The sequence below is a fragment of the Tsukamurella pulmonis genome (assembly GCF_900103175.1).
Lineage (GTDB): Bacteria > Actinomycetota > Actinomycetes > Mycobacteriales > Mycobacteriaceae > Tsukamurella > Tsukamurella pulmonis.
This window is the reverse complement of the sequence record NZ_FNLF01000002.1, coordinates 4,004,906-4,057,966: the sequence shown is the minus strand read 5'-3', so window position 1 is coordinate 4,057,966 and position 53,061 is coordinate 4,004,906. Positions and strand designations below refer to the sequence as shown.

Below are 53,061 nucleotides of genomic sequence, written 5' to 3'. Positions count from 1 at the left end.
GAAGGTCATGGTCTCGAGCGAGACCGACTCGGGCCACTCGTCGAAGGTGAAGGTCTGCACGATCCGGTTCTCCCCGACGTCGTGGAAGCTGCCGTGGAAGGAGTAGCGCTCGTCGCCGCGCGTGTTGAGGTACGCCCAGCTGCCGCCGGTGCGCGCGTCCCAGTGCACGATCTCGGTGTCGATGTCCGACGGTCCCACCCAGCGCGCGTAGAGCTCGGGGTCGGTGTGGGCGCGGAACAGCTGCGCCGGCGTCGCGTGGAAGTCGCGGGTGATGGTGATGGTGGGAAGGGTGGCGGAGGCCTCGATGCCGGCCTCGGCGTTGACGTTGGTCATGATGCTGCTCCTCGTTCTGTGGGGTTCTCTTCGTCGTTCATGTCCGCCAGCACCGCGTCGAGGCGCTGGTAGCGCTGCTCGGCGCGGCGGCGGTACCGCTCGATCCACCCGTTCATGAGGTCGAAGACCTCGGCCTCGAGGTGGGCCGGGCGCGCCTGGGCGCGGCGGGTCCTGCTGATCAGGCCGGCGTTCTCCAGCACGGTCAGGTGCTTGGAGACGGCCTGGATGCTCACGTCGTAGCGCTCCGCGATCTCGGTGAGCGTGGCGTCGCCGTCCGCGAGGCGGGCGACGATGTCGCGGCGCGTGGGGTCCGCCAGTGCGGCGAACGCCTTGGACAGGTCGTCGATGTCGTCGTTCGTGGTGCACCTCCTCTGTGTTCAACCTCTTTGTTGAATACGACGGTACGCCCCTTGCGCGACTTGTTCAACCCCCAGGTTGAAAAAGATTCGATGGGGCCGTCGCCCCACGCCGTGACCCGCGCGATGCTAAGAACGACGCATGGATGAGGCCGCCCCTCCTGACGACGCCCGTGCCGGTCTCGCCGCCGAGGCGGCCCGGTGACCGCGGCGCGCCGCCTGCTCCTGGCGCTGCTCGCGCTGCTGGTGGCGCTCGCCCCGCTGCCCGCGGCGCAGGCCGATCCGGCGCCCCCGCCGGGCGGCGTGCTGCGGGTGGGCACCGAGGGCGTCTACCAGGTGTACAGCTACCACGACGACGCCGGGAGACTCACCGGCTACGACGTGGAGATGATCGAGGCGATCGGCGAGAAGATCGGCCGGCGCGTGGAATTCGTCGAGACGCCCTTCGACTCGATGTTCGCGGCGCTGGAGTCGAACCGCTTCGATCTCGTGGCCAACCAGGTGGCCTCGACCCCCGAGCGCGCGGCGAAGTACGACCTCTCCGACGTCTACCAGCAGGCCGGCGGCGCGATCCTGGTGCGCAAGGACGACGATTCGGTGCGCTCCCTCGCCGACATCCGCGGCAAGGTCGCGGCGCAGAGTGCGACCAGCAGCTGGTCGCGGGTCGCGGAACAGGCGGGCGCACGGATCGAGGCGGTCGCCGGGTTCACCGAGGCCGTCACCCTGCTCGCGCAGGGCCGGGTGGACGTGGTGGTCAACGACTCCGGCGTCATCCGCAACTACCTCGCCGTCAACCACGCCGCGACGGTGAAGATCGCGGGCGAGACCCCGGACAAGGCGGACTCGGTGTTCGCCGCCCGCAAGGGATCCGGGCTGATGCCGGAGATCAACCGGGGACTGGCTGCGATCCGCGCCGACGGCACGGCCGACCGCATCTCGACGAAGTACTTCGGCACCGACCAGGAGGCCTCGCAGCGAAGCAGTACGTGGGATCTGGTGCGACGCAACCTGGTGCCGCTGCTCAAGGCCGCGGTCACCAAGACGCTGCCGCTCACCGCGATCAGCTTCGTGATCGGTCTCGCGATCGCGCTGGCCGTCGCGCTGGCCCGGATGTCGCAGCGGCGACCGCTGCGGGCGCTGGCCGCCGCCTACGTCTCGATCATCCGCGGCACCCCGCTCCTGGTGCAGCTCGTGATCATCTTCTACGGACTGCCGGCCGCGGGGCTGGTCTTCGACCCGTTCTTCGCGGCCGTGATCGCCTTCTCGCTCAACGTGGGCGGCTACGCGGCGGAGATCATCCGCGCCGCCATCGGCGCGGTCCCGCGCGGGCAGTGGGAGGCGGCCACCACGATCGGCATGGACTACGGCACCGCGCTGCGCCGGATCATCCTGCCGCAGGCCGCGCGCACCGCGACCCCGCCGCTCGCCAACACCCTGCTCTCCCTGGTCAAGGACACCTCGCTGGCCTCGACCATCCTCGTCACCGAGGTCTTCCGGCAGGCGCAGATCGCCGCGGCCCCGACCTTCGACTTCTTCGTCATGTACGTCGTGGCCGCCTGCTACTACTGGGTGATCTGCCAGGTGCTCAGCATCGCCCAGACCAGGCTCGAGACCCGATTCGAAAGGTACGTGACGCGATGAGCGACCTGATCTCGGTGCGCGGCCTCACCAAGTCCTTCGGCGACGCGCAGGTGTTGCGCGGCATCGATTTCACCGTCCCGGAGGGCACCGTCACCGTCATCATCGGCCCGTCCGGATCGGGCAAGACGACGGTGCTGCGCTCGCTCAACGCACTCGAGCTGCCCGACGGGGGCACCGTCACCGTCGGCGAGGCGACGGTGGACTTCGCGGCCGGGCCGCCCGGGAAGGCGGAACTGCGGCGCTACCGCGCGCAGAGCGCGATGGTCTTCCAGGCGCACAACCTCTTTCCCCACTTCACCGCGCTGCGGAACGTGACGGAGGGGCCCGCCGTCGTGCAACGACGGCCGGCCGCCGAGGTGGAGGAGGAGGCGCGGGAGCTGCTGGCGCGGGTGGGGTTGGCCGCGCACGCCGACAAGTACCCGCACCAGCTCTCGGGCGGGCAGCAGCAGCGGGTGGGGATCGCGCGGGCGCTGGCCCTGCGGCCGCGGGTGGTGCTCTTCGACGAGCCCACCTCCGCTCTCGATCCCGAGCTCGTCGGCGACGTGCTCACCGTGATGCGCGATCTCGCGAACGAGGGCCGCACGATGGTGGTGGTGACCCACGAGATGGCCTTCGCCCGCGAGGTCGCTGATCAGGTGCTCTTCGTCGACCGCGGCGCCGTGCTGGAGGCGGGCCGCCCCGCCGACGTGATCGGCGCCCCGCAGCACGCGCGCACACGCGAGTTCCTCGACCGCATCCTGCGCCCACTCTGACCCGGCGACGGCGGTCGCCCCGTGCGTCTGCGGCGCTATAGAGTCGGCGGCATGGGGCACGTGCGCACGCCGGTGACGACGATCGAGGAGCTGCGGGCGGTGGTGCCCGAGCCCATTGCGCGGATCCGCGACAAGGCGCGGCCCGAGCTGCACGAGGTGCACCGGCTCTTCCTCGCCGCCGCCCGGCTCTACTTCGTCGCGACCTCCGGTGCCGGTGGCGATCTCGACGTCTCCCCGAAGGGGGATCCCGCCGGTGCGGTGCTGGTGCTCGACGACCGCACCCTCGCGCTGCCCGACCGCCCCGGCAACCGGCGCGTCGACGGCCTGCGCAACCTGCTGCAGGACCCGCACATCGCGATCGAGTTCGTCATCCCCGGACGCGGGGACACGCTGCGCGTCAACGGCACCGCGGCGGTGCTCGCCGACGCCCCCTACGCGCCGCGGATGGCCGTGGGGGAGAAGCTGCCGCAGCTCATCGTCGAGGTCGCGATCGACGAGGTCTTCTTCCACTGCAGCAAGGCGTTCCTGCGCTCCGAGGCGTGGGAACCGTCGACCTGGCCGACCGCGGCCGACGATCACGGCGTGCCCCGGCGCGCCGTGATCGCGAAATCCCTGGAGCGGCCGAACGACTCGCTCGAGGAGCTGGACCGCTACTACGGCCCCGGCTACGGGCGTGAGCTTTACTAGAGTCGTGCACCGCTTCCGTCAGGTCGACGTCTTCTCCTCCGAACCGCTGCTCGGCAACCCGGTGGCAGTGGTCCACGACGCCGACGACCTCACCGACGAGCAGATGGCGGCGTTCGCACGCTGGACGAACCTCAGCGAGACCACCTTCCTGCTGCGCCCGACCGATCCCGGGGCGGACTACCGGCTGCGCATCTTCACGCCCGGCGGTGAGCTGCCCTTCGCCGGGCACGCTCGTGCAGGAGTGCGGGGTCGGACTGGTGCGCCTGCGCCGCGGAGCGGAGTTGGCCTTCGCCGCGCCGCCGTTGCGCCGCAGCGGCCCGGCGGACGCGGGCACGATCGGCCGGATCGCCGCCGGCCTGCGACTGCCGGCCTCGGACGTCCTCGCCGCCGAGTGGGTGGACAACGGACCGGGCTGGGTGGGAGTGCGACTGCGCGACGCCGAGGCGGTGCTCGCGTTGGACCCGGACTTCGCCGCGATGGGCGATCTGCAGATCGGTGTCGTCGGGGCGTATCCGACGGGTGGTGACGCGGACGTCGAGGTGCGGGCCTTCTGCCCCGACCTCGCAGTGCCGGAGGACCCGGTCACCGGCTCGCTCAACGCGGGAATCGCCCAGTGGCTCATCGGAACCGGACAGCTCCCGCCGGCGTACGTCGCATCCCAGGGGACGGCGCTCGGCCGCCGCGGTCGCGTCCGCGTCGAGTCCGCCGGCGACGAGATCTGGATCGGGGGCGCCACCCGCACGACGATCCGCGGCGAGCTCGCGCTCGGCTGAGCGGATCTCAGCCGGCGGCGCCGCCGCGCAGCACGCGCAGTAGCTCCAGTTCGGCGGAGAGCTCCAACACGTCGGCCCGCAGCCCGGCGGCGAGCTCGCCGCGGTCCTTGAGGCCGAGCAGCCGCGCGGGGGTGGTGGCGCCGGCGCGGACGGCGTCGGCGAGCGGGACGCCCGAGTGCCGGACGGCGCGCACCGCCACATCGAGCACCGACGAGGTGCCACCGGCGATGGAGCCCTGAGTTCCGTCGCTCGTGGTCAGGCGGGCCACGCCGCCGCCGACGGTGACCTCGAGCGGCCCCAGCGAGTACTGGCCGTCGGGCATCCCGGCGGCCTGCATCGCGTCGGAGACCAGCGCGATGTGATCGGGACCGACCGTCGCGAAGACCATCGCGACGGTCCCGGAGGCGAGGTGCACCCCGTCGCCGATGATCTCGGCGACGGCGCGTCCCTCGCCGGCGACCCGCAGCGCGGCGCCTACGGCGCCGGGGTGCCGGTGGTGCATCGGGTGCATGCCGTTGAACAGGTGGGTGATGCTCACCGGGCCGCTCGGCGTGCCGAGCGCCGCGGCGACGGTGTCGTAATCGCCCGCGGTGTGCCCCACGGACACCACCGCGCCCGCGTCCGAGAGCTGCCGCGCCAGCACGGCGAAGTGCGCGGTCTCGGCGGCGACGGTCATCGAGCGGATCCGTCCGCCGGCCGCGTCGAGGAGGGTCGCCAGCAGCGCCGGGTCACCGTCGATGATGTAGCGCGGGTCCTGCGCCCCGCACACCTCCTGGGCGAGGAACGGCCCTTCCAGGTGCAGCCCGGCGACGGTGCCGTCGTCGACGAGCGGCGCGAGGGTCGCGATCCGCTCCAGCAGCTTCTCCGGTGCCGCCGAGACCAGTGAGGCCAGCAGGGTCGTCGTGCCGCGGCCCCGGTGGTGCGCGGCGGCCGCGCGGGCCCCGGCCTCGTCGGAGTCGGGGAAGCCGAAGCCGCCCCCGCCGTGGCAGTGCACGTCGATCATGCCGGGCAGGTACACCCGCTCCGACGGTGCCGGCACCGTCGACGCGGGGAACGCCGCCGCCGGCCCGACCTCGGCGATCAGGCCGTCGGCGAGCGCGACGACCCCGTCGTCGATCACCCCGGAGGGCGTCACGACGGTGCCGCGCAGGACCTCGGTCACGCAGTCACCTCTGCTTCCTCGTCGTCGTCTTCGCGGCCGGGGGTCTTGAGGTTCCGGCGCTTGATGATGAACGTGAACGAGAAGTAGTAGATCACGGCGTAGACGAGGCCCATCGGGATGAGCAGCAGCGGTTTGGTCGCGAGCCCGAAGTTGAGGACGTAGTCGATCGCACCCGCGGAGAAGGTGAAGCCGTGGTGGATGTCGAGCCAGTTGGCGAGGAGCAGTGAGCTGCCCGTGAGCAGCGCGTGCACGATGAGCAGCGGCCAGGCCACGAAGATGAAGGAGAACTCGAGCGGCTCGGTGATGCCGGTGAGGAAGCTGGTCAGCGCGACCGAGAGCATGATGCCGCCGACCACCTTGCGGTTCTCGGGCCTCGCGCAGCGGTAGATCGCGAAGGCGGCGGCGGGAAGGCCGAACATCATGATCGGGAAGAAGCCCGTCATGAAGGTGCCCGCGGTGGGGTCGCCCTGCAGGAAGCGCGAGATGTCGCCGTGCACCACCTCGCCGGAGGAACTGGTGTAGTCGCCGAGCACGAACCAGACGACCGAGTTGATGATGTGGTGCAGGCCCAGTGGCAGCAGCAGCCGGTTGACCGCGCCGAAGACGCCGCCGCCGACCACCGAGTGCTCCGCCACCCAGGTGCCGAGGCCCGTGAGGGCCCAGTTGAAGATCGGGTAGAGGAAGGACATGACGACGCCGACGACGATGGCACCGGACGCGGTGAGGATGGGGACGAGGCGGCGACCGGAGAAGAAGCCGATGTAGTCGGGCAGCTTGGTCTTGTAGTACCGCTGCCACAGCATCGCCGACATGATGCCGATGACGATGCCGCCGAGCACGCCGTAGTCGACCAGCGCCTGGTCGCCCTTGTCGTCGACCTTGCCCGCGAGCACGACCGGCGACATGGCCTTCTCGACCGCCTGGAAGGAGAGGTAGCCGACCAGCGCGGCGAGCGCGGTGGAGCCGTCGGCCTTCTTCGCCCAGCCGATGGCGATGCCGACCGCGAAGAGGATCGCCAGGTTGCTGATCAGCGCGTTGCCGGCGCCGCCGATGACCGCCGCCACCGTCTTCATCGACGACCAGCGGCCGAGGAGGTCGTCTTGGCCGAGCCTGGTGAGCAGGCCCGCGGCGGGGAGCACCGCGATGGGCAGCATCAGGCTGCGGCCGAGTTTCTGGAGACCGCTCAGATCGAGCCGTCGTGCTGATATACCGGATCCGGATGAGGAACTCATATTTCGCTCCTGTCGAGGGACGAGTCCACTAGGGTGACGACAGGTTATAACCAGTTCGGCCCGGCGCGAGCCGGTTTCCCCGAACCTCCGCAGAAAGGGCGGCAGGCATGTCGAAGGCGCAGGACATCGTGAACGGACTCGGCGGGGCCGACAACATCGAGGAGGTGGAGGGCTGCATCACCCGGCTCCGGTGCGAGGTCAAGGACACCGGCCTCGTGGACCAGGCGGCGCTGAAGAAGCTCTCGCACGGCGTGATGGTCGCGGGATCGGCCGTGCAGGTCGTCGTCGGGCCGACCGCCGACGCGCTCGCCGAGGAAGTGCAGGACCTCCTGTGACCGAGGTGCTCGCGCCCGTCGCCGGGCGGCTCCTGCCGCTCTCGGCGGTGCCGGACGAGGTCTTCGCCGGCGAGATGGTGGGCTCGGGCGTCGCCATCGAGCCGTCGGTCCCCGCCGACGGTGCCGAGGCCGTCGTCGTCGCCCCGGTGACCGGGACCGTGCTGAAGTTGCACCCCCACGCCGCGATCATCCTGGCTAGCGACGGAGTCGGCGTGCTGGTGCACATCGGCATCGACACTGTGAACCTGAATGGCGAAGGCTTCACGCTGCTCGCGGCCGAGAAGGCGACAGTGAGCGCGGGCGATCCGCTGATCTCGTTCTCGCCGTCCGTCATCCGTGATCGAGGGCTCAGTGCCATCTGTCCCGTCGTGGTCATGGATTCCCAACCCGGGTCGATTACGAATCTCGAAGAACGTGATGTGGCAACAGGAGATGTGATCTTTACTGTCTGAACGCCGGCCCGCCCGCCGGTGTTCATCTGGTCACAGTGATCGATTGGAGGGGTAATCCTCTCACTATCTTGAGTACCGTGACTGCGGATGTTGTGGAACGGGGGAAAGGTGGACGACCTGTGGTGAGCTCGACGGGACGCCTCGGCAAGGGGGCGGTGCCTTGGACGCGAACCTGATCCAGCACCTCATCACCGTTCCGCTGTTCACCGGGATCATCGGGTACATCACCAACTGGACCGGCGTGCTGATGCTCTTCGAGCCGAAGCGCTTCTACGGGATCAAGGTGCCCGGCGTGGCCACGCTGTACCCGCTGCTGCCGCGCCGCGTGCAGGTGATCCCCGCGATCCAGCCGGACGGCCGGGTGGGGTGGCAGGGCATCGTGCCCTCCCGGGCCGAGAAGATGGCGAGCATCGCCGTCGACAAATCACTCAACAAGGTCGGCAGCATCGCCGAGTTCTACGAGGTGATGGATCCCGAGCACGTCTCCGAGGTCCTCACCCGCGCGTCGCTGCCGATGATCCCCTCCATCGTGGAATCGGTGATGCAGCGCGAGAATCCGCGGCTGTGGTACTCGCTGCCCGAGGACGTCAAGCTCCTCGTCTACCGCCGGGTCTCGGCGTCACTGCCCAAGGACGTCCGCAAGATCACCTCGACCATCGGCGAGAACATCGACGACTACATCGACGCCAAGCTGATGGTCATCCGGTACCTGACGAACAACCCGTCGGTGCTCAAGGACATCTTCTACAACATGGGTCGCAAGGAGCTGAAGTTCATGCAGAACTTCGGCTTCTACTTCGGCTTCCCGATGGGCTTCCTGCTCGTCGCGCTGCTGCACTTCTTCCCGTACTGGTGGCTGCTGCCGCTCGGCGGGATCGTCATCGGCTACGTCGTCAACTACATCGGCATCCTGATGATCTTCGAGCCGATCCACCCCACGTGGTGGGTGCCGTGGAAGCAGGGCCTGTTCCTCAAGCGGAAGAAGGAGATCGCCGAGCAGTACGCCATCGTCATGGCCGACAAGGTGATCACCATCGAGAACATCTGCGACGAGCTGCTGCACGGGCCGCGCTCCGACCGCACGCGCGCCACCGTCGAGACGGTGCTGCGCGACTCGATCGACAACGCCGCCGGCTGGGCCCGCGGCTTCGTCAAGCTCTCGGTCGGCTCCGAGGCCTACGACCGGGTGCCGCAGCTCGTGGGGGCCGAGGCCCTCAAGGTCGCGCAGGCCACGGTCAGCGAGCCGAAGTTCGTGGCCGAGCAGCAGACCAAGGTCCGCGAGTTCGTGACGGAGCGGATGAATCTGCTCGGGCCGGAGGACCTCAGTGAGCTGCTCCGGTCGGCGATCAAGCAGGACGAGTGGCTGCTGTTCCTGCACGGCGCGGTGCTCGGCTCGTTCGCCGGGTTCCTCCATCTAGCGATATTCGGGGTGTGACAGACGTGAGTGAGAAGTCCCGTTCCTCTGCGGCGGCCGGCGGCGAGGACGCCGAGGAGACCCGCGAGCTCGCGGTGCGCGACGGGGGCGAGGTCGCCGAGGCGGAGAAGCAGGAGTCCGGTGGCCTCCTGGGACGGCTCGGCCGCGTCTCCAACTCCGCCTTCAGCGTGACCCGGGAGCTCGGCGGATCGGCGCAGCGCCTGACCCAGCAGTTCGTCAGCGAGGCCGGCCACCTCGTGGACGTCGCGCTCACCACCGAGGTCGCGCCGCGCGTCGTCGTGCACGGCGAGGTCGTCGACGAGGACGACGATCACGAACCCGAGCCCGTCGCCACGCCCGACGAGCTGCGCCGCACGGGCGATCGCCTGCTCGCCCAGTCCGCCGAGCCCGCGGCCGCGCAGATGCCGCACCCGGCCTACGAGCACATCCTCACGCAGCTCTCGCCCGACGAGGCCCGCATTCTGCGGCTGCTGTTCAACGACGGTGCGCAGCCTGCGATCGACGTGCGCACCAACCGCCCGTTCGGCGTGGGCGCCGAGACGGTGGCGGCGGGCGTGTCGATGATCCCCGAGGTCGCCGGGTGCCGGCAGCCGGACCGGATCGCCGCGTACCTGGGCAACCTTCACCGCCTCGGCCTGATCTGGTTCTCCAAGGAGCAGGTCGATGTGCGGCGCTACGAACTGCTGCAGGTGCAGCCGCAGGTCATCGACGCGATCAGCCGCGCCGGCCGGTACGCCAAGTCCGTGCGACGGCGGATCGAGATCACGCCCTTCGGCCGCGACTTCTACAGCACCTGCTTCTCCCCGTCGTCCGGCTTCACGAACTAGCGGCGCCGCCCGCGCGGCCTCCGCCGTGCGGGCGACCTCACCCCTCGTGTGATAGACAGTTCTTAACGAAGTGTCTATCTCACGAGGTGATCATGGTTGACATCGCTCACACCGGCGTCGACGACGCGCCCATCAGCGGCGCCCGCGCCGATTTCCACCGGACCCTGTCGGACCTCTCGACCGCATCGGTCGAGCGCAACTTCGACCCGTACCGCGACATCGCCTGGGACTCGCCCGAGCTGGCGATCGACGAGCGCGATCCGCGGTGGGTGCTGCACCCCGAGCTCGACTACATCGGGCGCAGCCCCTGGTACCAGGCGCAGCCGCTGGAGCGGCGCATCGCCATGGGCATCTGGCGGCAGGCGAACCTGGTCAAGGCCGGCCTGCAGTTCGAGCAGGTGCTCATCGCCGCGCTGATGCAGTACTCGTTCGTGCAGCGCAACGGCTCCCCGGAGTTCCGCTACGCCACCCACGAGGCGCGCGAGGAGTGCAACCACACCCTCATGTTCCAGGAGTTCGTCAACCGCACGGGGCAGAAGGTCCCCGGCGCACCGCGCTGGTTCCGGGCCGTGATGCCGCGCCTGACCCGCGCCGCGGTATGGGCGCCCCCGGGCTTCTTCGTGGGTGTGCTCGGCGGCGAGGAGCCGATCGACCACATGCAGAAGCACCAACTGCGGGCCGCCGAGACGCAGCATCCCGCGATGACGGCGATCATCGCGATCCACGTGGCGGAGGAGGCCCGGCACATCTCGTTCGCGCACCAGTTGCTCGGGTACCAGGTGCCGAGGATGAGTCGCGTGCAGCGCGGCATCCTCTCGGTGGTGACGCCGCTGGTCATGTGGTCGCTCAACAACGTGATCATGGTGCCGCCCAAGCAGTTCTGGGAGACCTTCGACGTGCCCGCCGAGGTGCGCAAGGAGATCTTCTGGCGCGACCCGGCCACCCGCCGCATGCGCGCCGAGGTCTTCGGCGACGTCCGCGCACTGGCGGAGCGCATCGGCCTGATGAATCCCGTCTCCCGCCGCGTGTGGTCGGCGCTGGGAATCAGTGGCCGCCCGTCGCGGTTCCGCGGCGAGCCGCAGTACGAGGCGATCTGACAGTGCCCGGCAGGGTGCCGTGCGTTCGCCGCGGTCCCGCCCGTGTGACCTACGGCGTGCTCTCGCTCGCCGGCGCCCCGGTCACCGGTCGCGGGTAGGCCAGGCGTCGCAGTAGCTGCTCCGCGGGGCCGCGCCGGCCCAGGCGTTCCCAGTGCACGGCGAGCGCCACCGTCGCCGCCCACACGGCGATCGCGAACACGGCGCCGGACCAGTCGGACAGATACCCGCCCCAGCCCAGTCCCCAGGCCGCGAGCACAGGGGAGAACACGACGGACTGCGCGAGATAGCCGCTCAGGGAGCGCTTCCCGAGCGCCTGCACCGCGTCGGCGAAGCCCTGCAGGCGACCCCGTGTCGCGCCCGGCGTCGCTCGCGCCCGCTCGATCCGCACGGCGATCAGGCCGAACAACGCGACGTAACCGAGCCCGCCGAACAGCCCGCCGAGGGTGTACAGCGGCAGGAAGAACCAGTCCGCCGTGCGACTGACGGGCAGGGTGCCGAGATTCTGCAGTGCCAGTACCAGTCCTGTGGCCCATCCGAGGGCGATCCCGCCGACGGCGCACCGCCGGAGCAGCGGGAGGTGGGACGCGGGGGCGTCCAGGACACGGTGCCGGGCCGCGAGCATGCCGAGCAGGACGGCGATCGGCACGATCAGCCCGAGCACCGTCCCCGGCACCACGAGCGCCGCCCACGTGGTGATGCGCTCGGTCAGAGCCGCCCAGAATCCCGGGATCGCGTTCGCATCGAGTCCGCCGGCGGCAATGCTGCCGTCACCGGGTTGCGGCGTGGCCGGACCGAGCAACGGGAGCACGGCGAGCGACGCGGACAGCGCGAGCAGGACGCCGGCCCAGATCGCGATCACGCGGTCCGAGCGGGTGAGGAACAGCCCCACCAGGACGAGCCCGACGATCGCGTATCCGCCGAGGATGTCGCCGTACCAGAGCAGCGCGGCGTGCACGAAGCCGAACGCCAGCATCCACCAGTGGCGCCGCCGTAGCAGGCGTCGCGCGTCGCGCGGCTCGGTGCCCGCGGCCCGTTGGCGGGAGAACAACTGGACGATGCCGTACCCGAACAGGAACGCGAACATCGGGTAGATGCGGCTGTCGACGGCCGTGATCCCGACGGTCTGCACGATCCGATCGGCCAGTGAGCCGCCGGTTCCGTGCGCGCCGGTGCCGGTGGGGCGGTCCCACAGGAACGCCGGGACGTTCGCCACCGCGATGAGGACGAGCATGAAACCGCGCGCGAAGTCCGGCGCGATGCTGCGGCTCCCCAGCATGGAGGTCGGTGCGGCGACGGAGGGATGTACTTCGTCACCCGGGGGCGAGGTCATGCCACCGAAACTAGAGCCTGCCCCGGAGGCGCGGTCCACCGGAGGCGTGATCCGAGCGCTGGCGGACGCCCGGCGGTCCGCACGGTCAGTGCGATTCGGCGGTCTCGGTGACGGTCATCTGCACCTGGTAGCGGTCGGAGCGGTACCAGGAGTAGCTGTGCTCCACGCGGGTGGTTCCCGCGAAGGCGACGCGGTCGAAGGCCAGCAACGGCGTCCCCGAGGGCACGCCCAGGACGCGCCCCAGCTCACCGTCGGAGGCGATGGCGCCGATGGACTGCTCGGCCCGGTCGATCCCGTACCCGTACTCGGTGCGCAGCAGCTGGTAGATCGATTGCGTCAGGTCGTGCCCGTCCATCCCCGGCGCGATGGCCTGCGGGTACCAGGCGTCGTCGACGGAGATCGGCACGCCGTCGGCGAGCCGCAGGCGCTTGACGTGGTACGCCTTGTCGGCCGCGCGGATCTGCAGGGCGGAGGTGGTCGACGGTGGCGGCACCCGCAGCTCGGTCTGCAGCACGACGGTGGACGGATTGCGGCCCAGGCGGCGCATGTCCTCGTGGAAGGAGGCGAGGTGCAGCCGCGACCGCGCGGGCCGGTCCGCCACGAAGGTGCCCTTGCCGCGGATCCGCACCAGCGTGCCCTCCGCGACGAGCTGGCGCAGCGCCTCGCGCACCGTGATCCGCGAGACGCCGTACTCCTCGCACAGCTGCCGCTCGCTGGGCAGTGCGGCGCCCGGCTCGAGATCGTCCGTGCAGCGCTGCTCGAGGAGCGCGCGGAGCTGCTCGTGCTTCGGAATCGGGCCGTCCGCGATCATGGGGTCATCTTGTCACACCAGGTCATGACCAATCCGGTTTTATGAAGGCTGCACAACGATCTGCGGCTCAGCGGACGCCGGCCACCCGGAACTGGATGCTGATCCGCGGCCCGGCGTGCGGCACCTTCGGCACGGCGTGCTCCCAGGTGCGTTGCGCGGAGCCGCCCATGGCCAGCAGATCGCCGTGGCCGATCGAGAGCTTCGTGCTGGCGCCGCCGCCCCGCGGGCGCAGCAGGAACGGCCGGGTCGCGCCCAGCGAGACGATCGCGACGATCGTGTCGTGCGTGGCACCGCGGCCGATCGTGTCGCCGTGCCAGGCCACCGAATCGCCCCCGTCGCGGTACAGGCACAGCCCGACCGAGGTGAACGGCTCGCGCAGCTCGTCCCAGTACAGCTCCGTGAGCCGGTCCCGCGTGCGGGCCAGCTCCGGGTGCGGGAGCGGCGCGCCCGTGTCGTAGTGCCGCAGCAGTCGCGGCACCGGCAGGGTGCGCTCGTACATCCGGCGGCGCTCCTCGACCCAGGGCACGTCACGACTGAGCGCGGCGAACAGCGCGTCCGCGTCGGGCTGCCAGCCGGCGCGCACGTCGAGCCACGCCCCGTCGGTCAGCTCCCGGCGGTGCGGGGCGAGGGGGACGGCGTCGTCGAACAGCGAATCCTGCATCGGGGCTCACGATAGGAGGACCGACTGACAAGTCCGGAGCGACCTCCGTAGGGTTGAGACGTGCGATTCGGACTCTTCCTCCCGCAAGGCTGGCGCTTCGACCTCGTCGGCATCGATCCCGCGGACCACTGGTCCGTCATGAACGGCCTCGCCCAGCGGGCCGACGCCGGCCCCTGGGACTCGGTGTGGGTCTACGACCACTTCCACACCACTCCGGTCGCCAGCCGCGAGGCCACGCACGAGGCGTGGACCCTGATGTCGGCGCTGGCCGCGACCACGAACCGGGTCAAGCTCGGCCAGATGTGCACGGCCATGAGCTACCGCAACCCGGCCTACCTGGCGAAGGTGGCCGCCACCGTCGACCTGATCTCCGGCGGCCGCACCCAGATGGGCATCGGCGGCGGCTGGTACGAGCACGAGTGGCGCGCCTACGGCTACGGCTTCCCGTCGGCGGGGGAGCGGCTCGGCCGCCTCGACGAGGGCGTGCAGATCCTCAAGCAGGCCTGGGCCGAGGGCTCGGCCACGCTGGACGGGAAGTACTACCAGGTCGACGGTGCCATCGTCGAGCCCCGGCCGCTGCAGGACGGCGGCATCCCGCTGTGGGTCGCGGGCGGCGGCGAGAAGAAGACGCTGCGGATCGCGGCGCAGTACGCCGACTACACCAACTTCGACGGCACCTTCGAGGGCTTCGCCCACAAGTCGGAGGTGCTCCGCAAGCACTGTGCCGACCTGGGCCGCGACTTCGACGCCATCACCCGGTCCGCGAACTACAACATCACGATCGGCGAGGCCGCGCGCGATGTGCAGACCCGGCTCGACGAGACCCGCAATCGGCTGCTCGAGCACGTGCCGGAGGCCGCGGTCGACGGCGAGATGGGCGCCTACCTCGGCATGCCGGGCGTGGGGACCCCGGGGGACATCGTGGCCAACCTCAAGCGGCTCGAGGCCGAGGGCATGACCTACGCGATCTGCTACTTCCCCGAGATCGCCTACGACACCTCGGGGCTGGAGCTGTTCGAGAAGGAAGTCATCCCCGAGTTCCGCTGATCGGCACCCGCGGTGGGCGGCCGTATCCAGTACCTTGGATCGACGTGACGGATCACCGGCGTAGACCCCCGCGGCATCGCGCGCAGCCGATGGCGTTCCGGGCGGGCGGGGAGACGGGCGCCGCGTCCATGCCCACGGGAGTGCCGCTCGCCGAGCGCGACTTCTTCGTCGAGGAGTTCCGCGGGATCACCATCGTGGTGGCGCTGCCGGTCCTGACGGACGAGGGGCTGGCCGCGGTGCAGCGCACCATCGACGGGTTCGGACCGGGGGACACCCGCTTCGTCTTCGTGGTCCCCGAGCCCCGGAGGGCCGCCACGGTGGACGCCGTCGACGGCCTGTCCGTGACCGGCGCGGCGGAATGGAACGACGAGGCCGTCGCCGAACTGTGGCTCGCCGTCGCGGACTCCGCGCGGGTCGTCCTCGGCGTGCAGGAGGGCGCCGTCGCGCGCACCGCGGGCACGGTCTCCGCGAGCGTGCGCGCGGCGAAGACGGTGCTCACCGATCCCGGGGGCGGGTGGGGCGCGCCGCCGCGCAGCTACGCCGACATCGACGTGCACCGCGATTCCCTCGCGGCGCACCTGGCCGAGCGCGCCCTGGACGACTACGTTCCGGCTGCGCAGGAGGCCCTGGCCGGCGGCGCGTACAGCGTGAACCTCTGCCGTGCCGAGGATCTCGACGTCGAGCTGCTCACCTTCAACGGCCGCGGAACCGTGCTGACCCAGGGGCGTTACCTGCACATCGAACCGCTGCGCGTCGACGACCTCCCGGCGGTGGAGGCGCTGGTCGAGCAGGGCGTGCAGGACGGAACCCTCAAGCCGCGCAGCCGGTTCCAGATCGCCGCGATGGCGGCCGGGGGCATCGGCGCGCGCGTGCTCCGGACGGGGCACCTCGCGGGCATCGTCGGGCTGGACGTGGACCGCTACGCCGGAACGGGATTCGGTGAGGTCTCCGGGCTGATGACGGTCGCCGAGTTCTCCGGTCTCGGCGCCGGTGGTCTGCTCATGGACGGGCTGTTGGCGATGTGCCGGGAGCGCGGCGTCTCACAGCTCTTCGCGGTCACCGTCAGTGCGCAGGCGGCCGAGTTCTTCGCCCGCCGAGGGTTCCACGAGGTGACGCAGCGGGACGTCCCGGCCGCGAAATGGGACGGCTACGAGCCCGATCGGCTCGACGTGGCACGGTGTTTCGTGCGCGCGGTGCCGCTCTGACTCAGCCGCGCAGCGCGCCGAGCCGCCGCGCCCCCTCGACGAGGACCTCCTCGCGCTTGGCGAAGGCGAAGCGCAGCAGGTGGCCCCAGCGGGCCCGGTCGTCGGCCAACGCGCTCACCGGCACCGCGGCCACGCCGATCCGCGCCGGCATCTCCCGGCAGAGCGTGCCGGCATCGTCGAAGCCGAGGGCGCGGGCATCCGCCACGACGAAGTACGTGCCCTCCGAGGGATGCACGCCGAAGCCCGCCTCGCGCAGCGACGCGGTGAGCAGGTCGCGGCCCTCCTGCAGTGCGGGCGAGAGCTTCTCGAGCCAGGACCGCTCGTGCTCCAGCGCGTGCGCGACGGCGTGCTGCAGCGGCGCCGCCCCGGTGAAGGTCAGCCACTGCTTGGCGGCGCGGCAGGCGTCGGCGAGCTCGCGCGGGGCGGTGATCCAGCCGACCTTCCAGCCCGTGACGTTGAAGGCCTTGGCGGCGCCCGAGATCCGGACCGTGCGCGAGCGCATGCCGTCGAAGGCGGCGAGCGGGCGGTGCACGCGGCCGTCGAAGAGCAGGTACTCGTAGACCTCGTCGGTGAAGCACAACAGGTCGCGCTCCACGCACAGCTCGGCGATGGCCCGCAGGTCCTCGTCGTCGAGCACGGTGCCTGTGGGGTTGTGCGGGGAGTTGACGATGATCGCCGCGGTCCGCTCGGTGACCGCGGCGCGCAGCAGCGCCGGGTCGAGCCGGTAGCGCCCGCCGTCCTCGACCAGCGGCACGACGACGCGCTGCGCCCCGGCCAGCGCGACGGTCGCGGCGTACGAGTCGTAGAACGGCTCGATGAGGATGACCTCCTGGCCGGGCTCGACCAGGCCCAGCACCGCGGCCGCGATCCCCTCGGAGGCGCCGACGGTGACCAGCACCTCCCCGTCGGGGTCGTAGCGCAGGCCGTACTCGCGCTCGACCTGTGCCGCGACGGCGCGCCGCAGCTCGGGTAGGCCGTCGCCGGGCGGGTACTGGTTCATACCGCCGTCGATCGCGGCCTTCGCGGCGGCCAGCATCCCGGCGGGCCCGTCCGTGTCCGGGAAGCCCTGGCCCAGGTTGACGGCGTCGTGCTCGGCGGCGAGCGCCGAGATCTCCGCGAAGATCGTCGACGTGAAGGGCTGGAGGCGTCGGACGGTGCGCATGCCCGCAGCCTAGTGGCCCGCAGCGCTACCGTGGGGGCATGACCTCCGCCGTCGTCGTCGGATCGGGGCCCAACGGGCTCACCGCAGCCGCGTGCCTGGCGCGCGCCGGCCTGGAGGTGACGGTGCTGGAGGCCGAGCCCACGATCGGCGGTGCCTGCCGCTCGGACTCGTTGCGGGGGACGGTGGTGGACCGGTTCTCGACGGGCCACCCGCTCGCCCACGCCTCGCCCGCGTTGCGCGAGGTGGGCCTCGACATCGAGTGGGGCACCGCCCCGATCGACGTGGCCCACCCGCTCTCGCCCGACCCGGCCGACGCCGTCGGCACCCTCGCCGACGTCCCGGACTGCGGGCCCGAGGTCATGCCGGTCTTCTTCGGGCCGCTGACCGCCGTGCCGCGACATCCGGTGGTCGCGACCCGGTGGGGTCCGCGCTTCCTGCTCCCCGCCACGGCCACCGCGGCCGCCCTGGGCCGCGTGGGTGGTGCCGTCTTCGCCGGGGTCGCAGCGCATTCCATCGCACCGCAGCACCTGCCGATGACCAGCTCGATCGGCTACCTGCTCTCCGGGGTGCGTCCCTGGCCCGTGCCCCTCGGCGGCTCGCAGCGGATCTCCGACGCGCTCGCGCGGGTCGTCGAGGCGCACGGCGGCCGGCTGCGCACCGGCGAGCGGGTGACGGCACTGCCCGACGCCGACGTCGTCGTCCTGGACACCGGCCTGCCCGCCGCGCGGGAACTGCTCGGCGACCGCGCGCCGCGGTGGCTGCGGCGCCGCGCCGCGCAATGGCGTTTCGGGCCCGCGGCGTTCAAGGTGGATCTGGTGGTCGACGGCGGGATCCCCTGGACCCATGCGGAACTCCGACGGTCCGCGTTCGTCCATCTGGGCGGCACCGCGCGCGAGATCGCGGCCAAGGAGCTGATGGTCAATCGCGGGCGGATGCCCGCGCGGCCGGTGATCATCCTGTCTCAGCAGTACCTCGCCGATCCTTCGCGCTGCCACGGCGATCTCACGCCCGTGTCGATGTACGCCCACTGCCCCAACGGTTTTCCGGGTGATCTCACCGAGTCGATCATCGCCGAGGTGGAGCGGCACGCGCCGGGGGTGCGGGAGCGGATCGTCGAGACGCGCGCCGTCGGGCCCGCGGGCCTGCAGGCGGTGAACGCGAACCTCGTCGGCGGCGACATCGCGGCCGGCGCCGCCGTGCCCGCGCAACTGGTGCGCCGCCCGACGCTGGTGGACCCCTACCGCCTCACCGATCGGGTGTTCCTGTGCTCCTCCGCCGCCGGCGCCCCCGGCGTGCACGGGATGGTCGGGTGGCACGCGGCCGCCTCGGTGCTGCGCACTCTGTGACGGCGACCGAGGCGACCGCAAGGAGGGGTCAGCTGATCTGGCAGACCCACCCGCCCTGGTCATCCGGGACGTAGACGCCGGAGACGCCCATGCCGGTCGTGCAGGGCGAGCCGCCCGGGTCGTCGTCGCGGACCTGCGGATCGGTGGTCGGGGCGGTCCCGTTCTCGTCGGGATCATCGCCCGCGCCGTGATTGGGATTGCAGATGCTGCCCCGGTCGGGGCCGGTGCAATCCGTCTCCAGCTGGCCGCTGTCGGGGGCCTGCGTCGTGGGCGCGCCGGGCTTGGCCGTCACGGTGCGGGTCGGACCCGGCTTCTGGGTGACGGTCTTCGTGGGCCCCTGGTGTCCGCCGCCACCGGTGCCCGCGGCGGGCTTGTCCGGCTTTCCCGCGGCGGCCGTCGGATGGTGGGGTGCGGCGGAGGAACTGGACGGTGCCGTCGACGAGGTCGTCGAAGCGGGCGTGGAGTCGTCCGAGCAGCCTGCGCTCAGCAGGACGAGTGCGGCGATGCTCGCGATCGTCGCGATGGAGTGCTTGCGCATCATGTCTTCCTTTCGTGCTGGGGGGTGTCGTCGGTGCGGAGGGGAGGTGGTGGCCGGGAATCACCCCTTCCCGATCGCGGTGGCTCTCCGCTCGACGGCGAAGCCGCCGAGAACCGCCGGGATGAGGGACAGCGTGACCCGCACCGCGTCCACCTTCGCGAGCGATGCAGCGGTGGGGAGGGGCGCGCGGCGGATCCGTCGACTCACGCCCCGGCTCCTGCCGGCACCGCCCGCGGGCCGTGCTCGGCGACGGTGGCGATCGCGCTCGCGATCATGGGCCACCACGTGGTGCGGACGTCGATGACCTCGCCGTGGCCCGTCTGCGGGATCTCGATGAGCGCGGAGCTTCCGCCCTTGCGGCGCAGTGCCTCCACGTACTCGGCGGCCTCCCGCGGCGGTACGACGGAGTCGTCGGTGCCGGTGATCGCGACGACCGGGACGCGGGGATCCATCCGCTCGAGGGGATCCACCAGGCGGTAGCGGTCGGGGTACTGCTCCGGCGTGCCGCCCATCACGCGCAGGACGTGATCGTTCTTGGTGAGGGACAGCCGCATGTCGAGGACGCCCGCGAGCGAGACCACGGCGTGCGGGCGCACGACCGGGCGGGCCCCCGGCGCCCCGTCCGGGAGCGTCCCGCGTCCGGCGGTCCACGCAGCGAGCTGGCCGCCCGCGGAATGGCCGACGACGGTGACCCGGCTCAGATCGATCTCGGGGACGTGGGACTGAATCCGGGCGAGGTGATCGACTCCGGCGGCGAGGTCGGTGAAGGTGGTGGGCCAGCCGCCGCCGTCCCCGACGCGGCGGTAGTTCAGGCTCCACACCACGAAGCCGCGATCCGCGAGCGCCTGCGCGGCGGGCCGGACGTACTCGGCGGTCGCCCCGTTGAGCCATCCGCCGCCGTGGATCAGCACGATCGTGGGTGTCGCCGCCGCCGAGCCGTGCACCGCGGGGCGGAACAGATAGCCGCTCAGCGTGTCGCCGTCGACGCCGGGGACCGAGAGGTACTGGTGCGTGGTCACCGTGACCGTGCCGGGGGCCGCGGCTCGATCGCGGGCCTTGCGGTGGTCGAGCAGCGCCACCGCCGCGGCGGCCGACAGGAGGAGCGCCACGATGATCACGGCCGCCCAGCGCTGGGGACCGACGGACCGGTCCCTCCGGCGGGAGCTCCTCGCCTCGTTCGTCATCCGCGTGCGGCGATCCGGTAGCCACCCGCGCGCACGGTGACGGTGCCCCGTGCGCTCGTTCGTGACCGGACCGCCGGATCGCCCTGGGCGGTCACGACCTGCCGGCGGTCGAGTTCCCCGGACGTCGTCAGCGCGAAGCGCGCCGATTCGACCGCATCGGCGGCGGTGAGCGCGGCGGCTGCTGATCGGGGAGGGGGAGTCATGGCGGTCCTTGTCCGTGGTCGCTCCGATGGAAATCGCCTCATGCTAACCACATCTCACGCAGCGATCGAATGTATGAGATGTATTGTGCGGCTGCAAATCTGGCGGGTATCGCAGGGCGACACCGAGCCGTCCCGCCGGTGGTGGAACCGGACACCGGAGCAGTGTCGCCCGGGCGCTATCGTCGCGCTGTGCCGGCGGCCGGCGCGTGCATAGGATCGGTGGATGGGTGGCATGGATATCCGATTCGTCCGGCAGGACTTCGCGGAGAGCGTCGACTGGACGATCGCGGGGCAGCGCCACGAGGTGCTGATCTGGCGCGGCGGCACCGCGAACTCGAAGGAGTTCGCGTTCGCGAGCGGCTCGTCCGGGCGGATCGTTCCCGCACCGAGCAGTGTCTGGGTCGTGCCCGCCGGTGACAGCTCCACCGCGGTGGCGCGGCGCGCCGCGTACGACTTCGCCCGCGTCACCCTTCCCGCCGCGCTCTCCGCCTCGACAGCGCTCCTGCCCGTGGTGAGTCGACGGGATCCGTTGCTGCACCAGCTCGTCGACCGGATCGCGGGCATCGCCGATCGACGGGACGCCGTCGCACGGCTCCTGCGCGAATCGCTGCTCGACACGATGCGACTGCACATCCTGGATCAGTACGGTGAGCGGCCCGTCCCGCCAACCGCGCCGCGCGCGTTGGACCCCCGCGCCCTGGATCGCGTGGTGGAGATCCTCGACGATGCGGCCGACGCCGACATCGATCTCCGAGCGCTCGCCGCGGCGGAGGGGGTGTCCACCGACGCCTTCCGTCGCGCCTTCGTCCGCACCTTCCGGACGACTCCGCACAGGTACCTGCTGGATCGCCGGATCGCCAGGGCGCAAACGCTGCTCGTGACCACCAGCCTCTCGATGACGGAGATCAGTACCACCCTGGGGTTCGCGAGCCCCAGCCATTTCGCCGCGACCTTCAAGCGGAGGGTGGGGCGCACCCCCAGCGCGTATCGCGCGGCCCCGTGACACGCGTTTCACGACAGCCCGCTGTTTCGTGAAAGCGGCACCGCCGCCGCGGGCTTATGTTCGATGCGGCGCTCGTGACCCGTCGAGCGGGGGAGGAGGGAGCCGGCAAGTGTCCGCCGAGAGTCTCGCGCCGCTGCGGCGGGCGCCCGACCTGTACGACGACCAGTTCGCGCGCGTGCTGTCCGGTGCCGGTGCTGCGGAGCTCGTGGACGCCGTGGTGGACGGATATGACTGCGTCACAGCGGCGTTGGTGGTCGACGGTGCCGATTGCGAAGTGGCTCGCGCCCCCTTCGTGGCGGCGCTGGATCCCCGGCGCGACCGCTGGGTCCTCGACGCGGTGACGCAGGGGCGGCGCACCGGCCGGCCGGTGGTCCTGCCGCACGGACAGGGGCACGCGGTCTTCCACCCGGCGACGGTGTCGTGCCGCTGCGTGGGCGGGCTGCTCGTCCTCGTGCGGGGCGGCGTCGACGACGGGACCGTCGCCGCCGTCGGCCGGTTCGCGGGGCTGTTCGCTCTGATCGCGGCGCGCGACCTCGCCCTTCTGCAGCCGGGCGGCACCGTCGACCTTCCCGTGGTCGGTGACCTTCTGACGCACCACGGCGCGGTCGACGCGCCCCTGCGGGCACGGGCGGAGCGGGCGGGTATCGATCTGTCCGCGGCGTGGATCGTCGGGGTCGTGGGGCCGACCTCGCGGGCCGACCTGCGGAGGATTCGCGCGGTGCTCGGGGCGGGGCGCGGCGTCGACTTCGTGTCGGTGCTGGACGGGGTGGCGGTCGTCCTGTCGCGCGGAGGGGACGCCGCGGCGGCGGCCGCCGATGTCAGGGCCGAGATCCGGCGGGTGGTGGGGGCGGACGTGCTGGTGTGCGCCGCCGCGGTGGACGACGTGGAGGCCGGGGGCCTGGTCCGTGGGTACGAGGCGGCGGCCGGGGCGGAGAGGGTACTGCGATCGAGCGGCCGCCGGCGGGGTGCCGTCGACGTGGCCTCCCTGCCGGCCTACCTCCCGCTACTGAGGGCGCTCTCGTCGTCGGAGCTCGCGGAGTTCGTGCACTCGCTGCTCGGTCCGCTCCGGGAGTTCGACCGCGCGACCTCGTCCGACCTCGTCCGCACCCTCGCGGTGTTCTTCGAGGAGAACATGAACACGGCGGCCACCGCTCGACGGCTCGGTCTGCACCCCAACACGGTCGTCAAGCGGCAGCACCGCATCGCCGAGTTTCTCGGCGATGAGTGGGCGGACGGGGCGGCGGGCGTCAGTCTGAGGCTGGCGCTGAGCATCGACGCCCTCGCCGTCGATCAGCCCGGTCGGGACGTGGTGGGGGCGGCGGTGCCGTACGGGTCGTCGCCTGCACCGTGATTCGGGTTGGTGCAGATGGTGCCCTCGTCGGGCCCGCCGGTGCACGGCACGTCGTACTCGCTTCCCGGCCCCGTGGGGCGCGGGGCCGACGAGGGCGCCTGCGTGGGCGCGACCGTGACCGTCCGCGTCGGCGGCGCGGCCGGCGGGGGCGGGGCCTGATGGTGTGGTGACGTTCCGGTGGCGGTCGTCGCGGAGGGGGAGGTACTGGGCGCGGTCTCGGCCCCGTCGTCGGAGCAACCCGTCAGCACGAGCAGCGCGGCGACGCCCGTCGCGGCGGCGGTCCTGGTGCACTTCATGGTGTGTCTTCTCCGTTCTGGGGGTGAGCCCGTTCGGGGTGGACGCCGCCCCAGGGTAACCGTTCAGTCGCGCCACCGGATGGCGGTAGAAATACTCGCTGGACCTCTCACCGTCGTGTCCCCCATGATCGAGACGGCGACGTTGCCATCGGGATGGAAAAGGCGGGTGATCATGCGATTTAACGAATTTCTCGCGAACCTGGCTGCACGGTTCGGGGAGTACCGGCGTACCCACGTCGAGATGTACGAACGCCACCTGATCCTGCTCGAGCCCTGGACGCACGACATCCTGCACTGGGGCGCCGACGGGACCCTGCACGGCACCATCGCGGCCGGGCGTGCCCGGCCGCCCGTGAGCCGCGGCGGATGGTGCCCGTGCCGCCCGCTCGACACGGTCGGTTGTGGTTTGTAGTTAGTAACTACTAATCTATTCGGGTGACCACCCGAATGAGCGGACCCGAGCGCAGGGCGCAGGTGTTGCAGGTCGCTGCGCGCGAATTCGGCGCGCACGGGTTGCACGGCGCGTCGATCGACACCGTCGCGCACGAAGCGGGCATCACCCAGGCCTACGTGTTCCGGATGTTCGGCACGAAGAAGGCGCTGTTCCTCGAACTCGTCAGCGGCGCCTTCGCCGGGCTCGTCGATGCCATGGCGCGGGCCGCCGACGGGGCCACGGGGATCGATGCCCTGTCCCGGATGGGCGCCGAGTACTACGAGAACCTCGCCGACGACACCGCGTTGCGGCTCCAGCTCCAGGGCTTCGCGGCGTGCGGTGATCCCGAGGTCCGCGACGTCGTGCGCGGCTGCTTCGCGCGCCTGTGGGACACCGCTGCCGCCGGCACCGGGCTCGATCCCGTCACCGTCAAGACCTTCCTGGCGTTCGGCATGCTGCTCAACACCGGGGCGGCGCTCGACGTCGGGGACGTCGCAGCGCCGTGGGCCGCGGGCGTCCGGACCCGCATCCAGCCCGGACTGTTCGAGCACATCAGCACGGCGACCAACCGGCCGGCATCGCCATGACGACCCGGCTCCCCGGTGCGCTGGTCACCGTCGCCCTGTGTGCGGCGGTGGTCGGCAGCGTCGGGGCGCCCCTGATCACCGCGGTGGCGCGTTCGGAGGGCGTGTCGTTGGGGGCCGCGCAGTGGACTCTGACGATCACGCTGTTCACCGGTGCGATCGCCGGGCCGGTACTCGGCCGGCTCGGCGGGGGACCGCTGCGCCGCCGCGCGATCCTCGGCACGCTGGGGCTGGTCGCCGTGGGTGGGGTCCTCACGGTGCTGCCGACGGCGTTCGGCGCGCTCCTCGTCGGGCGCGCGCTCCAGGGGGTGGGCATCGCCCTCGTGCCGCTGCTGGTCAGCGTGGCGCGCAGCGCCCTTCCCGTGGAGCGTTCCGCCGGAACGATCGCGTCCCTCTCCGTCGCCTCGACCGTCGGTATCGGTGTGGGGTATCCGCTGATCAGCTTCGTCGATCAGCAGTGGGGGCTCCGCGCCGCGTACGGCGCCGGGCTGGCGATCACCGTCGCCGCCCTCGTCGTCGCCTGGCGGTTCGTTCCCGTCGACGCACCCGGGCCGCGGCCGCGGATCGACGTGCGCGGAGCGCTCTTGCTCGCGGCCGGTACCTTCGGCGCGCTGCTGCTGGTCGCCGAACCCGCGGTGTGGGGTCGGCCGGCGGTCGCGATCGGCGTGCTCGGCGGCACCGTCGCGACGCTCGCAGCGTGGGTACGTGTGGAACTGCGCACGGACGAGCCCCTCGTCGACCTCCGGCTCGTCGCGCGCCCTCCCGTGGCCGCGGCGAACCTCGCGATGCTGGTGTCCGGGGTAGGGATGTATCTCCTGTTCAGCGACCTCACGCGCTACGTCCAGGTGCCCGCCGGCGCGCCGTACGGGTTCGCTCTCCCGGGGGTGGCTGCGGGGGCCGCGCTGATCCCCTTCTCGGTGCTGGGCTTCGTCGCCGGCAGGGTGGTGCCCCGCATCGCGAGCCGGATCGGTCCGCGTGCGACGTTCGCGATGTCGTCGGCACTCGTGGTCGCGGCGGCGGGGATCTTCGTCGCCGGACGGGATCGTCTCCCCGCGGTGCTCGCGTCCCTCGCGGTTCTGGGGTTCGCCGTCGGGGTCGCGTCCGCGGTGATGCCGCGCCTGGTGCTCGACGGGACGCCGCAGTCCGAGACAGCCAGCGTCATGGCCGTCAACCAGATCGCCCGCGCCGTGGGATTCGCGGTGGGCAGCGCGCTCGCCGGGCTTCTGCTGGCTCGCGCCACGCCCGCCGGGGCGCTCCTCCCTGCGCAGGGTGGATACATCGCGGCCGCTCTGTGGGTGATCCTCCCCGCTGCCGCGAGCGTCGCGGTTCTCGCTGCAGGGAGCGCGCGTTCGCGAGGGCGGGTGTCGACGCGGTAGTTCGATTAGACGCGGCTAACTCGAAAACGTGTCGGTGGGTCGGCGTAGCGTCAAGTCATGGAGAAAGTTCATGAAGCGGAGGTTGATCGGCCTCCCGATGGCGGTGTGATCGATCGGTTGCGTTCGAGTGAGGTCCGACGGTGCCGTCTAATGTTCGAACAGTACGCCCTCGCGGCGTCGCTGCTGCGGGAGCGGGTGTGCGAGCGGATCGCCGCCGGTGTGGGCCAGGACCGCTGGCAGCAGGGCGCCGCCGCGGAACTCGCCCTGGCACTGCACCTCTCGCCGCACACCGCCGCGAAGTTCCTCGCCCGCGCAGTGGAGCTCGAGCGGCACCTGCCGCACACCCGCGCCCGCCTGCACGACGGAGACCTCGCCCCGGAGGCGATCCCCGTGATCATCGGCGGCCTGGCGCACCTGGATATCGCGGACCGGCAGACCGCGGATCAGCAACTGTGCGCCGACCCGGCGACCCTGGCGGGAATGGGACTCAAGCAACTCGCCGCCCACGTCGAGCAGATCGCGTACGCGCTCGATGCGCGGGCCACCGTGGACCGGAACGCCTCCGCGGAGAAGGACCGCACCGTCACCATCCGCCCGCTCCCCGAAGGCATGGCCAGGGTCTCGCTACTGCTGCCACTGGCGCAGGCGGTCGGCGCGTACGCGCACCTGCGCAAACACGCCGACACCCTCCTCGGCCACGGCACCGAACTCCGCGCGCGCGGGCAGATCATGGCCGACACCGCGTTCGCCCGCCTCACCGGCCGCGCATCGATCGACGGCCAACCCGTGCTGGTGAACCTGACCATCCCCGCGACCGTCCTGCTGGGCGATCGGCCCGGCACCGCGCACCTCGACGGCGGCGGCACACTGCCGGCGGAAATCGCCCGCAACCTCGTCGGCCACGCCACCGCCGCGGGTCTCGCGTGGGTCAAACGCCTCTACATCGCCCCCGAATCGGGTGCGGTCGTGGCGATGGACTCCCGGCAACGCCTCTTCCCCGACGGGCTGGCGGACATGATCCGCGCACGGGACCGCTACTGCCGCACCCCGTACTGCGACGCACCCATCGCCCACACCGACCACGTCACCCCACACGCCACAGGCGGCAAGACCAGCTACACCAACGGGCAAGGACTGTGCGCGGCCTGCAACTACGCCAAAGAAGCACCCGGCTGGCACGCCCACACCCTCGAAGACCCCACCGGACGGCACACCGTCGAAACCCACACCCCCACAGGACATGTGCACCGATCCACCGCACCGCCGCAGGCGGCGTGAGGTGTTACCCGGCCTCTCCGATGGCGGGGCCGAGGATGTCGTCGGCGTCGACGATCCGGTAGGCGTAGCCCTGCTCGGCGAGGAAGCGCTGGCGGTGCGCGGCGTAGTCCGCGTCGAGGGTGTCGCGTGAGACGACGGAGTAGAAGTGCGCCGTGCCACCGTCGTGCTTGGGGCGCAGCAGCCGGCCGAGGCGCTGCGCCTCCTCCTGCCGCGAGCCGAAGGTCCCCGAGACCTGCACGGCCACCGAGGCTTCGGGCAGGTCGATGGAGAAGTTCGCGACCTTGCTCACCACCAGCGTGGAGATCTCGCCGGAGCGGAACCGGTCGAACAGGGCCTCGCGCTCCTTGTTCTTCACCGATCCGGTGATGACGGGGGCGTCCAGCTCGCGGCCCAGCTCCTCCAGCTGATCCAGGTAGGCACCGATCACCAGCGTGGGAGCTCCCTTGTGCCGCTCCAGGATCGACTTCACCACCGCGACCTTGGTGGGTGCGGTGGAAGCCAGCTGGTAGCGCTCGTCGGGCTCGGCGGTGGCGTACTGCATGCGCTGGTTCTCGGTGAGCGTGACGCGCACCTCCACGCAATCGGCGGGCGCGATCCAGCCCTGCGCCTCGATGTCCTTCCACGGCGCGTCGTAGCGCTTCGGCCCGATCAGGGAGAAGACGTCACCCTCGCGGCCGTCCTCGCGCACCAGGGTGGCCGTCAGGCCGAGGCGCCGCCGGGACTGCAGATCCGCCGTCATGCGGAACACCGGCGCGGGAAGCAGGTGCACCTCGTCGTAGATCATCAGGCCCCAGTCGCGGGAGTCGAACAGGTCGAGGTTCTTGTACTCGCCCTTCGATTTCCGCGTGAGCACCTGGTACGTCGCGATCGTGACCGGGCGGATCTCCTTCTTCTCGCCCGAGTACTCGCCGATCTCCTCCTCGGTGAGCGACGTGCGCGCCAGCAGCTCTCGCTTCCACTGCCGGCCGGCCACGGTGTTCGTCACGAGGATCAGGGTGGTGGCCTGCGCCCGCGCCATCGCCGCCGCGCCCACCATCGTCTTGCCGGCGCCGCAGGGGAGGACCACGACGCCCGAACCGCCGAGCCAGAACGAGTCGGCCGCGATCTTCTGGTAGTCGCGCAGCTCCCACGGGTGCGAGTCCGTGTCGAGTGCGATCGGATGGGATTCGCCGTCCACGTAGCCGGCCAGGTCCTCCGCGGGCCAGCCGACCTTGAGCAGCAACTGCTTGAGGTGCCCGCGCTCGGAAGGGTGCACCACGACGGTGTCGTCGTCGATGCGGGCGCCCACCATCGGGGCGATCTTCTTGTGCCGCAGCACCTCCTCGAGCACCGCCCGGTCGAGCGAGACCAGGGTGAGGCCGTGCGCCGGATGCTTGACCAGCTGCAGCCGTCCGTACCGGCTCATGGTGTCGACCACGTCGACCAGCAGCGGCTGCGGCACCGGGTACCGCGAGTAGTTCACCAGCGCGTCCACCACCTGCTCGGCGTCGTGGCCCGCGGCGCGCGCGTTCCACAGCGCCAGCGGGGTCACGCGATAGGTGTGCACGTGCTCGGGGGCCCGCTCCAGTTCGGCGAAGGGCGCGATCGCGGCGCGCGCGGCATCCGCCAGTTCGTGGTCGACCTCGAGGAGGAGCGTCTTGTCGGACTGGACGATGAGGGGTCCGTCGGTCATGAGCAGGCATCCGTCCGTGGTCGTGCTGTCGGCGACCGTCGAGGTCGCGAGATCTCGGGAGTGCGCAGCCTCGCAGGGGCGCGCAGGTGCCGGTTCCATCGGCGCTCGTCACCGCCGCAGACGCACCTGTATCCCACTTCGGACACTATAGACCTCAGTGGTGTCGCAGCAGGTCGCGGAGGTTTTGCCGCGGTCATTCGGCTCGCTGGTCCAGCTCGTTCGGCGACCCGTGCGCACCAGCGGTGCGGGCACCCATGATCCGTTCGGTTGCGCTCAGCGCGCTGTGATCGACCGATCTACGATCGCGGTATGCACCCGCTCGTCGCCAGGCTCGATGCTGCTCTTGCCGCGAACTACCCGAACCTGTGCAAGTCGCTCGGACCTGGATCGTCGCAACAGGACCTCGATGAGTTGGAGGATTTCTTCGGCGCGGCACTTCCGGCGGCATATCGGGATTTCCTCGCGTGGAGAGGGCCCCAGCCGGACGCCGTGGACTCAACCGGTGACATCTACATCAGGACTTACGGGCTTACGACCGCGCAGCGGGCACTCGAGAAAGTGCGGATGATGCGCCAGCTGCGGGCGGCGGAGCCCGGCTGGCGCGAATCGGTGTGGTGGGGGGAGTACTACCTCCCGCTCATGGAACACGGTGGTCCGGAGCTGGTCATCGACGTAGCGGGCGAGACGCGCCTGAAGAACGACGACGGCTCGTCCGAACTGTTCCGCAGCGTTCCCGGGCAGGTGGTGGAATTTCATCACGCCGATGAGTTCCGCGAGGTTCACGCGCCGAGTCTGTACCTGTGGCTGGAAGCCCTTGCGATCACCTTGGAGCGCAAGCTGGTAGAGGAGTACGTCTGGGATGACGACAGCGGGCGCGGAGCCGGGGTCGAACTCGACGAGCCCTTCGACGACGTTCTCAGGGAACTCGCGCCCGCGTATCCGCGCTACCTTCCCGTGCTTCACCAACCGCACGAGTTCTCGTGAGGTGAGCTACATGTCACGGCGCTTCCGGCGAATCTGTCGCCGTGCTCGGAGCCCGCGAACTTGCAACACGCCGATCAGTGTCGAACCGGCGGTAAAAACTGCACCGACCAGGAGATACAGGGGCGCGGCGACACGGTTGTACGCCCTCTGCTCGGCGGCGTCGCGGTACCGTCCGCGGGGTGGGTTCGACGCGCCGTCGACGATGAGTGTTTCGTCGAGGAGCTTCGGTCCGAGTTCGCATACGTCCGATGAAGTCATCGTTCCGAGGTCACAGGTCGCGGGCTCGTGGACGGTCACGATCCCCATCCACACGGCGAACATCCTGAGAATGAGGCATAGGGGTGTCGCGATGAGGAGCTTCACCGACAGGTCGGGCGACTCGCCCGACGAGTGCCTACCCATCACCGAATGGTAGATCGAAGTAGGCGAATTCCAACGGATGCGGGTGATGATCGAGGTAGAAGGGATGCCGTGATGGATCACTACTGGAGCGGGAATTCGACTCCGCGCTCACTCGTCGGTCGAGGACCGAATATGCGACGCTCGGATGCGGTGATCGCCACGTCGTTGATGCTCGCTTCGCGCCGTGACATCAACCCTTCGGGCGTGAATTCCCACAGTTCGTTGCCGTAGCTGCGCCACCACTGGCCATCGGCGTCGTGCCACTCGTACTGAAAGCGCACCGCGATAAGGTTCTCAGTGAATGCCCACAGGTTCTTGCGCAGAGCGTAGTCCAGCTCGCGCTCCCATTTCGCGGTGAGGAAATCGACGATCTGCTCGGTGCCGCCGATGAACAGATCGCGGTTCCGCCAGCGTGAGTCGTCGGTGTACGCACTCGCGACCCGGCGGGGGTCGCGGGTGTTCCAGGCGTCCTCCGCTACTTGAACTTTCTGGGCTGCAGTTTCAGCGGTGAACGGCGGAAGGGGCGGGCGTGGCTCGGGCATGATGTGGTCTCTAATCGGGGCAGGTGTGCGGAGCGGACGGGCATCGGCTACGTAGCAGGGCGCGGAATCCGGAACATCCGACTGGTGCGAACCGTGCCGTCGCTCCTGATCTTCTCGGATTCGAGCAGTGGGGGCAGCTCGACTGCACCCGGGAGTTTGAGGATTGCCGCAGCGGATCGCCCGTTACGCTCGTCCGTGCGGAACTGCACCCATTGTGCTCCTGCGGCGAAGGCCGCGCTGATCATCGAACCCTTGACTGCGGTGTTGACCCCCGAGCCCCACAGCGCGGGTGCATAGAGCGTGGCACCGATCTCGACGCCCTCCGGGGCGCCGTGGTCGAAAAAGTAGGACGACGTTCCGGCGACTCGGCCGCGCGCATGTATCACCAGTGCCTGCCTCCTGGTCTCGTCTCCGGTGAGCAAGGTGGCGAGATCGGTCGGCGATGCAGGCCGCGGACCCGGGATGTGAGCCCACACATCTGCGTGATCGAGGGCGACGAACAGTGCTCCGGCCGCCTCGACCGAGAACGCGGCGAGTCGCACATCTGCCTCGGGGGCGGTGAGATTCACAGCGACGGGCAGCCTCATGGCGGCCACGGTACGTCGCCGCACTGCCGGCGAGAACTGTTTCGCTCAGCGACCTGGTCGTCGGGTCGGCGACGCCGTGCGTGCCGGGCGGAACTCCTGCTCGTCGCCGCGGTCGCGGACCACGACCCCGGCCTCGCCGAGCCGTAGCCGCAGGTCGCGCGCCGTGGGCTCACGCTTCTCGGCCCGGGCCACCGCCCGCGCACGCAGCAGCTCCCGCGCCTCGGGTGGCGCCTCGTCCCGGCCGTCGACGAACCGGATGAACTCGCGCTCGTACGGATCGCTCGCGCCCGACCAGTGGTAGCCGGCTGCGCGGAAGGCCTCCGCGATCCGGCGGCCCGAGACGCCGTCCGTGCCGGCGGCCGCGAGCAGGCGGCCCTGCGGATCGAGGATCGTCAGCTCCCCGCCCCGGCCGAGGAACGCCTCGCCGACCTCGTCGCGCGCGATCCACCGGCGGTGCCCGCCGGCGGCGAGCTCGACGTGATCCTCGGCGACGTTCAGTGCCGCGACCTCGTGCTGCCACGCCGCGACCAGGACGATTCCGCCGATCAGCCCGACCACGGTGAGCACGCCCGCAGCGACCCCGACGGGCAACTGGGCGGCCAGGCGCAGGGGCCCGGGCGAGCCGTCGACGGTGCGCTCGAGCCAGGAGACGAGCCCGCGCACCACCACGCCGAGGAGCGCCCCGAGGGCGGTGGTGGCGGTGATCGTCGCGAGCTGGGCGGCGCGGGAGACGCCGATCGTCGCGGGCGGGGGAGTGGCGGTGGTGGTCATGTTTCCTCCGGGCGCAGGTAGGCGAGGGCGGCACGGCGCACGTCGGGGCGGACGTCGCCGTCCGCGAGGTGCGCGCCGTCGGTCAAGGAGACGAGGAAGGCCGCGGCGTGGGCGGGGTCGAGGCCGGGGTCGAAGGCACCGTCGGCCTGGCCCCGCGTGATGATCGCGGCGAGGGCGGAGCGGACCAGGCCGTCCGCCGTGGCGACGATCTCGGCGAGAGCCGGATCGGCGGGGACGCGGCGGATGAGCTCGGCGACGATGCCGGGCGCGATGGGGTCGACGGCGGACTCGGCCAGGGCGTCGATGACGATCGCGATCGCCGCCCGCGGGTCGGGTTCTGCGAGGGCCCGGTCGCACAGCGCGGTGTTGCGCTCGACGTCGGCGCCGAAAAGGGCGCGGAACAGGCCGGCCTTGTCGGTGAAGTAGTAGAAGACGGTGCCCGAACTGACCCCGGCACGCGCGGCGATGTCCGCGGCGCGGGCGCGCTCGAAGCCGGCGGAGGAGAACTCGGCGGCCGCTGCTTCGAGGATCGCGGCACGGCGGCGCGCCACGAGGGCGGGGTCGACGGTGCGGGGCATGTCCCCACCGTAACTTTGACTGATCAGTCAGTCAATGAATTACTCGGCGTCGACGAAGTCCGCAGTGGTCACGCGGTGCAGGGCGAACCGGCGGGTCGCGTCACCGTCGAGCGCGGCGAGCTGCCCGTGCCGCACCGACTCGGGCACCACGACGTGCCGCGTGAACACCCCGTTCGCATCGACGTAGCCCAGCCGCACCGCCCGGCCCTCGCCGGCGGCGGTCTGCAGCAGCGCCATCAGTTCGGGGCCGGAGGTGCGGGCGCCGTCGGCGGGGGAGTCCTGCCGTCGGATCTGCACGGTGGCGTCGGCGAGTTGCTCGAGCGTCGGCTGCGCGGCCGGGGGCCGCGGGCGCGGGGCGGGCAGCCGGATCGCCGACGGGCGCAGGTCCACCACCACGCCCCGCGAGTCCTCGGCGGCCGCGGTGAAGCCCGCGGCGTTCAGGCCCGCAACCAGGTCCGAGAGCGGGACCTGCGCGATGAGCACCGTCGGCGCGACGGCCCGCAGCGCCAGCGCCTCGGTGACCGGGGAGGCGAGGACGGCGGCGATGAGCGCGGGATCGTCGGAGCGGAGGAAGGAGCCGGCGACGCCCGCGCGCAGTGCCCCGTGCCGTCGCGCGACGTCGTCGACCAGGTAGGTCAGTCCCTGCGGCACGGGCGTCACCGAGTGCGCGGTGAAGAAGGCGTGCACCTCCGCGGACGTGCGGCCCGCGTCGAGTGCGCGGCGCACCGAGGCGTCGGTCACGCGGTACACGGCGGCGCCGCCCGCGGACTCGAGGTCCGCGACCAGCGCGACCGCCGCGGCGAAGTCGTGCGTCGTGGGGCCGGGGATGGTCAGGGTCAGGTCGGCCTGGAGCAGGAACTCCTCGACGGGCTTCGGCAGCGCGGCCGCCATCGCCTGCGCGGGATCGGTGGTGCGGGCCGCGCGCCCGGCCGCGGTGAGAGCGCCCCCCGCGACCAGGCCCACGATCTGCGCCTGCTCGACGATGCCGGCGACCGCGTCCAGCGTGAGCCTGCGGTACCAGGACGGATGCTCGTACCGGATCGCGGCGTGCAGCTCGGGCAGCGCCGGGGCGGTGCCCGCCGGCGCGAGGGCGAGGGCGTCCAGGACGGCCGCGCGGTCCTGCGGGGCGACGGTGCTGCGCGCCGCCCGGTGCAACGGCCCGACGATGCCCTCCTCGCCCCGGGTGCCGATCAGCGCGGGCTGGCGCCGCAGCTCCAGCCACGTGCGGGCGAGCAGGGCCCACCGATCGGCCGGCGCGGCGCGCTGCCACTCGTCGACGCCGACGGTCGGCGCGAAGACGGAGTCCTCCTCGCCGTCGAGCTCGCCCTCGGCGAGGAGGCCGGCCGCCGCGAGCAGCTCGAGCATCAGCGCGGTGCGTTCCTCGTCCAGACCGGCGGCCTTCGCCACCCGGCGCTGCTCGCGCACGCCGATGCCGCCCGCCTTGACCCGCTGCGCGGGGACGGCGCCGAGGACGTCGAGCACGTCGTCGGCGTGGCGCAGCAACTCCAGCGCCGCGACCGCCCCCGCCCCGTCGGTGCCGGGGACGGGCGGACCGTCGAGCACGGGCGGCTTGAGGGAGGAGCCGAGGGGGAGCTCGCCGCGCAGCCGCGCACGTACCTCCCACGGCAGCTCGACGGTCTGATGGTCGACGCGCGCGAGCAGCCCCGAGGCGAGCATGCGCTGCACTGGATGCTCGGGGGAGGTGCCGGGGCCCGCGGCGGCGGTGCGGCCCAGCGGCGAGCCCTCGGCCAGGCGATCCAGCAGGGCGCGCTCGTCGGGGCCGGCGGCGGCCAGCGCGGCGTCGATCGCATCGAGGTCCGGCGGGGTGATCAGCTGGGGCGTGCGCCACGGCAGCGCGTCGCGGGCGGCGGGGGCGGAGCGCAGGGCCTCGTCGCCCCAGGCGAGGGCGAGCGCGCGCAGCTTCGCGGCGGAGGCCAGGACCTGCTTCTTGAGCGCGCGGCCGCGGAGCCGGCGGGCGAGGGCGTCGGGGTCGAGCTCCTCGCCGAGCAGGAGTTCCAGCACGGCGAGATCGAGCAGGGTGAGCCGTTCGGCGACGCGGCCCAGCGACGACGGGCTCAGCAGGCGGCTCGCGAGCACCGGGAAACCGGCGGGAACGGGCGTCGCGACGTCGCGACGTACGTCCAGCAGCGCCGTGATCTCCGCGTCGTCACGGCCGCGCAACCACTCCGCGAGGAGCGCCGTGGGGGCGGCGGAGGCCGCAATACTGCTCACCGATACAGCGTAGAGGTCGCGGCATGTCAGAATAGCGGCGTGTCTGAGACCTCGAATGCGAAGAAGGCCGAGTACGTCGACAACGGCTGGCCCGGTGCCGATGAGGGCACGGCCGATCACGCCGTGACCGAGCTGGTGGCCCCGGTGGTCGGCGCGCTGTCGCCGTTCGGTGAGCTGGAGTTCCCCCAGCAGCACATCCCGTACGTGCACCCGTCGACCCGGATCAACCGCTGACTCCGAGTCCCGCTTCCCGCGACCACGCCGCGGCGAACGCCGAGCAGCGCGACGTGCAGGCCTCAGGCCTCTCGCACGTCGATGCGACCGGCGCCGCGCGCATGGTCGACGTGACCGCCAAGGACGTCACCGCCCGCACGGCGGTCGCGGCCGGGACCTTCCGCACCACCGAGGCCGTCGTCGCGGCGATCGCCGACGGTGCGGTCCCCAAGGGCGACGTGCTCGCCACCGCCCGCATCGCGGGCATCATGGCGGTCAAGCGCACGGCCGATCTGATTCCGCTGTGCCATCCGCTGCCGATCTCCGGCGTCACCGTCGACCTGCGGCCGTCGGGCGCGGAGATCGCCGTCACCGCCACGGTGCGCTGCACCGGCCGGACGGGCGTCGAGATGGAGGCGCTCACCGCCGTCACCGTGGCCGGCCTGACCCTGCACGACATGGTCAAGGCACTCGACCCCGCCGCCGTCATGACGGACGTCCGCGTGCTCACCAAGGACGGCGGCAAGACCGGCCATTGGGAGAGAGATGACTGAACCCCTGCGCCCTTCCCGCGATCACCACGCCACCGTCGTGGTCGCCTCCACCCGCGCGTCGCTCGGCGAGCGCGAGGACACCACCGGCCCCGTCATCGCCGCCTGGCTCGGCGAGCGGGGCTTCGAGGTCTACGGCCCCGTCGTCGTGCCCGACGGCGAGGAGGTGGGCGCCGCCATCCGCTCCGCGGTGCGCCGCGGCGACGCCGTGGTGCTGACCACCGGCGGCACCGGTCTCACCCCGTCGGATCGCACCCCCGAGGAGACCCGCGGGGCCCTGACCTTCGAGATCCCCGGGCTGGCCAATGCGATCCGCGCGGCCGGCCTGCCCGATGTGCCGACCACGGTGCTCAGCCGCGGTCTCGCGGGCGTTGCGGGTACGTCGCTCGTGGTGAACCTGCCGGGCTCGTCGGGCGGGGTCCGTGACGGCCTCGCCGTGCTCGACGGGGTGCTCTCGCACGCCCTGGACCAGATCCGCGGCGGCGACCATGGCTGAAGTGGTCCTGGCCCGCGTCACCGAGGAGCCGATCGACCTGGCCGCGCACGAGGCGGCAGTGACCCGGCCCGAGGCCGGGGCCGTGGTCGGCTTCATCGGCGCGGTCCGTGATCACGACGGTGGTCGTGACGTGACCGGCCTGGAGTACTCGGCGCACCCGACCGCCCAGCGCGTCATCGCCGAGGTCGTGCAGGCCGAGGCGGACGCCGCCGAGGGGGTGCGCGCCGTCGCCGTCTCGCACCGCGTCGGTCCGCTGGCCATCGGCGACGCCGCGCTGGTCGTTGCCGTCTCCGCCGATCATCGCGCCGCGGCGTTCGCGACCTGCGCGCGCATCGTCGACGCGGTCAAAGAGGCGCTCCCCGTCTGGAAGCACCAGCTGTTCCGGGACGGAACAGACGAGTGGGTCGGCAGCGCGTAGCCGCCGACCCACTGTCTACCGGTCCGTTACTTCGTCACCGGGCCGCGCACGTGGTGACCTTCGTGGGGTCACACGCCCGCGGCGCGAACAGGGGGACACCGAGGTGTCCGGGCACGACGGGCGCGCCCAGCACGCCGTCGGGGATGGTGATGCCGGGGTTGGCGGGGCGCTGCGGCACGTTCGCGGTGGCCGGGTAGACGGGGCGGACCGGCTTGACGCCGGTGCTGGTGCCGGGGACGCCGATCCCGTCGACGCCGACACCGGCCCGCGCGCCGGGCGCCACCGCACCCGCGCCGACGGGGCCCGCAGCGCCGGCGGCGCCGACACCCGCACGGGTGCCGGGGGTGACCGCACCGACACCGGCGGCTCCGCCCGCCGCACCGGCGCCCGCACGAGCAGCGGGCCCGGCCGCGCCGACGCCCGCGGGGATGCCGATACCGGCGGGGATTCCGACGCCGGCGGGGATGCCGACGCCCACCGGGATGCCGACGGGGACGGGGAGGACGCCCGCGGGCGCTGCGACGCCGGCGGGTGCTGCGATGCCCGCGGGGGCTGCGACACCGGCAGGGGCCGCGCCGCGCGCGCCGTTGCCCGCGCCGGTCCGTCCGGCGCCGCCGGGGGCGGTGCCGACGCCCGGGGCGACACCGCCGGGGACGACCACGGGGATCACGCCGGGCACGACGGCGCCCTGGCCGGGCTGCCCGGCGCCCGGACGGGCCGGGGCGGGCTTGGCCGGCTTCGCCGGGGTGACGGACGCACCCGGTGCCGGGGCCGCAGCGCTCGGGGCCGGAGCCGGGGCGGGTGCGACGGGGTTGCAGGGGCAGCCGGGCGTGGCGGCGGCGGGTGCGGCGACGACGAGCCCCGCGGCGGCGAACAGCGCACCGGCGGCGGCGAGCTTGCCTGCGGTCCGTGAGGTGCGGTGGCGAGTGAACATCGGGCCTTCTTTCCTGCCGAGCTTTGCAGTCGCGAACACGACCGGTGATGAACCTAGCAGATAGTGTGCGACTGCAAAACGTTACCCGACCGTGATTCGATCACCGATCGACCGGGATGCCTCCGCGAACGACGAAGGGGGCCGACGGCGTGGTGCCGTCGGCCCCCTTCGGGACGTGATGGAGCGCGTGGGCTCAGTAGCCCTTCGCGGCCGCCTGCTGCAGCATGGAGAGCACGGCGGGATCGACCTGCTGGCCGCCGCTCTGGGCCTGCGAGATGACCTGCTCGATGTACTTCGCGTTGACCGACTGGCCGGGCTTGGCGACCGGCTTCGCGGCGGGCTTGGCCGCAGGCTTGGCGACGGGCTTCGCTGCGGGCTTCGCGACCGGCTTGGCGGCGGGCTTCGCGACCGGCTTGGCGGCGGGCTTCGCGGCCGGCTTGCTCACGGGCTTGGTGGCCGGCTTCGTGGCGCCGGTGTCCGTCGGGGAGACGGTGCGCGGGGTCGGCGCGCCGAGGCCGGTGCCGCAGGACGGCCATGCGCCCTTGCCCTGGCCGGCGAGGACCTTCTCGGCGATCGCGATCTGCTGGGCCTTGCTGGCCTGGTTCGCGGTGGGCGCGTACTGCTGGCCGCCGTAGGCGTTCCAGGTGGACGGGCTGAACTGCAGGCCGCCGTGGTAGCCGTTGCCGGTGTTGATCGACCAGTTTCCGCCGGCCTCGCACTGCGCGACCTGGTCCCACTGGGAATCGGGGGCGGCGTTCGCGGCGGGTGCGGCGAGCGCGAAACCTGCGCCACCGAGCATCGCGCCGGCGGCGGCGATCTTCGCGGCGCTCAGGCTGGTGGTGGACTGCTTGCGGTGACGACCGGTCATCGTGTGAAGTCTTTCCTCTCTACGCGCGTGCGAAGTTAGCTGTCGGGTTCGAGCGAGAGGCTGCTCGGCCGGTTGCCCGGCTTGACCCCTAGGGCGTGCGCCCTGCGGCCGTGCGGCCGCGGATGGTTCCTCCGCCTTCGTCCAGGTGTAGATCGTGGTGCTTTCCCGAATCGGACACTGGACGAAGCTCTGCGCTGCGAACGATCCGGGTGGCTGCTGCTGCGGCCCTCAGCGACGGTAACAGACCCCGCCCCGTGGCCCAACCGTTACCGGACCGTGATTTTGCGGAGTGTGATCGATGTCACCCGGGGGTGTCGGTCGGATCAGCCGCCGGCGAAGGGCGGGAGCACGTCGAGCATCGCCCCGGATGCGGGTGCCGCGACGTCGCGCACGGCGACCTCGTCGAGCAGGTAGCTGCAGCGCGGCAGAACGGCGCTCAGCGCGGGGCGGCGCTCGGCCAGGAGCTCGGCCACCTCGGCGACGGAGGCACCGTCGGGCACCGGGACGCGCTCCTCGGAGACCCCCGCCGCGGCGCGGGCGGCGGCGAAGTAACGGATCAGCACGGCTCAGCCCCCGATCGCGCTCATCGGGCGCGACGGCTGCAGGAACGCCGGGTCGTCGATGCCGTGTCCGGCCTGCTTGCCGAGCATCGCGGCGAGCCAGGCGTCGGCGATCTGCTCGTCGGTCGCGCCGCCGCGCAGCAACGGCTTGAGGTCGGTCTCCTCGGCCGCGAACAGGCAGGTGCGGATCTGGCCGTCGGCGGTGAGCCGCACCCGGTCGCAATCGCCGCAGAAGGGGCGCGTGACCGAGGCGATCACGCCCACCGTCGACGGGCCGCCGTCGACCGTGAAGAGCTCGGCGGGCGCGCTGCCGCGCGGCTCCGCGTGCGGCGTGAGGGTGAACTCGCGGCGCAGCTCGGCGAGGATGTGCTCGGCCGTGATCATGGTGCTGCGGTCCCACGTGTGGTCCGCGTCGAGCGGCATGTGCTCGATGATCCGCAGCTCGTAGCCCGCGTCGAGGCACAGTCGCAGCAGCGGGCGCGCGTCGTCGAGCCGCCCCGGCCCGAGGACGGCGTTGACCTTGACCGGGGTGAGGCCGGCGTCCGCGGCGGCGCGCAGGCCGGCCAGAGCGTCGTCGAGGCGGTCGCGCCGGGTGACCTTCGCGTACTCCTCGCGATCGACCGTGTCGAGCGAGACGTTGACCCGGTCGAGCCCGGCCCCGGCGAGCTTCGCCGCGTGCCGCGCGAGAGAGAGGCCGTTGGTGGTCAGTGAGATCTCGGGGCGCGGTTCCAGCGACGCCGCGTGCGCGACGATCCGGTCCAGGTCGGCCCGCAGCAACGGCTCACCGCCGGTGAATCGGATCTCCGTGATTCCGAGGTCGCGGACGCCGATCGTGATGAGTCGGTCGATCTCGGGGCCGGTCAGCACGTGGTCGTTCGCCAGCCAGGGCAGTCCCTCGGCGGGCATGCAGTAGGTGCACCGCAGGTTGCACCGGTCGGTGAGGGAGACCCGCAGGTCGCGTGCGACGCGCCCGTAGCGGTCGACCAGGGGTTTCACGACTGCTCGCGATCCCCGACGCGACCGCCGATGATCACGGCGATCACGCCCACGAGGAAACCGACGGGCGCCAGCGGTGTCAGGGCGTACACCCAGGTGGGGGCGGTGGTGCCGCCCGTGACGAGCGGCGTGAGGAACAGGGCGGCGATCGCGATCAGCCCGATCGCGAAGAGTGCGATCGAGACGGAGACGGCGCCGGAAACGAACTTGCCCATGCCTCTAGACTAGTCCCAGTGCGTCTCGCCGATCGCGGGGCGCGTTTTGTTGTTCTTAGTGCAGAGCGGGTGACGAGAGTGCCTACCGGCAAGGTCAAGTGGTACGACACGGACAAGGGCTTCGGCTTCCTCTCCCAGGAGGGCGGCGAGGACGTCTACGTCCGGTCGTCGGCGCTGCCCGACGGGGTCGACGGGCTCAAGCAGGGCCAGCGGGTCGAGTTCAGCATGGCCGCGGGTCGTCGCGGCCCGCAGGCGCTGACGGTGACGGTGCTCGAGCCGGCACCGTCGGTCTCCCGGGGCGCGGGTGCGCAGCGCGGCCGCCGGCCGGCCGCGGACCGTCGGCCCGCCGAGGACCTGAACGTGCTGATCGAGGACATGATCCAGCTGCTCGACGTCGGCGTGCAGCCCGAGCTGCGCAAGGGCCGCTACCCGGACCGCAAGGCCTCCGAGCAGATCGCCAAGGTGCTCCGCGAGATCGCTCGCGAGCTGGATTCCTAGGTCCTCGCCGCCGCGTCAGTCCCCACGGGGCACGAGGAGCGGCAGGAAGCAGTCGTCGACGATCTCGGCGATGTCCTCGGACGGCACGGGACGCAGCGTCATCGCCATCTGATGGCGCACCAGGTCCGCGGGGAGCCGCACGATCCGGTCGGTGACCCGCTCGGGGTCGATCTCGCCGCGCTCGATCGCCCGGGCGACAGCGTCGTGCATCGACCCGCCGCGCGGTCCGACCATGAGCTCCCGCAGGTCCGCGGGGGAGTCGCCCGACTCGGCGAAGAACTCGCCGAGTCGGGTCTGCAGCAGGATCATCAGTTCGACGCGATGGTCCGACATGGCATGCAAGAGAGCGATCGCGTCGCCGCGCAGGGTGCCGGTGTCCGGCGGGTCGGCCGCGAGGGTTCCGCCGCGACGCGCCACCGCGGCCCGGAGGAGCTCGACCCGGCCCGGCCACCGGCGGTACAGCACCGACCGTGAGGTCCCGGCGCGGCCGGCCACCGCTTCCAGGGTGAAGTCGCCGTACCCCTTGTCGACCAGCTGGTCCCACGCCGCGTCGAGGATCGCCTCCTCGAGCGCGGCGCCGCGACGGCGGGTGCGCGGCGCCTCCGATATTGAGTCCACTTGCGTATCTTATCAACATGGCGCACATTAGATACATGACTGTATCTAATGCACCGGCGACGACTCGATCGCAGCGCGCACTCATTGCGACGCTCGTCCTCGGTGTCTTCGCTCCGATCCTGGACACCACGATGCTGACCATCGCGGTGCACACGCTGGTCGTCGACCTGCGCACCGACATCGCCACCATTCAGTGGGTGAGCACGGTCTACCTGCTCGCGCTGGTCGTCTCGATCCCGCTCTGCGGCTGGCTCGACGCCCGCTTCGGCGGCCGGCGGACGTGGCTCGCGGCGCTGGCGGTCTTCGCCGCCGGTTCCGCGCTGTGCGCGCTGAGCTGGAGCCCGTTGAGCCTCATCGTTTTCCGCACACTGCAGGGTGCCGCCGCCGGGGTGCTCATGACGAACATGCAGACGATCGCGGTGCGCGCTGCAGGGGGTGCCTCCCTCGCGCGCATCACCGCCGCGCTGGGCGTCCCCATCGCCCTCGGACCGCTGATCGGTCCGGTCCTGGGCGGCGCACTGCTGCACTGGGCGGACTGGCGCTGGATGTTCGCGATCAACGTCCCGCTGTGCGGCATCGCCGCCCTCGCGGCGCTACGGGTCCTGCCCGACGACGCGCCGGCGCCCGGCACTGCTCCGCCGCTCGACCGCGCCGGCCTGGCACTGCTCGCTCCGGGGATCGTCCTCACGTTCTACGGCCTCGCCGAGCTGGCCGGTACCGGTGCGTCGGGCGGCGTCCTCCTGGCAGTGGGGGTGGGAGCGGCGCTGATCGCCGCGTTCGGAGTGCACGCGGTGCGCGCCCGCGATCGCGCGCTCGTGCGCGTGCGACTGCTTCGCGTCCCGACGGTCGCTGCGTCCACGCTGGCGAGTCTCGTCGCGGGAGGGGCGCTCATGGGGACGATGTTCCTGCTGCCGCTCTACTGGCAGACCGTCCGAGGCGACGGTGCCCTCGCCACCGCGCTGCTCCTCGCGCCCCAGGCCGTCGGCGCGTTCGTGCCGCGGTTCTTCATCGGCGGGCTGGTGGAGCGTTTCGGTCCGCGCGCGGTGGCGGGCACGGCCTTCGTGGCGATGGCGGTGGCGACGGTGCCCTTCGCCTTCGTCACCGCCGCCACCAGCCCGGTGGTGCTCGCGCTCCTACTGTTCGTACGCGGCCTGGGCCTCGGTGCGGTACTCGTGCCGATCATGTCGGCGGCGTACACGGGGCTCTCCCGCGATCAGTTCCCGCACGCGTCGATGCTGACCAGGGGAGCCCAGCAAATGGGCGGTGCGGTCGGTGTCGCCGCCGTCGCGATCATCCTGCAGGCGGGGCTCGCGCACGCGCCCGCGGAGACCGCGTTGCACCCCGCCTTCTGGGTGATGGCGGCGGTCACCGTCCTTGGTGCGGTGCCCGCGTTCCGCCTGCCCGGGCGGGCCGACCGCGCCGCGTGAGGCTCAGTACTCGTGGCGGTCGCGGATCTCGGACTGGTCGGGATTCGCGGGCGGGGGTGCGTTCACCCGGGTGGCCCAGTTGTCGGTGGTCGGGTCGTAGCCGGGGGTGAAGCCGCCGCGCCAGCGGCCGGACTTCTGCCGGCGCCGGACCACGACCGCGAGGGCGATCGGCGCCAGCGTGGCGCCGATGACCACCACCAGGACGACCGCCTCGCCGCCCATTACGGCTTCTGCACCAGCGCGTAATCCTTGGCGACGCTCTCGGCGAGCGTGTCGATGCCCCACACGGCCTGCGCGATGAGGTTGCCCTGGGCGTCCTGGTACTGCGAGGGCACGTTGATCTCGACCGCGGTGACGAACAGCTGCTCGGTCGACTTGAGCACCAGCGTGGCCTCCGCCGGATCGACGTGGGTGATCGTCTCCAGGGTCGCCTCGCCGCGACGGGTGTCGTAGCGCTGGATGGTGAGGAACCACGGCCGCTCGGAGATGTACTCGGGCAGCGAGATCACGATCGCCTGGCCGAACTCCACGGGCAGCTTCACCGGGCGCTGCGGCACGTCGCACTCCGCGGCCTGCACGTTGGTGCAGAACTGCATCGGCCCGACATCGAGCATCCGGTCGCCGACGGTGGCCTGCAGCGTCGGGCGCGGCTTGGGCTCATCCCGCTTCTCGAGTCCGGCGACGACCGCGTACGCGAGCAGGACCGCGGCCGCGACGAGGAACGCCGCTCCGGCGACGAGCAGCTTCGGGCTGGGCTTGATCATCTGACCCCGTTCATCGTGGGTGGGACGTGTTCCGGGCGCTTACCGCCGAAGTTCGGGATCAGCGAGCCGCCGCGGTAGGTGAGGACGGTCTGGACGGTGCCGGCGACCATGATCGCGGCGACGGTGGCGAAGCCGATCCACAGCGTGGGCGGCAGCAGCACGCCGAGCGCGGCGCCGCCGACCCAGCCGAGCTGCAGCGCCGTCTCGGAGCGGCCGAAGGCGGACGCGCGGGACTCGTCGGGCAGGTCGTCCTGGATGGACGCGTCGAGCGAGACCTTGCCGAGCGCGGAGACGCCGGAGGCGAGGAAGGTGACGGCCGCGATCACGATCAGGTTGCCGAAGACGGCCGCGATGATCGCCCCGGCGGTGGCCGCGACGGTCGCCTGCACGACGATCCGCGCGGGGCGGGGCAGCTCGAGGCGCGCGCCGATGCCGTTGCCGATGAAGTTGCCGATGCCCGCGGCGGCACCCACCGCGCCGATCATCAACAGCGATTCGGTGGCCGAGCCGCCCGAGGCCTGCTGGGCCTTGCTGTAGAAGGCGATGTAGAGGGTGAGGAAACCGGTCAGCACGCGGATGGTGGTGTTGCCCCACAGTCCGGTCACGACGCTGCGCCCGAGCGGCACCCGCAGGTTCTTGAACGCGGCGCCGATCTTCGCGCGGCCGCTCTCCTCCGCGCCGCCGGCGGAGGCGCGGGCGGCGTCGCGCGCCATCGCCCCCGTGTAGGAGAGCGTGGTGGGCACCTCGCCGGAGGTGTTCTCCACCCACTTCGGGATGCGCATGCACATCACCGCGCCGAGCACGGCGAAGACCATCAGCGCGTACATGCCGCCGGGGATGTGCAGCATGCGGCTCAGGCCGAACTCGGCGGCCGAGGCGATCGCGCCACCGACGCCCGAGCCCACGACCAGGCCGAACAGCGTGAGGCGGGAGTTCACCCGGGCCAGGTCGATCGACGGTGGCAGCACCCGCGGCACCACCGCGGATTTGAGCACCGAGAAGGATTTACTCATCACCATCATTCCCAGCGCACAGGGGTAGAGCACCCAGGGATCGAAGTTGACGGTGTTGGCGACGGGGTCGTAGTCGCAGTTCGTGATCAGCAGCACGGCCAGTGCCACGCGGACGCCGAAGGACGTCGCGAGCGCCACCCGCCGGCCGTGCTGGATCCGGTCGAGCAGCGGGCCCATGAACGGCGCGATGATCGCGAACGGCGCGATGTTGACCAGCAGGTACAGCGCGACCTTGGACTTCGACTCGGCCTGCGCCGCGGCGAAGAACAGGGTGTTGGCGAGGGCCACCATCATGGCGGCGTCGACGGCGTTGTTGAGGATCACCGGGTAGGTGAGCGCGGTCAGGCCGGACTTGTCGGCACCGTCGGCCGTGGTGGCCTGCCGCCACTTCGCGATCCCGGCCTCGGTGATCTCGCGGCCGCGCATGGCCGCCACCCGGGTGACGGTGATCTTGCGCGGCATCCGCCGCTGCTCCTCCTCGGCCGCGCGCCGGTCGGCGGCGGTCGGGGTGTCCTCGAGCGGCGGAAGATGGTGGTTGGTCGTGTACTGCGGGCGCTCGGATTCCTGGCCCGCGGCCCCCGCCCCCTGCCGCACGGACTGCCCGCTGTGCGCATGCGGCAGCGACCCCGGGCGACGCCGGGGCTCGTCGGGGGGATACTGCTGCTGCCCCGGATGACTGCTCACGACGACCATTGTTCCGCATCCGCAGGAGTGCCGTGTTCAGGGGCCGTGCCGCCCCGCCCACGCCGCGAAGCCCGGCATCCGGCACAATCGAGGGGTGAGTTCCGCATTGCAGTCAGCCGCCGCGGTCGACCTCGCGCGCGCCGTACTGGAAGCCGACGAGGGCGCCCGGGTGGGCGCGCACGTCGCCACGGTCGTCGAGGACGAGTTCGCCGCGGCCCACTACTTCGAAGCGGATCTGCCCGCCTACCGCGGCTGGCAGTGGTGCGCCGTGATCGCCGCCACCCCCGGTGGCGACCTGACGGTGTCCGAGACGGCGCTGCTGCCCGGCCCCGGTTCGCTCACCGCGCCCGAGTGGGTGCCGTGGGAGGAGCGCGTGCGCGCGGGCGATCTGGCACCCGGCGACGTGCTGCCGCCCCGGGAGAACGACGTCCGCATCGAGCCCGGCCACGCCCTGTCGGGCGATCCGGCGGTCGACGAGGTGGCCGGCGAGATCGGCGTGAACCTCGAGCGCGTGATGTCGCGCATCGGCCGGATCGACGCGGCGGAGCGCTGGCTGGCCGGCGACTACGGGCCCGAGTCCGAGATGGCCCGCGCCACCCGCTACCACTGCGGCGACTGCGCCTTCTTCCTCCCGCTCTCCGGTGCCCTGGGCGCCGCGTTCGGGGTGTGCGGCAACGAATACTCGGCCGACGGTCACGTCGTGCACGCCCACTACGGCTGCGGCGCGCACTCGTCAGTGACGGGACCGTCGGGCCAGGGGAGCCCCGCGTACGAGCCCTACGACGACGGCGCCGTCGAGAAGGTTCCCGCCGAGCAGGCCTGAGATGGCCGCCGATCCGTTCGGTACCGCCGCGCTGCGCCGCGCGACCCTCGCCGCCTGGCGCGATTCGCCCACCCGCGCCGCCGAGGACCTCGCCGCCGAGCGGGACCTGGTCACCGTCGGCTACCGCGACCGGGTCGCCGTCGAGCTGGCGCAGAACGCCGCCGACGCCGCCACCGCCGCGTCCGCCCCCGGGGAGCTGGCCGTCTGGGCCGAGGCCGACGGGGTGCACGTCGCCAACACCGGCGCGCCCCTGACGAAGGCGGGCGTGGCGTCCCTCGCCGCGCTGCGCGTCTCCCCGAAGTCCGACGGTGCCTCCGTCGGCCGGTTCGGCGTCGGCTTCGCCGCGGTACTGACGGTGACCGATCACGTCGAGATCCGTTCCACCGGCGGCGGCATCGCGTTCTCCGCCGAGCGCTCCCGCGCGGACGCCGGCCTGGACGCGGTCGCGGCGATGCGCCTGCCGTACCCCGTCGCGACGCCGCCCCGGGCGGGCTTCGCCACGGAGGTCGTGCTGCGCGGCGCCGACCCCGCGCTGCTCGCCGAGTTCGCCGCGCAGGCGCAGGACCTGCTGCTCGATCTGCCGGCGCTGACGACGATCACCGTCGGCGAGGAACGTTTCGCCGCACCCGATCTCGTGACCGGGCACGGCCCGCACGCGCGCTGGGTGGTCGGCGCCGACGCGCGCTTCCTGCACGCCCCCACCCGCACCGACGAGCCGCTGACCCTGCCCGTGCGGGTCATCGCCGACCTGCCCACCACGCCGGACCGGCGCCGCCTGCACCCCGCCGCCGACGTCGCCCTCGCCGCCCACGGCTACGCCGCCTTCGTCGCCGCGCAGCCCGACCCGATGCCGCTGCTGCCGCCGCGTCGTCCACCCGCGGGCGGCGTGGACGCGCTCCTGCGCGAGGCGATCGAGGACGAGCTGCGCGGGCACGCCTGGGTCCCCGGGCCCGACGGTGGGCGGCTGCGCCCGGACCGCGCCGCAGTGCTGCCGGGACTGACCGCAGAGCTGAACGACCTGCTGCGCGAGACGCTTCCGCTCGTCCCGCCCGCGTACTCCTCCGCGCCGGACGCGGCGCGCCTGGTCGCCCTCGGCGCCCGCGAGCTCACCGCGGCGGACCTCGCCGACGCCGTGCCGCGCGACCGCGATCCGGCCTGGTACGGCGCGCTGTACGCCGCGCTCGACGCGGCGCGCCTCCCGGCCAAGGACCTCGGCGCCCTGCCGGTCCCGCTCGCGGACGGCCGCGTGGTGACCGGCGCGCGCGGCGCGGCGCTGGTCGCGGGGGAGGCGACCGCACTGGCCCTCGTCACCTGGGCGCGGATCGTGTATCCCGCCGCGGCGCATCCGCTGCTCGAGCGCGCGGGCGCCCGCACGCTCCCCGCTGCGGACCTGCTCGGCGACCCGGCGCTGCGCGAGGAGGTCGGCCGCATCGACTGGTCCGACGGTGCGCTCGCCGAGGACGTCGAGCTCACCGAGGCAGTACTGGGGCTGCTCGGCGACAACGCCGCCGACGGGCCGAGCTGGCTCGGGGCGCTGCCCGTCCCCGGCGACGACGGTGCGCTGCACCCCGCGGACGAGCTGCTCGCCGCGGCCGCGCCGCTGCGGGAGGTGCTGGGGGAGGATCACCCGTACGGCACCGTCGACCCCGATTTCGAGGCACGGCACTCGGCGCAGGCGCTGCGCGCGATCGGCGTCGGCTGGACGTTCGGGGTGCTGCGCGAGCCGCTGCCGACGGAGCCGGACCCGAGCCTGGACGGCGCGGACGAGTGGTGGGCGCAGCTGCCGGGGGAGCCCGACGAGCTGATCGCCGTCCGCGACCTCGACCTCGTCGAGCACTGGGAGCCCGCCTACGACCTGCTCGCGGAACTGCCCGGGGTACTGGACGATCCGGACGGCTACACCGCCTGGTGGCTGCACACCCGTACCGATCTCGGGCGCCTGCGGCCCGCGGACGACGAGACCTTCGCGGGCCTGCTCGAGCCGTGCACCCATCCGGCCGCGCCGCGGCTGCGCACCGCACTGCTGCACGCCGTGCGCACGGACGCCGACGCCCAGGTGCTCGCCGACGCCCTCGCCGATCCGGCGCGCACGCCCGCCCCGGCGGTCGTGATCGCCGCGCACCGCGCGATCGCGGGACACCGGCTGGCGGCACTGCCCGCGCGGGTGCGCACCGTCGGCGGCGCCGTCGTGGACGCCGAGGACGCCGCCGTACTGGACGTGCCGCACGCCCGGTTCACCGCCGAGCGCCTGGTCTTCGGCGGGCTCGACGTGGCGGGCGACCTCGCCGACACCCTCGACCTTCCGCTCGCGGGCGACGTGCCGATCGAGATCCTCGGCGCCGGAGCGCGCTTCGCGCGTGGCGCGCACCCAGGGGTGACGCTGGCGCAGGCGCTCGGCGCGCTCCCCGACGCCGCCGAGGTGCACGTGCACGACGAGTTGCTCGTCGCGGTCGACGGGGCGGAGCGGCGCGTGCCGTACGTCGTCGTCGACGGTGCGCTGCACGTACAGTCGAACGGGTGGTGATCGACGGCGACATGTGGCCCAACCCGATCGACGAGGGCGTGCTCGACTGGATGCTCTCCATCCGGGGGGACGCCCTGACCACCGCCATGCGCGTGGTCACGACGGTGGGCAACACCGCGTCGATGTGGGCGATCGGCATCGCCGGGTTCCTGTACCTGCTGCTACGCCGGCGACAGCCGGAGTGGGCGCTGTACTGCGGCCTGACCCAGCTTTTCGGGCTGGCCCTGATGGTGGTGCTCAAGAACGTCTTCGGGCGCGAGCGGCCGCCGATCCCGCCGCGGCTGGTCGTGATCTCCTCGGAGAGTTTTCCGTCGGGGCACGCGCTGAACTCGATGGTGGTGCTCGGGACCTTCGCGGTGGCCGCCCACGCGCTCACCGGCAGGCGGTGGCCCTTCGCGGCGGCGCTGGTGGGAACGGCCGCGATCGGGCTGAGCCGGGTGTACCTGGCCGCGCACTGGATGCTCGACGTGGTGGCGGGCTGGGCGATCGGCGCCGCAGTGATCGCTCTGGGGCTGCTGGTGCTGCGGCTCAGACGAGGCCGCGCTGCGCTCCCCGATCCCCGCGCAGGGCCGCCCGCCGCTGCAGGGTGAGGACGGTGGCGCCGAGCACGCCGACACCCACGCCGCAGGCGCAGACGACCCATGCCTGGCCGAAGGTCTCCCGCGCGAGGAACGTGATGACGAAGAACGCTGCGAACAAGGCCGTTCCGACGAGGACGACCGGCCGGGCCTCGGTCAGCGCGCGCGGCAGCGGGGGCGCCGTGACCGCGGGTTCGGGCTCGTTCGCTTGAAGGCTCACGCGTTCTCCCGGGGTTCATGCGCGGAAATCAATCTGACGGATGTAGTCTAACGCCGTGACTGACAATGACGAACGGCTGGCGGGAGAACTCGCGTTGGCCACTGTGCGGTTCGCCCGCCACTTGCGCGGCCGGCGGCGTGATTCGCTCGTCTCTCTGACGCAGCTGTCCGCGCTCAATGCGCTCGCCAACGACGGGCCGCTCACCCCGGGGCAACTCGCGGCGCGCGAGCGCGTGCAACCGCCGTCGATGACGAGGGTGATCGCCTCCCTCGCGGACCTCGGCCTGGTGCGGCGCGCGCCGCACCCCACCGACGGCCGCCAGGTCATCGTCAGCCTCTCGGAGCAGGGCGAACAGGTCATCACCGGTGAGGCCGCAGCGCGCGAGGCGTGGCTGCGCGGCAAGCTCGGCGAGCTCACCGCGGAGCAGCGCGCCACGCTCGGCGACGCCGTCGGCATTCTCAACGGGCTGATCGCCGCGGAGGAGAAGCAAGCCTGATCGGCGATTGATCATCGAACGGCCCTATCGGATTGATTTCCGATAGGGCCGTTCCTTTTTCTTCGGCTATTACCTATTCGTGGGACGAATCCCACGGGCGGTTTAGAACGCGGTTCCCAGTTCCGGTTGCCGCGCCGTCGCGAAAATCCGCAACGGTGTGCTTTCTCCGGCGAACCGTCCCGCGGCGGCCAGCGTGAACGGCGAGTCCGCGCCGAGGTACAGGCCCGCGAGCGTGGGCCCCGTCATGCTGACCGACGGTGCCTCGTCCGTCTCCCGGCAGCGCGCGGCACCGTCGACGACGGTGAGCCGGTAGGCCCGGCCGTCCACGCCGAGGACCAGATCGCCGTCCTGCTCGTAGGTGCGCGCCTCCAGCGCCGCCGGCACGTCGAGGAACTTCAGCCACAGCCGGTCCTTGCGGTCGGTGACCTTCACCGAGCGCGGGTCGATCAGCATCGCGCGCAGCGGATGATCGGACGGCAGGTCCGCCGTGACCTCGTCGAAGATGTCGAGCCCGAGCACCGCCTGCCACAGGTCGGCGGCGGCCTCGTCGGTGAGGGCCTTGACGTCGTCGAGCTGGGCGCGGTCCTTCTCGTCCACCCGGTAGGTCACATAACCGTCGGGGTGCAGCAGGTACCGCCGCGCCGAGCCGCCCCAGCGGGCCCACTCGGGGTCGGCGTGGAAGAGCTCCCAGAACTGCTCCGCCGAGGCCGATCCCGGAGTGGCGGCGTGCCACCGGCGGTACAGGTCCTCCACGGCCTCCTTGGCCGCAGCACCCTCGACGGCGCGGGTGCGCAGCGGGCCGGGCAGCGGGGAGCGCAGGCGCGCCGTGCGGCGGGCGATGGTCACCTCGTCGATGGACGTCGCGACGCCGTAGCCGAATCGCTCGTAGATGGTGCCCTCGCTGGCGGTGAGGATCGACACCGCGGCGCCCTCGGCCCGGTAGCGGGAGTGTAACTCGTCCAACATCTTCCGCAGCACGCCGAGCCGCCGGTGGCTGGGCGCCACCGAGACCCACGTGACGCCCGGGGCGTCGAGCCGGGCGCCGCCGGGCACCGTCAGGGTGAGGGCGAAGGACCCCGCCACGCCGACGAGGGTGCCGTCGGTGACATCGCGCGCGACGACGAACCGATCCAGGTCGAGGGTGCGCCGGATCAGCGGCTGCGCCTCGGCTTCGAAGGGGGAGCCGAAGGCGCGCACGTCCTGCGCGAACATCTCCGGCCAGTCGGACTCGGTGGCGGTACGGATCTCGATCACGTGATTCGATATTAGGCTGGAGGTGTGGCGGCGCAACCGATTTATCCGATTCGCGACGCGGATGACCCGCGGCTCAGCGACTTCCGCGACCTCTCGGCCGCCGACAAGCGGCCCGATCTCGCGCGCGGCGTGGTCCTCGCCGAGGGCGTGCCCGTGGTGGAGCGGATGCTCGCCTCGCGGTTCGTCCCGCACGCGATCATGGGCGTCGAGTCCAAGCTGGCGCGGCTCGACGGCCTCGCGCCCGACGTGCCGCGGTACCTGGTGACCGCGGAGCTGATGGCGGAGGTGGTCGGCTTCCACCTCAACCGCGGTGTGCTCGCGGCGGCGCGCCGGCCGGAGCCGCTCGCGGTGGGGGACCTGCTCGACGGTGCGCGCACCGTCGTCGTGCTCGAGGGCGTCAACGACCACGAGAACCTCGGCTCGATCTTCCGCAACGGCGCCGGCCTGAGCGCCGACGCCGTGCTCTTCGGCCCGCGCTGCTCCGATCCGCTCTACCGGCGCGCGGTGCGGGTCTCGATGGGGCACGTGCTGCTGGTGCCCTTCGCGCACCTGCCGGCCGCGGACTGGCCCGCATCGGGGCTGGGCGCGCTGGCGGAGCACGGATTCCGGACGGTCGCGCTGACCCCGTCGGGGGAGTCGACGGTGGCGGAGGCCGTCGCGGGCGGGCCGGAACGGGTCGCCTACCTGGTGGGCGCCGAGGGGCCGGGGCTCGCGCCCGAGACGATGGCCGCCGCCGACGCTCGGGCGCGGATCCCGATGTCGCGCGGGACCGACTCGCTCAACGTCGCGACCGCCGCGGCGCTGGCGCTCTACGAGCGCGCCCGCACATGAGCGCGCCGCGCTACACGCCCGCGATCACCGGGACCGCGGTGGCGGTGCTCGTGGCGCTGATCGCCGGCGCGGTGCTCGCGGGGCTGTTCGTAGCGGTCATGTCGGTCAACCGGTGGCTGGGTCTGTTCCTGCTGGCGCTGGGTACCGCGGGGGCCGTACCGGTGCTGACGGCGTACCGTCGCCGACCGGTGACGCGGTGGTTCTGCGCCGGCTTCGCCGGGGCCGTCGGGATCGCCTGGCTCGCGGCCGTCGCGGCGCTGTCGAGCGGGCTCGTCTGAAACCCCGGCGGAAAGCTTAGGACTACTATCTGAAGGATGCCGAGCGTCTTCGTTTCCCTGCGGACGAGGAACTACCGGCTCTGGGCCGGCGGGCAGTCGGTCAGCCTGATCGGCACGTGGATGCAGCGCGTCGCCGAGGACTGGCTGGTGCTGGAACTGGCGCACGGCCGCGGCTGGGTGCTCGGCGTCGTGATGGCCCTGCAGTTCGGCCCCACCCTGTTCCTCTCCGCCTGGGCGGGACTGCTCGCGGACCGCTACGACAAGCGGCGGGTGCTCATGCTCACCCAGACCGGCGCCGCGTTGTGCGCGGCGGCGCTGGCCGTGCTGACACTGACGGGCGTCGTCGCGCTGTGGCACGTCTTCGTGCTCGCCTTCGTCTTCGGCTGCGTGACCGCGGTGTCCGGGCCGTTCCGGCAGGCCTTCACCATCGAGATGGTGGGGCCGGAGCTGCTGCCCAACGCCATCGGCCTGAACTCCATGGTGTTCAACGCCGCTCGTATCGTGGGGCCCGCGATCGCCGGGCTGCTGATCGCCGGGGTGGGCACCGGTTGGGTGTTCGCGGTCAACGCGGTGCTCACCGGCGCGATCGTCGCGGCGCTGCTCGCGATGCGTCCCGCGGAGCTGTTCCCCTCGCCGCCGGTGCCGCGGGCCCGCGGGCAGTTGCGGGCCGGCTTCGCCTACATCCGCCGGCGGCGCGAACTGCTGCTGGTGATCGTCGCGGTGTTCTTCGTCTCCACCTTCGGCATCAACTTCCCGTTGGCGCTTTCGCTGTTGGCGCGCCAGGGATTCGGACTCGGCGCCGATGCCTACGGCATGCTCTCGACGATGCTCGCCATCGGCACCCTGAGCGGTGCACTGATCGCGGCGAAGCGCACGGGCAGGGCCGCGCTGCGGACGGCGCTGGTGGGCGGCTTCGCCTTCGGCGTGGCGTCGATCCTGGCGGGGCTGGCGCCGTGGTTCTGGCTCGTCGCGGTGCTGCTGGTGTTCGTCGGGCTGCTGCAGATGTCCTTCACGACGTCAGCGATGAGCATCGTGCAGCTCTCCGTCGATCCCGAGTTCCGCGGCCGCGTGATGGGCATCTACATGCTGGCCTTCCTCGGCGGCACGCCGCTCGGCGCCCCGCTGCTCGGCGCCATCGCCGACG

The 53,061-nt window shown here is 72.0% G+C and carries 61 protein-coding genes, 2 pseudogenes and 1 riboswitch (2 of these 64 only partly in view); of the genes and pseudogenes, 32 read left to right on the top strand and 31 right to left on the bottom strand.

Annotation, left to right across the window (positions count from 1 at the left end):
- Nucleotides 1-333, bottom strand: the 5' portion of a protein-coding gene (locus BLQ62_RS19950) for an SRPBCC family protein (protein ID WP_068527976.1). The gene continues 153 nt to the left of window position 1, outside the view; 333 of the gene's 486 nt are visible here — the first part of the coding sequence; it begins with the start codon at nucleotides 331-333; its stop codon lies beyond the left edge, outside the window.
- On the bottom strand, nucleotides 330-680 hold the full coding sequence (locus BLQ62_RS19945) for an ArsR/SmtB family transcription factor (RefSeq protein ID WP_068527979.1): 351 nt from the start codon (nucleotides 678-680) through the stop codon (nucleotides 330-332). Before BLQ62_RS19945 ends, BLQ62_RS19950 begins: the two co-directional genes overlap by 4 nt.
- 210 nt (nucleotides 681-890) lie before the next feature.
- Here BLQ62_RS19945 and BLQ62_RS19940 point away from each other — a divergent pair, with 210 nt between their 5' ends.
- From BLQ62_RS19940 to BLQ62_RS19925, 4 genes and pseudogenes are all read left to right on the top strand, one after another.
- Complete coding sequence (locus BLQ62_RS19940) at nucleotides 891-2,330, top strand: ABC transporter substrate-binding protein/permease (RefSeq protein ID WP_082756223.1); 1,440 nt, start codon at nucleotides 891-893, stop codon at nucleotides 2,328-2,330.
- The gene (locus tag BLQ62_RS19935; RefSeq protein WP_068564424.1) at nucleotides 2,327-3,082 is read left to right on the top strand and encodes an amino acid ABC transporter ATP-binding protein; all 756 of its coding nucleotides are present in this window, start codon (nucleotides 2,327-2,329) and stop codon (nucleotides 3,080-3,082) included. Before BLQ62_RS19940 ends, BLQ62_RS19935 begins: the two co-directional genes overlap by 4 nt.
- A gap of 51 nt (nucleotides 3,083-3,133) precedes the next feature.
- On the top strand, nucleotides 3,134-3,769 hold the full coding sequence (locus BLQ62_RS19930; protein ID WP_068527983.1) for an MSMEG_1061 family FMN-dependent PPOX-type flavoprotein: 636 nt from the start codon (nucleotides 3,134-3,136) through the stop codon (nucleotides 3,767-3,769).
- Nucleotides 3,756-4,542, top strand: a pseudogene (locus BLQ62_RS19925) (PhzF family phenazine biosynthesis protein). The gene BLQ62_RS19930 and the pseudogene BLQ62_RS19925 overlap by 14 nt, the downstream one beginning before the upstream one ends.
- A gap of 7 nt (nucleotides 4,543-4,549) precedes the next feature.
- Here the strand turns inward: BLQ62_RS19925 and BLQ62_RS19920 are convergent.
- Entirely contained in the window at nucleotides 4,550-5,704 is a 1,155-nt protein-coding gene (locus BLQ62_RS19920) for an N-acetylglucosamine-6-phosphate deacetylase (RefSeq protein WP_068527990.1), read from the bottom strand.
- The gene (locus BLQ62_RS19915) at nucleotides 5,701-6,936 is read right to left on the bottom strand and encodes a PTS transporter subunit EIIC (protein ID WP_068527995.1); all 1,236 of its coding nucleotides are present in this window, start codon (nucleotides 6,934-6,936) and stop codon (nucleotides 5,701-5,703) included. The genes BLQ62_RS19920 and BLQ62_RS19915 overlap by 4 nt, the downstream gene beginning before the upstream one ends.
- Before the next feature lie 101 nt (nucleotides 6,937-7,037).
- Here BLQ62_RS19915 and BLQ62_RS19910 point away from each other — a divergent pair.
- From BLQ62_RS19910 to BLQ62_RS19890, 5 genes and pseudogenes are all read left to right on the top strand, one after another.
- Nucleotides 7,038-7,271: pseudogene (locus BLQ62_RS19910) on the top strand (PTS sugar transporter subunit IIB); the annotation flags it as partial.
- Nucleotides 7,268-7,723: a PTS sugar transporter subunit IIA gene (locus BLQ62_RS19905; protein ID WP_068528000.1), complete on the top strand. Its 456-nt coding sequence runs from the start codon at nucleotides 7,268-7,270 to the stop codon at nucleotides 7,721-7,723. The pseudogene BLQ62_RS19910 and the gene BLQ62_RS19905, both read left to right, overlap by 4 nt.
- A gap of 160 nt (nucleotides 7,724-7,883) precedes the next feature.
- Nucleotides 7,884-9,158, top strand: coding sequence for a DUF445 domain-containing protein (locus BLQ62_RS19900; RefSeq protein ID WP_068528004.1), 1,275 nt, complete (start codon nucleotides 7,884-7,886; stop codon nucleotides 9,156-9,158).
- The gene (locus tag BLQ62_RS24235; RefSeq protein WP_231857538.1) at nucleotides 9,155-9,985 is read left to right on the top strand and encodes an Abi-alpha family protein; all 831 of its coding nucleotides are present in this window, start codon (nucleotides 9,155-9,157) and stop codon (nucleotides 9,983-9,985) included. Before BLQ62_RS19900 ends, BLQ62_RS24235 begins: the two co-directional genes overlap by 4 nt.
- 92 nt (nucleotides 9,986-10,077) lie before the next feature.
- On the top strand, nucleotides 10,078-11,082 hold the full coding sequence (locus BLQ62_RS19890) for an AurF N-oxygenase family protein (protein ID WP_068564695.1): 1,005 nt from the start codon (nucleotides 10,078-10,080) through the stop codon (nucleotides 11,080-11,082).
- Nucleotides 11,083-11,131: 49 nt separating this feature from the next.
- Here BLQ62_RS19890 and BLQ62_RS19885 read toward each other — a convergent pair whose 3' ends face one another.
- From BLQ62_RS19885 to BLQ62_RS19875, 3 genes are all read right to left on the bottom strand, one after another.
- Nucleotides 11,132-12,412: a DUF418 domain-containing protein gene (locus BLQ62_RS19885; RefSeq protein WP_068528008.1), complete on the bottom strand. Its 1,281-nt coding sequence runs from the start codon at nucleotides 12,410-12,412 to the stop codon at nucleotides 11,132-11,134.
- Between the two features lie 85 nt (nucleotides 12,413-12,497).
- Nucleotides 12,498-13,223, bottom strand: coding sequence for a GntR family transcriptional regulator (locus tag BLQ62_RS19880; protein ID WP_068528012.1), 726 nt, complete (start codon nucleotides 13,221-13,223; stop codon nucleotides 12,498-12,500).
- Between the two features lie 67 nt (nucleotides 13,224-13,290).
- Nucleotides 13,291-13,884, bottom strand: a complete 594-nt coding sequence (locus tag BLQ62_RS19875) for an alpha-ketoglutarate-dependent dioxygenase AlkB (protein WP_068564426.1) — start codon at nucleotides 13,882-13,884, stop codon at nucleotides 13,291-13,293.
- A 60-nt stretch (nucleotides 13,885-13,944) separates the two neighbouring features.
- Here BLQ62_RS19875 and BLQ62_RS19870 point away from each other — a divergent pair, with 60 nt between their 5' ends.
- Nucleotides 13,945-14,931, top strand: a complete 987-nt coding sequence (locus BLQ62_RS19870; protein WP_068528019.1) for an LLM class F420-dependent oxidoreductase — start codon at nucleotides 13,945-13,947, stop codon at nucleotides 14,929-14,931.
- Nucleotides 14,932-14,975: 44 nt separating this feature from the next.
- Nucleotides 14,976-16,136, top strand: a complete 1,161-nt coding sequence (locus tag BLQ62_RS19865; protein WP_231857539.1) for a GNAT family N-acetyltransferase — start codon at nucleotides 14,976-14,978, stop codon at nucleotides 16,134-16,136.
- 1 nt (nucleotide 16,137) lies between these two features.
- On the opposite strand, the gene BLQ62_RS19860 is transcribed toward BLQ62_RS19865, so the two are convergent.
- Nucleotides 16,138-17,298, bottom strand: a complete 1,161-nt coding sequence (locus BLQ62_RS19860; protein WP_068528024.1) for a pyridoxal phosphate-dependent aminotransferase — start codon at nucleotides 17,296-17,298, stop codon at nucleotides 16,138-16,140.
- Nucleotides 17,299-17,336: 38 nt separating this feature from the next.
- Between BLQ62_RS19860 and BLQ62_RS19855 the strand changes: the two genes are divergently transcribed.
- Nucleotides 17,337-18,644, top strand: coding sequence for a phytoene desaturase family protein (locus BLQ62_RS19855; protein WP_068528028.1), 1,308 nt, complete (start codon nucleotides 17,337-17,339; stop codon nucleotides 18,642-18,644).
- A 28-nt stretch (nucleotides 18,645-18,672) separates the two neighbouring features.
- Here the strand turns inward: BLQ62_RS19855 and BLQ62_RS19850 are convergent, their stop codons facing one another.
- Genes BLQ62_RS19850 through BLQ62_RS19840 form a run of 4 tightly spaced genes read right to left on the bottom strand, consistent with a single transcriptional unit; the run spans nucleotide 18,673 to nucleotide 20,569 of the window.
- Nucleotides 18,673-19,182 (bottom strand): hypothetical protein, encoded by a 510-nt coding sequence (locus tag BLQ62_RS19850; RefSeq protein ID WP_139184262.1) that lies wholly within the window; start codon nucleotides 19,180-19,182, stop codon nucleotides 18,673-18,675.
- A gap of 60 nt (nucleotides 19,183-19,242) precedes the next feature.
- Complete coding sequence (locus BLQ62_RS23930) at nucleotides 19,243-19,389, bottom strand: hypothetical protein (RefSeq protein WP_156483175.1); 147 nt, start codon at nucleotides 19,387-19,389, stop codon at nucleotides 19,243-19,245.
- Nucleotides 19,386-20,366, bottom strand: coding sequence for an alpha/beta hydrolase family protein (locus BLQ62_RS19845; RefSeq protein ID WP_115391318.1), 981 nt, complete (start codon nucleotides 20,364-20,366; stop codon nucleotides 19,386-19,388). Before BLQ62_RS19845 ends, BLQ62_RS23930 begins: the two co-directional genes overlap by 4 nt.
- Nucleotides 20,363-20,569: a hypothetical protein gene (locus tag BLQ62_RS19840; protein WP_068528036.1), complete on the bottom strand. Its 207-nt coding sequence runs from the start codon at nucleotides 20,567-20,569 to the stop codon at nucleotides 20,363-20,365. The genes BLQ62_RS19845 and BLQ62_RS19840 overlap by 4 nt, the downstream gene beginning before the upstream one ends.
- 232 nt (nucleotides 20,570-20,801) lie before the next feature.
- On the opposite strand from BLQ62_RS19840, the gene BLQ62_RS19835 reads away from it, so the two are divergent.
- Both BLQ62_RS19835 and BLQ62_RS19830 read left to right on the top strand, forming a co-directional pair.
- Nucleotides 20,802-21,572, top strand: coding sequence for a helix-turn-helix transcriptional regulator (locus tag BLQ62_RS19835; RefSeq protein ID WP_082756225.1), 771 nt, complete (start codon nucleotides 20,802-20,804; stop codon nucleotides 21,570-21,572).
- Between the two features lie 109 nt (nucleotides 21,573-21,681).
- On the top strand, nucleotides 21,682-22,923 hold the full coding sequence (locus BLQ62_RS19830; RefSeq protein WP_068564430.1) for a PucR family transcriptional regulator: 1,242 nt from the start codon (nucleotides 21,682-21,684) through the stop codon (nucleotides 22,921-22,923).
- On the opposite strand, the gene BLQ62_RS23925 is transcribed toward BLQ62_RS19830, so the two are convergent.
- Complete coding sequence (locus BLQ62_RS23925; protein WP_156483176.1) at nucleotides 22,863-23,219, bottom strand: superantigen-like protein SSL4; 357 nt, start codon at nucleotides 23,217-23,219, stop codon at nucleotides 22,863-22,865. The genes BLQ62_RS19830 and BLQ62_RS23925 overlap by 61 nt on opposite strands.
- A 124-nt stretch (nucleotides 23,220-23,343) precedes the next feature.
- Between BLQ62_RS23925 and BLQ62_RS23555 the strand changes: the two genes are divergently transcribed.
- From BLQ62_RS23555 to BLQ62_RS19810, 4 genes are read left to right on the top strand one after another with little or no spacing between them, the layout of a single operon-like run.
- Nucleotides 23,344-23,631, top strand: a complete 288-nt coding sequence (locus BLQ62_RS23555) for a hypothetical protein (protein ID WP_133298644.1) — start codon at nucleotides 23,344-23,346, stop codon at nucleotides 23,629-23,631.
- A 23-nt stretch (nucleotides 23,632-23,654) separates the two neighbouring features.
- Nucleotides 23,655-24,239, top strand: coding sequence for a TetR/AcrR family transcriptional regulator (locus BLQ62_RS19820; protein WP_231857540.1), 585 nt, complete (start codon nucleotides 23,655-23,657; stop codon nucleotides 24,237-24,239).
- Nucleotides 24,236-25,612: an MFS transporter gene (locus BLQ62_RS19815; protein WP_068528049.1), complete on the top strand. Its 1,377-nt coding sequence runs from the start codon at nucleotides 24,236-24,238 to the stop codon at nucleotides 25,610-25,612. The genes BLQ62_RS19820 and BLQ62_RS19815 overlap by 4 nt, the downstream gene beginning before the upstream one ends.
- A 57-nt stretch (nucleotides 25,613-25,669) precedes the next feature.
- Nucleotides 25,670-26,890: an HNH endonuclease gene (locus BLQ62_RS19810; protein ID WP_082756226.1), complete on the top strand. Its 1,221-nt coding sequence runs from the start codon at nucleotides 25,670-25,672 to the stop codon at nucleotides 26,888-26,890.
- Between the two features lie 4 nt (nucleotides 26,891-26,894).
- Here the strand turns inward: BLQ62_RS19810 and BLQ62_RS19805 are convergent, their stop codons facing one another.
- Nucleotides 26,895-28,562, bottom strand: a complete 1,668-nt coding sequence (locus tag BLQ62_RS19805; RefSeq protein WP_068564438.1) for a DNA repair helicase XPB — start codon at nucleotides 28,560-28,562, stop codon at nucleotides 26,895-26,897.
- Nucleotides 28,563-28,871: 309 nt separating this feature from the next.
- On the opposite strand from BLQ62_RS19805, the gene BLQ62_RS19800 reads away from it, so the two are divergent.
- On the top strand, nucleotides 28,872-29,546 hold the full coding sequence (locus tag BLQ62_RS19800; RefSeq protein WP_068564440.1) for an SMI1/KNR4 family protein: 675 nt from the start codon (nucleotides 28,872-28,874) through the stop codon (nucleotides 29,544-29,546).
- Nucleotides 29,547-29,552: 6 nt separating this feature from the next.
- On the opposite strand, the gene BLQ62_RS19795 is transcribed toward BLQ62_RS19800, so the two are convergent.
- The 6 genes from BLQ62_RS19795 to BLQ62_RS19770 all read right to left on the bottom strand — a co-directional run bounded on the left by BLQ62_RS19795 (nucleotide 29,553) and on the right by BLQ62_RS19770 (nucleotide 34,658).
- Entirely contained in the window at nucleotides 29,553-29,948 is a 396-nt protein-coding gene (locus tag BLQ62_RS19795) for a hypothetical protein (RefSeq protein ID WP_139184261.1), read from the bottom strand.
- Nucleotides 29,949-30,028: 80 nt separating this feature from the next.
- On the bottom strand, nucleotides 30,029-30,490 hold the full coding sequence (locus BLQ62_RS19790; RefSeq protein WP_068564444.1) for a nuclear transport factor 2 family protein: 462 nt from the start codon (nucleotides 30,488-30,490) through the stop codon (nucleotides 30,029-30,031).
- A gap of 47 nt (nucleotides 30,491-30,537) precedes the next feature.
- A complete protein-coding gene (locus tag BLQ62_RS19785) occupies nucleotides 30,538-31,077 on the bottom strand; it encodes a GNAT family N-acetyltransferase (protein WP_139184260.1) in 540 nt (179 codons plus the stop codon).
- Nucleotides 31,078-31,122: 45 nt separating this feature from the next.
- Nucleotides 31,123-31,848 (bottom strand): YqeB family protein, encoded by a 726-nt coding sequence (locus tag BLQ62_RS19780; protein WP_068564448.1) that lies wholly within the window; start codon nucleotides 31,846-31,848, stop codon nucleotides 31,123-31,125.
- The gene (locus tag BLQ62_RS19775) at nucleotides 31,845-32,426 is read right to left on the bottom strand and encodes a TetR/AcrR family transcriptional regulator (protein WP_068528062.1); all 582 of its coding nucleotides are present in this window, start codon (nucleotides 32,424-32,426) and stop codon (nucleotides 31,845-31,847) included. The genes BLQ62_RS19780 and BLQ62_RS19775 overlap by 4 nt, the downstream gene beginning before the upstream one ends.
- 39 nt (nucleotides 32,427-32,465) lie before the next feature.
- The gene (locus tag BLQ62_RS19770; RefSeq protein ID WP_068564449.1) at nucleotides 32,466-34,658 is read right to left on the bottom strand and encodes a helicase-associated domain-containing protein; all 2,193 of its coding nucleotides are present in this window, start codon (nucleotides 34,656-34,658) and stop codon (nucleotides 32,466-32,468) included.
- A gap of 39 nt (nucleotides 34,659-34,697) precedes the next feature.
- On the opposite strand from BLQ62_RS19770, the gene BLQ62_RS19765 reads away from it, so the two are divergent.
- The 4 genes from BLQ62_RS19765 to BLQ62_RS19750 are packed head-to-tail and all read left to right on the top strand — an operon-like array spanning nucleotide 34,698 to nucleotide 36,336.
- Complete coding sequence (locus tag BLQ62_RS19765; RefSeq protein WP_068528067.1) at nucleotides 34,698-34,892, top strand: hypothetical protein; 195 nt, start codon at nucleotides 34,698-34,700, stop codon at nucleotides 34,890-34,892.
- A gap of 53 nt (nucleotides 34,893-34,945) precedes the next feature.
- On the top strand, nucleotides 34,946-35,425 hold the full coding sequence (moaC, locus tag BLQ62_RS19760; RefSeq protein ID WP_114651813.1) for a cyclic pyranopterin monophosphate synthase MoaC: 480 nt from the start codon (nucleotides 34,946-34,948) through the stop codon (nucleotides 35,423-35,425).
- Complete coding sequence (locus BLQ62_RS19755) at nucleotides 35,418-35,918, top strand: MogA/MoaB family molybdenum cofactor biosynthesis protein (protein ID WP_068528069.1); 501 nt, start codon at nucleotides 35,418-35,420, stop codon at nucleotides 35,916-35,918. Before moaC ends, BLQ62_RS19755 begins: the two co-directional genes overlap by 8 nt.
- Nucleotides 35,911-36,336 (top strand): molybdenum cofactor biosynthesis protein MoaE, encoded by a 426-nt coding sequence (locus BLQ62_RS19750; protein WP_068528072.1) that lies wholly within the window; start codon nucleotides 35,911-35,913, stop codon nucleotides 36,334-36,336. Before BLQ62_RS19755 ends, BLQ62_RS19750 begins: the two co-directional genes overlap by 8 nt.
- Before the next feature lie 34 nt (nucleotides 36,337-36,370).
- On the opposite strand, the gene BLQ62_RS19745 is transcribed toward BLQ62_RS19750, so the two are convergent.
- The 5 genes from BLQ62_RS19745 to BLQ62_RS19725 all read right to left on the bottom strand — a co-directional run bounded on the left by BLQ62_RS19745 (nucleotide 36,371) and on the right by BLQ62_RS19725 (nucleotide 39,909).
- Nucleotides 36,371-37,270 (bottom strand): hypothetical protein, encoded by a 900-nt coding sequence (locus BLQ62_RS19745; RefSeq protein ID WP_068564450.1) that lies wholly within the window; start codon nucleotides 37,268-37,270, stop codon nucleotides 36,371-36,373.
- Nucleotides 37,271-37,463: 193 nt separating this feature from the next.
- Complete coding sequence (locus BLQ62_RS19740; RefSeq protein WP_068528077.1) at nucleotides 37,464-38,138, bottom strand: transglycosylase family protein; 675 nt, start codon at nucleotides 38,136-38,138, stop codon at nucleotides 37,464-37,466.
- A gap of 10 nt (nucleotides 38,139-38,148) precedes the next feature.
- A riboswitch (cyclic di-AMP (ydaO/yuaA leader) is annotated at nucleotides 38,149-38,305 on the bottom strand.
- 156 nt (nucleotides 38,306-38,461) lie between these two features.
- On the bottom strand, nucleotides 38,462-38,701 hold the full coding sequence (locus tag BLQ62_RS19735; protein ID WP_068528081.1) for a MoaD/ThiS family protein: 240 nt from the start codon (nucleotides 38,699-38,701) through the stop codon (nucleotides 38,462-38,464).
- Between the two features lie 3 nt (nucleotides 38,702-38,704).
- On the bottom strand, nucleotides 38,705-39,694 hold the full coding sequence (gene moaA / locus BLQ62_RS19730; RefSeq protein ID WP_068564452.1) for a GTP 3',8-cyclase MoaA: 990 nt from the start codon (nucleotides 39,692-39,694) through the stop codon (nucleotides 38,705-38,707).
- Entirely contained in the window at nucleotides 39,691-39,909 is a 219-nt protein-coding gene (locus tag BLQ62_RS19725) for a hypothetical protein (protein WP_068564455.1), read from the bottom strand. The genes moaA and BLQ62_RS19725 overlap by 4 nt, the downstream gene beginning before the upstream one ends.
- Before the next feature lie 78 nt (nucleotides 39,910-39,987).
- Between BLQ62_RS19725 and BLQ62_RS24400 the strand changes: the two genes are divergently transcribed.
- Nucleotides 39,988-40,407: a cold-shock protein gene (locus BLQ62_RS24400; RefSeq protein ID WP_068528093.1), complete on the top strand. Its 420-nt coding sequence runs from the start codon at nucleotides 39,988-39,990 to the stop codon at nucleotides 40,405-40,407.
- A 15-nt stretch (nucleotides 40,408-40,422) separates the two neighbouring features.
- Here BLQ62_RS24400 and BLQ62_RS19715 read toward each other — a convergent pair whose 3' ends face one another.
- Complete coding sequence (locus BLQ62_RS19715) at nucleotides 40,423-41,025, bottom strand: TetR/AcrR family transcriptional regulator (RefSeq protein WP_068564458.1); 603 nt, start codon at nucleotides 41,023-41,025, stop codon at nucleotides 40,423-40,425.
- 35 nt (nucleotides 41,026-41,060) lie between these two features.
- On the opposite strand from BLQ62_RS19715, the gene BLQ62_RS19710 reads away from it, so the two are divergent.
- Nucleotides 41,061-42,452, top strand: coding sequence for a DHA2 family efflux MFS transporter permease subunit (locus BLQ62_RS19710; protein WP_160126296.1), 1,392 nt, complete (start codon nucleotides 41,061-41,063; stop codon nucleotides 42,450-42,452).
- Between the two features lie 3 nt (nucleotides 42,453-42,455).
- Here BLQ62_RS19710 and BLQ62_RS19705 read toward each other — a convergent pair whose 3' ends face one another.
- From BLQ62_RS19705 to BLQ62_RS19695, 3 genes are read right to left on the bottom strand one after another with little or no spacing between them, the layout of a single operon-like run.
- Nucleotides 42,456-42,674 (bottom strand): hypothetical protein, encoded by a 219-nt coding sequence (locus BLQ62_RS19705; protein WP_068528102.1) that lies wholly within the window; start codon nucleotides 42,672-42,674, stop codon nucleotides 42,456-42,458.
- Nucleotides 42,674-43,216: a DUF2771 family protein gene (locus BLQ62_RS19700; protein WP_068564462.1), complete on the bottom strand. Its 543-nt coding sequence runs from the start codon at nucleotides 43,214-43,216 to the stop codon at nucleotides 42,674-42,676. Before BLQ62_RS19700 ends, BLQ62_RS19705 begins: the two co-directional genes overlap by 1 nt.
- The gene (locus BLQ62_RS19695; protein WP_414929903.1) at nucleotides 43,213-44,913 is read right to left on the bottom strand and encodes an MFS transporter; all 1,701 of its coding nucleotides are present in this window, start codon (nucleotides 44,911-44,913) and stop codon (nucleotides 43,213-43,215) included. The genes BLQ62_RS19700 and BLQ62_RS19695 overlap by 4 nt, the downstream gene beginning before the upstream one ends.
- 76 nt (nucleotides 44,914-44,989) lie before the next feature.
- Here BLQ62_RS19695 and BLQ62_RS19690 point away from each other — a divergent pair, with 76 nt between their 5' ends.
- From BLQ62_RS19690 to BLQ62_RS19680, 3 genes are read left to right on the top strand one after another with little or no spacing between them, the layout of a single operon-like run.
- On the top strand, nucleotides 44,990-45,736 hold the full coding sequence (locus BLQ62_RS19690) for a DUF3027 domain-containing protein (protein ID WP_414929905.1): 747 nt from the start codon (nucleotides 44,990-44,992) through the stop codon (nucleotides 45,734-45,736).
- A 1-nt stretch (nucleotide 45,737) separates the two neighbouring features.
- Nucleotides 45,738-48,260 (top strand): sacsin N-terminal ATP-binding-like domain-containing protein, encoded by a 2,523-nt coding sequence (locus BLQ62_RS19685; protein ID WP_068564464.1) that lies wholly within the window; start codon nucleotides 45,738-45,740, stop codon nucleotides 48,258-48,260.
- On the top strand, nucleotides 48,254-48,850 hold the full coding sequence (locus tag BLQ62_RS19680; protein WP_068564466.1) for a phosphatase PAP2 family protein: 597 nt from the start codon (nucleotides 48,254-48,256) through the stop codon (nucleotides 48,848-48,850). Before BLQ62_RS19685 ends, BLQ62_RS19680 begins: the two co-directional genes overlap by 7 nt.
- Here the strand turns inward: BLQ62_RS19680 and BLQ62_RS19675 are convergent.
- On the bottom strand, nucleotides 48,789-49,058 hold the full coding sequence (locus tag BLQ62_RS19675) for a DUF2530 domain-containing protein (protein ID WP_068528119.1): 270 nt from the start codon (nucleotides 49,056-49,058) through the stop codon (nucleotides 48,789-48,791). The two genes, BLQ62_RS19680 and BLQ62_RS19675, sit on opposite strands and share 62 nt — an antisense overlap.
- 55 nt (nucleotides 49,059-49,113) lie before the next feature.
- Here BLQ62_RS19675 and BLQ62_RS19670 point away from each other — a divergent pair, with 55 nt between their 5' ends.
- The gene (locus tag BLQ62_RS19670; RefSeq protein ID WP_068564468.1) at nucleotides 49,114-49,554 is read left to right on the top strand and encodes a MarR family winged helix-turn-helix transcriptional regulator; all 441 of its coding nucleotides are present in this window, start codon (nucleotides 49,114-49,116) and stop codon (nucleotides 49,552-49,554) included.
- A 102-nt stretch (nucleotides 49,555-49,656) separates the two neighbouring features.
- Here BLQ62_RS19670 and BLQ62_RS19665 read toward each other — a convergent pair whose 3' ends face one another.
- Complete coding sequence (locus BLQ62_RS19665) at nucleotides 49,657-50,808, bottom strand: GNAT family N-acetyltransferase (protein ID WP_068564471.1); 1,152 nt, start codon at nucleotides 50,806-50,808, stop codon at nucleotides 49,657-49,659.
- 24 nt (nucleotides 50,809-50,832) lie between these two features.
- Here BLQ62_RS19665 and BLQ62_RS19660 point away from each other — a divergent pair, with 24 nt between their 5' ends.
- The 3 genes in view from BLQ62_RS19660 to BLQ62_RS19650 are tightly spaced (at most 36 nt apart) and all read left to right on the top strand, a layout consistent with a single transcriptional unit that may run on beyond the window.
- Nucleotides 50,833-51,639, top strand: a complete 807-nt coding sequence (locus BLQ62_RS19660) for a TrmH family RNA methyltransferase (RefSeq protein ID WP_231857541.1) — start codon at nucleotides 50,833-50,835, stop codon at nucleotides 51,637-51,639.
- The gene (locus BLQ62_RS19655; RefSeq protein WP_068528123.1) at nucleotides 51,636-51,917 is read left to right on the top strand and encodes a DUF2537 domain-containing protein; all 282 of its coding nucleotides are present in this window, start codon (nucleotides 51,636-51,638) and stop codon (nucleotides 51,915-51,917) included. The genes BLQ62_RS19660 and BLQ62_RS19655 overlap by 4 nt, the downstream gene beginning before the upstream one ends.
- A 36-nt stretch (nucleotides 51,918-51,953) precedes the next feature.
- A protein-coding gene (locus BLQ62_RS19650; RefSeq protein ID WP_082756232.1) for an MFS transporter crosses the window boundary here: on the top strand, nucleotides 51,954-53,061 show its 5' portion. Its footprint extends 182 nt past the window's final position; the window shows 1,108 of its 1,290 coding nt (coding positions 1-1,108); it begins with the start codon at nucleotides 51,954-51,956; the stop codon falls past the right edge of the window.

Excerpts from the sequence above, each read along its gene's own strand:
- BLQ62_RS19875 (WP_068564426.1), bottom strand. The coding sequence starts at position 13,884 with ATGCAGGATTCGCTGTTCGACGACGCCGTCCCCCTCGCCCCGCACCGC.
- BLQ62_RS19775 (WP_068528062.1), bottom strand. The coding sequence starts at position 32,426 with ATGCCCCGCACCGTCGACCCCGCCCTCGTGGCGCGCCGCCGTGCCGCG.
- BLQ62_RS19685 (WP_068564464.1), top strand. The coding sequence starts at position 45,738 with ATGGCCGCCGATCCGTTCGGTACCGCCGCGCTGCGCCGCGCGACCCTC.
- BLQ62_RS19725 (WP_068564455.1), bottom strand. The coding sequence starts at position 39,909 with ATGGGCAAGTTCGTTTCCGGCGCCGTCTCCGTCTCGATCGCACTCTTC.
- BLQ62_RS19885 (WP_068528008.1), bottom strand. The coding sequence starts at position 12,412 with ATGACCTCGCCCCCGGGTGACGAAGTACATCCCTCCGTCGCCGCACCG.
- BLQ62_RS19845 (WP_115391318.1), bottom strand. The coding sequence starts at position 20,366 with ATGACGAACGAGGCGAGGAGCTCCCGCCGGAGGGACCGGTCCGTCGGT.
- BLQ62_RS19710 (WP_160126296.1), top strand. The coding sequence starts at position 41,061 with ATGACTGTATCTAATGCACCGGCGACGACTCGATCGCAGCGCGCACTC.
- BLQ62_RS19915 (WP_068527995.1), bottom strand. The coding sequence starts at position 6,936 with ATGAGTTCCTCATCCGGATCCGGTATATCAGCACGACGGCTCGATCTG.
- BLQ62_RS19880 (WP_068528012.1), bottom strand. The coding sequence starts at position 13,223 with ATGATCGCGGACGGCCCGATTCCGAAGCACGAGCAGCTCCGCGCGCTC.
- BLQ62_RS19810 (WP_082756226.1), top strand. The coding sequence starts at position 25,670 with ATGGAGAAAGTTCATGAAGCGGAGGTTGATCGGCCTCCCGATGGCGGT.
- BLQ62_RS19930 (WP_068527983.1), top strand. The coding sequence starts at position 3,134 with ATGGGGCACGTGCGCACGCCGGTGACGACGATCGAGGAGCTGCGGGCG.
- BLQ62_RS19700 (WP_068564462.1), bottom strand. The coding sequence starts at position 43,216 with ATGATCAAGCCCAGCCCGAAGCTGCTCGTCGCCGGAGCGGCGTTCCTC.
- BLQ62_RS19805 (WP_068564438.1), bottom strand. The coding sequence starts at position 28,562 with ATGACCGACGGACCCCTCATCGTCCAGTCCGACAAGACGCTCCTCCTC.
- BLQ62_RS19755 (WP_068528069.1), top strand. The coding sequence starts at position 35,418 with ATGACTGAACCCCTGCGCCCTTCCCGCGATCACCACGCCACCGTCGTG.
- BLQ62_RS19840 (WP_068528036.1), bottom strand. The coding sequence starts at position 20,569 with ATGACTCCCCCTCCCCGATCAGCAGCCGCCGCGCTCACCGCCGCCGAT.
- BLQ62_RS19860 (WP_068528024.1), bottom strand. The coding sequence starts at position 17,298 with ATGCGCACCGTCCGACGCCTCCAGCCCTTCACGTCGACGATCTTCGCG.
- BLQ62_RS19850 (WP_139184262.1), bottom strand. The coding sequence starts at position 19,182 with ATGCGCAAGCACTCCATCGCGACGATCGCGAGCATCGCCGCACTCGTC.
- BLQ62_RS19655 (WP_068528123.1), top strand. The coding sequence starts at position 51,636 with ATGAGCGCGCCGCGCTACACGCCCGCGATCACCGGGACCGCGGTGGCG.
- BLQ62_RS19800 (WP_068564440.1), top strand. The coding sequence starts at position 28,872 with ATGCACCCGCTCGTCGCCAGGCTCGATGCTGCTCTTGCCGCGAACTAC.
- BLQ62_RS19745 (WP_068564450.1), bottom strand. The coding sequence starts at position 37,270 with ATGTTCACTCGCCACCGCACCTCACGGACCGCAGGCAAGCTCGCCGCC.
- BLQ62_RS19790 (WP_068564444.1), bottom strand. The coding sequence starts at position 30,490 with ATGCCCGAGCCACGCCCGCCCCTTCCGCCGTTCACCGCTGAAACTGCA.
- BLQ62_RS19740 (WP_068528077.1), bottom strand. The coding sequence starts at position 38,138 with ATGACCGGTCGTCACCGCAAGCAGTCCACCACCAGCCTGAGCGCCGCG.
- BLQ62_RS19835 (WP_082756225.1), top strand. The coding sequence starts at position 20,802 with ATGGATATCCGATTCGTCCGGCAGGACTTCGCGGAGAGCGTCGACTGG.
- BLQ62_RS19935 (WP_068564424.1), top strand. The coding sequence starts at position 2,327 with ATGAGCGACCTGATCTCGGTGCGCGGCCTCACCAAGTCCTTCGGCGAC.
- BLQ62_RS19785 (WP_139184260.1), bottom strand. The coding sequence starts at position 31,077 with ATGAGGCTGCCCGTCGCTGTGAATCTCACCGCCCCCGAGGCAGATGTG.
- BLQ62_RS19815 (WP_068528049.1), top strand. The coding sequence starts at position 24,236 with ATGACGACCCGGCTCCCCGGTGCGCTGGTCACCGTCGCCCTGTGTGCG.
- BLQ62_RS19855 (WP_068528028.1), top strand. The coding sequence starts at position 17,337 with ATGACCTCCGCCGTCGTCGTCGGATCGGGGCCCAACGGGCTCACCGCA.
- BLQ62_RS19750 (WP_068528072.1), top strand. The coding sequence starts at position 35,911 with ATGGCTGAAGTGGTCCTGGCCCGCGTCACCGAGGAGCCGATCGACCTG.
- BLQ62_RS19890 (WP_068564695.1), top strand. The coding sequence starts at position 10,078 with ATGGTTGACATCGCTCACACCGGCGTCGACGACGCGCCCATCAGCGGC.
- BLQ62_RS19795 (WP_139184261.1), bottom strand. The coding sequence starts at position 29,948 with ATGGGTAGGCACTCGTCGGGCGAGTCGCCCGACCTGTCGGTGAAGCTC.
- BLQ62_RS19780 (WP_068564448.1), bottom strand. The coding sequence starts at position 31,848 with ATGACCACCACCGCCACTCCCCCGCCCGCGACGATCGGCGTCTCCCGC.
- BLQ62_RS23925 (WP_156483176.1), bottom strand. The coding sequence starts at position 23,219 with ATGAAGTGCACCAGGACCGCCGCCGCGACGGGCGTCGCCGCGCTGCTC.
- BLQ62_RS19705 (WP_068528102.1), bottom strand. The coding sequence starts at position 42,674 with ATGGGCGGCGAGGCGGTCGTCCTGGTGGTGGTCATCGGCGCCACGCTG.
- BLQ62_RS23555 (WP_133298644.1), top strand. The coding sequence starts at position 23,344 with ATGATCGAGACGGCGACGTTGCCATCGGGATGGAAAAGGCGGGTGATC.